Raw genomic sequence first — 57,671 nt, 5'->3', positions numbered from 1 at the left:
ATTTATTCGGTTATAGTAAGCCTTAAAACGGCGCTGACAGTGAGTTCGGCAGCCTCCATCAGGTCTTTGACGCTGATATACTCATCATGCCCATGCGCCAGTGTATGCTCCAGACTCTTCGACAGTCCAAAATCAACTCCGTCGGGAAACATCCTTGCTTGAGTTCCGCCACTGATGGAAACCGTATATCCGGGAGTTCCCGTTACTTCCTCCCAGACTTCCAAAAGGGTTCTTACTAATTTTGTGTCTTTTGGTACAATATGCGCCGGTCCGTAATCTGTGATAACGAGCATTAAATTCGAGCCGTACACTCTGTTAACATCCTCAACCGCCATCTTAAGATTTTCATCAATAAAGGAACGAGTTATTCCCGTGGGAATTCTAAGGCTAATGGTTGCCGTAGGAGAATTCTTCGTAACTTTCACCGTGGCTAAATTGACAGTGAGGTGTCCCATTGCTGAATCGTCAAAAGCAATACCGAGTGAAGTTCCATAAATATCTTCTCCAAGGAAATCGCCCATAAAATAAGCAAGAGAACCCCACCGGTCAGGTGTTAGATCCAATGAAGCAAGAAACGCGGTTAGGTCTCCCAAAGCGTTATGGCCTTTTTCCGGTAGTGCAGAATGTCCTGTTTTCCCAATAGCTTCTATCTTTATTTGCTCTCCATCGGCGCTGAGAATAAATTTTGCGGGAGCGTGTTCTTCTTCCCACTTTAACGCTAATTCACCCAGAACAGCGAAAGCGTCTGCTCCACCGGTGAGAATCGCCTCAGCCCTTTCAGGTATTATGTTGTTCGCAACTCCTCCTGATATTGAAATAATATTCCATTCTCCCATTATTTCGCTCATACCAAATTCTTCCGAACTGACCGTAACAAGTCGAAATCCTTTTTGAGAATTTGTTACAGGATACGATGCATCTATTCCTATTGTAATATCAGGGAGCGGCGCTCGTTCTTTATAATACGCAATCTCATCCCAGCTGGACTCTTCACCGTTCGCTATCAGCAGTTTCAGAGTATGATTAAACTCCCAACCGGTATCCTTGAGGGCTTTCAGGACATATAGCGAAACGATTACTCCGCCTTTATCATCTCCCGAGCCTCTGCCGTATATTTTACCGTCGATTAGCTCAGATTCCCAAGGATGAAAAGTCCAACTTTCCTCCACTACGTTTACCACATCACCGTGGGTAAGAAGCGCTAAAATAGGTCCGGGACCCGGCACACTTATTTCATCCATCCTCCCGTCATAACTTTTAAAATCAAATCCTAATTCCACAGTTTTTGATTCCAACCATTCTCTCTGACGTAAAAATTCCGGCGCATCCCAGTTATCTCTTCCATCTTCCGCATATGTGCGAAATGCTATCATTGTCTGAAGGTCTTTGACGATTGACTCGCCGTACCGCTTTACGACATAATTCCGTAAAATAAGCGATGCAGTGCCGAGTCTTTCTTCAGCTACATATCCTTCATCCCGAATTGCAGTTACATCTTTCAGAAAGTCCTTGTCACCGCCGGAATTAGCGGAAAATATCAACGAGTTAAGATACGCCTTGAATGCCGTTCTCCCGTCAGGGTTTTTCTCTACACTAACAGCGTCATCACTTTCCATAAAAATTTGCTGCACGGTTTTTACCTGTGAACAGCTTAATAATATGATCGAAACCGCCAAAATTGGAATATGTAATATCACAGATTTCATCTTAACTCCTTGATATATATCACATTAATTAGAAAGGACTAACAATCTATTTAACTCTTCGTTATTAAAATATTCACTTCTTTTAACGCCACATCTCTCAACGGTTTTATACTGTTATATTCTTCACTCGTAAAAGCCTGAACTGCCTTTTCACGGGAAGGATATTCTAATATTAAAACAACATGGGGTGAATCTCCATTTCCCAAATTTTGATCTATCATATACTTTGAAAGAACCACTCCGCCATGAGCTTCTCCATTGGCATTTGATCTTTTAGCATATTCTTCATATTCCGGAGTATCCATCCCTCCCTCATTGAAGGTAGCTTCTATAATCACAATACATTTCTTATCTTCATCCATTTTTGTTTATCCTATTTTAATCTGTTTTAATTAGCTCCTGCCAATATTTCAATTGCTTCTCTGTTTAATCTGAATACCGTCCACTCGTCCATCTGAACAGCGCCGAGATTCTTATAAAAATCGATTGCCGGTTCATTCCAATCAAGAACAGCCCACTCAAGCCGGCCACAATCCTCATCCCGGGCTATCTCTGCCAATCGAATTAACAGCGCTTTGCCGAATCCCTTTCCCCTTGCATCCGGCTGCACAAATAAATCTTCCAAATAAATTCCCTTTTTACCTAAAAAAGATGAAAAATTATAAAAATAAATTGCGAATCCGACAGGTTCGTCATTGTAGAAAGCCAACAATACTGAGGTGTTAGAGCCTTCTCCGAAGATACTGTGTTTCAAGATCTCTTCGGTTGTAATTACATCGTCTTTCATTCGCTCATATTCTGCTAAATCCTTAATAAAACGCAAAATCAGCGGCAGATCATCTACAACAGCCTCTCTAATTTCAAATCCATCAATCTGAGTCATTCTTTTTCCTAATTAGTAAGTAGTAATTCCGAATGATGACAATTTAACTATTCTTTGGAACTGTCCAACGGAAATTATTTAGAATTTATAGTTGCGGAGAGGGTGGGATTCGAACCCACGTTACCTATTAAGTAAACACGCTTTCCAAGCGTGCGCATTCAGCCTCTCTGCCACCTCTCCCAAATATCAGGGCGTAAATTACCCCTGTTCCGATGAAAAGGCAATCTGATTTATTCCGTGAGTATTAATTCGCTGTATTGTAAGGGAGAATACTTCTTAATTGCTCAATTTGGTTTATTATTTTGCTAATTGTATCTACGCGCTGGAGAAATAGGGGAATCAAATGAATATTAACTTATACAAAACATTTTTAGCGGCTGCCGTTCTTTCGTTTTTCGCTTTCAGCTCTAACGCTTTAGCCGGAGAAGCGCACGAACACGAGGAATCAGCCAAGAATCTCGAAAAAATGTTAGTAGCGCCCTGCTGTTATCGTCAACCTGTTGCTTACCACGATTCAGGCGCTTCAACAGAAGTAAAACTTCGTATAAGGGAACTTCTTTCGGAAGGAAAATCTGAAGAAGAAATACTTGATGAATATGTAGCGAAATACGGCGAGCGGATATTATCGGCTCCCCGTGCTGAAGGATTCGGTTTGGCGGCGTACATCCTCCCTATTGTAGCCATACTCCTTGCGACTACAGTCATTGTTTTAAGAGGAACGAAAAAGAAACCCGTACTCATAGAATTCAAATCATCCGCTAAGCCCGGTTCTGATTATGATGACCGGTTAGATCAGGAACTGAAAGATTATTAACTTTTATAGTTGGAGATGATTACCGGAAATGAGGTAATTGAGAATGTAATCTTCAACTGCTTCAGTTAGCGGAGTCGTTCCCTTTTCATACCCCGCGTTAAATAACTTCTCCATCTCCGCTTTAGTAAAGTACTGATACTGTTCGCGTATATTATCAGGCATATCTATATAATTTATTGTAGGAACCATATCCACGGCGCCGAAAACAGCGCCTATAAGGCTGTTCCACGTTTCCGCCTTCCCTGAGCCGAGATTATAAATTCCGTTCAGAGCCGGATTATCGAGAAAAAAGAGCGTCATATCAGCGGCGTCTTTCACGTAAAGAAAATCACGTTTTTGCTCTCCGTCTTCATAATCGCCATTGTAAGATTTAAAGAGGTTCACTTCGCCGTTTGCCCAGATCTGACGGAACGATTTTCGCACCATACTTTGCATATCGCCCTTATGATCTTCATTCGGACCAAAGACATTGAAATATTTTAATCCGACAATTTTGTCGAGAAACCCATTCTCCCAAGCCCACAGATCGAACATTTGCTTTGAGCGGGCGTATTCATTCAACGGTTCCAATGTTGGAATCAGATGTTCGTCATCCAAATACCCTCTATTTCCGTTGCCGTAAGTGGCTGCGCTTGAGGCGTAGATAAAACGAATATTGTTCTCAATGGCGTACGTCGCTAATTTCTGTGTATAACGGAAATTATTTTCGTACAGATAATCTTTGTCAGTCTCTGTTGTGTCCGAGCAAGCCCCAAGATGTATTATCGCTTCGATATGGTCACCGAATTTACCTCTTTCCAACTCTACTATAAAATTTGACTTATCCGTATAACCGGAATAATTTAGCCGCTTATAATTATCGTCCTTAGTTCCTTTAGGATTGTGGTCAACGATGAGTATTTTCTTTTCGCCCCGATTATTCAGAGACCATACTACGGCGCTTCCGATAAGTCCTGCGCCGCCTGTAACAATTATCATATTATTTAACCGTGTTTTTCATTTCGGAAAAGATACTAAAATAGTGACTGAATAGAAATGCCTACTTTTGGTGGAGCGCAGGAGGACATAAATATCTAATATCAGAATCTGTCATTTAATTTAATTTTAGCTGCACAGATCCTGAGTCGGTCGCGAGAATAATTCGAGGCGTTTCCCCTGCAATGTTAAAAGATTTTTTCATGTAAACAATGCCATCAGCTGTAAATTCCTCTTCCGAATCAAATGGATATGGAGATGAGATTATTCCTATGTCTTTTCTGGCTGTAAATTCAAAATAGCCCTCAATAATATTATCGTTATAATTAAGTATAAGGTCACCTGACCGACCAGACATATTTATATTGCCTCCGGGACTTTTCGCCAATGAAACTTCCACATTACCGGTCAGAGAACTAAAAGTACTCTGATTCTCGATTACGACCTCATTCAACTGAATATTTCCCGATGTGGAGCTGACATCAAACAGCCCGGCGAGAGAATCAACAGTGAAATCACCCGAGAGAGATGTGAACTCGTAATAGCCCCTGCCCCATGTAATATAAAGATCACTTGAAATACCATTAAATATTATTTCGAATGGAGTTGGAACATTGAAAAAGAATTCTGAACTTCCTTCGCAGTTATCTTCAATAAATTCTTCATTGACAAAGAGGGTGCTGTCGATCTCTATGAATGTGGGAGTATAGCAAGAGGCAGGATAATCATAATTTACTGTTACAATTATCAAGTCGCCGCTATATGCCTGAATATTTGTTTCTCCCGCTTTCTGGCTTATCTCAATGCGGTTATCATCTTGAAATGAGCCGATGAGCTGCAGTAAATTATCGGGCTCCGGCTCTTCACACGTTAGCGATGTCATAATAAACAGTGAGATAAATATTATAATAGACAGATGCTTCATATGAAAAACAGTGATGTTATTAGAGAAGATAACCAGAATTGGCTTAAATCACACTATGAAACTCTACTTTTGTGGAGCCGATGGGGGTCGAACCCACGACCTCTTGAATGGCATTCAATATACATATACAGCGTATGTATATTATTAAATTCTTTTCGATATACTAAATTTAGGTTAGAGTGTTAGTGCGTTTTATTTTCTGTTTTCCATGACAATTTATATATTTTTCCCCACTATCACAATAACATGGGTCATCGTCGTTAATATTTTCGCCAACATAGATTGCTTTATTTTTATTTCCCACTTCAAAGTCTATTTCCCCTTGCGATGGTGTTTGATATGTAAACACTGTCTCTCCGTTGTGGCTAGTAATTACGAAATCACCCATTGTTATCAAATTCATTCCTATCAGAACATCTGCTCCACTGATTGTTTTAACTTCAACTACTTCTAGCTCAGGAACATGTAAATTATTTCTAAGCACAGCATTTAGGAAATAGGTATCTGCATCTTCCTCAGTCCCACCAATACCTATTACGTCCACTTTTCCAGATGATTTTAATCCGAGGGACTGAACGACCATTTGGTGTAATGCATGTCGAAGTAGCCCCAGTATCCCAAATTGCATCAAATCGAATATATTTAGAAAAGTCTGGAACATCCACATATGGATATAATGCAATTTCAGTTAAAATTTCTCGCGCTAATCCATTATATAATTTTGTAAATGCCTGAATCGGGTTGCTTTCAAGGTCTTTTGATTTTGAATTAGACAATTACTCTCGAATGATAGGTTACTGTAAAGTCTTTCTTACCTTGCGAAACATACTGTATGAGAAATGTTCCAACCTCATGGTCTTTTGAGGTAATTGAATATGCCTCAGATTTGCTATCATATGCAGCAATTACTTCATCGCCAATAATAACGATATATTTGCCATCGTACTTTTTGACAAGTTCAGATTGGTTTTTCTTATAATAGTTAAATTCGTTATCCAACATAATTACCCCTCGCTAATAATTATCGCTAAAATATAAGAAATATTAAGCATAAACCAAATTTATTTTGCTTTTAAGCAATGTTTTTATATAGTTTTGTAAGTCTTATATACTTGTTATTATTGATGATATACGATTTTAATTTAATTTCTTTGTTTTCTTACTACATACAACCAATGTGTCAGGGTGATATTTTTCAGTCCAAGAACTTGGTGACCGTACCAAGTGATGCTATCATTGTGGAGCCGATGGGGGTCGAACCCACGACCTCTTGAATGCCATTCAAGCGCTCTCCCAGCTGAGCTACGGCCCCATATTTCTGGTACACTATAATAATCTGATTACCGCTTAGAAGTCAAGCGTTTATTAGTTCATCCGATGGATTTCCTGAATGAACTCCTGCGTGTCTTTATATTGCCTGTAAACACTGGCGAAGCGGATAAATGCTATCTCGTCTAAAGCCTTCAGCTTCTTCATAACTGTTTCGCCTATTATCTTTACAGGCACTTCTCTCCTTCCCAGGCTGCTGAGTTCTAATTCAACATCGTTCACTATATCGGAAATCTGTTCGAGAGATACGGGACGTTTGTTGCAGGCGATCTGAATCGCCTTTTCTACTTTCTGGCGGACATACGATTCCCGTCTGCCGTCATTTTTAACCACCATAACGGGCGTGTTCTCAATATATTCATACGTAGTAAATCGTTTTGCGCAAGATTCACATTCACGTCTCCGACGGATAGCGTTTTCACTGGCAACCATTCGTGAATCAACAACCCGGGTGTTCGGCGAATCACAATAAACACATTTCATATTTTTATTCTCCTCTCATCAGACAAGGTAATCGTAAATGGGAAATTGCTCACACATTTCCCCAATGGTTATTTTAATTTCTTTTCGGATATTCTCATCATCAGGATTTGAAATTACCTTATTGATAAAATCGGCGATGGTTTTCATCTCATCCTCTTTCATTCCGCGTGTCGTAAGAGCGGGTGTTCCAATCCGTATCCCGCTTGTCACAAACGGGCTTCTCTCATCGTAAGGCACCATATTTTTGTTTGTAGTTATTCCGGCGGCTTCAAGAGATTCTTCAGCCGCTTTCCCTGTCATATTTTTATTTGTGAGATTCAGCAGTATAAGGTGTACATCTGTTCCGCCGGAAACCACCTTAAAGTCATGCTCAAGTAAACGGTCGGACAATGCTTTTGCGTTCGCCACGACCTGCTCGATGTACGTCTTGTATTCAGGCTGCAAAGCTTCTCCGAACGCCGCTGCTTTTGCGGCGATAACGTGCATCAAAGGTCCGCCTTGAATTCCCGGCATTATGTTGCTGTCAATCAGCTCCGATATCATTTTTGTTCTTCCGGATTTCGGGGCAACCACTCCAAAACTGTTTTCAAAATCCTTTCCAACCAGTATCATTCCGCCACGCGGACCGCGCAATGTTTTATGCGTGGTTGTGGTTACTATATGGCAGTGAGGAAGCGGATCATTATGAATTCCAATCGCAACCAATCCGGCGAAATGAGCCATATCACACATCAAGAATGCGCCGATTTCATCCGCTATTTCACGAAACTTTTCGAAATCAATATTACGCGGATACGCGCTGCCGCCCGTGACGATGATCTTCGGTTTATGTTCTCTTGCCGTCTTGACTACCTCATCAAAATCTATAACTTCCCTGTCTCTGGTGACGCCATAAGATACCACGTTATATATCTTCCCTGAAAAATTCACAGGCGAGCCGTGTGTGAGATGACCTCCCATGGAAAGATTCATTCCCATAAGAGTATCGCCCGGTTGCAGAAAAGTAAAATAAACTCCCATATTCGCCTGAGAGCCCGAGTGAGGCTGAACGTTTACGTATTCAGCGTTGAAAAGTTTTTTTGCTCTATCACGCGCGAGATTTTCCGCCACATCAACATAATTGCAACCGCCGTAATATCGTTTTCCGGGATAACCTTCTGCGTATTTATTCGTTAAGACGGAACCGGCTGCCTCTAAAACTTTTCGACTCACGAAATTTTCTGAGGCTATCATTTCGAGCGTCTGTCGCTGGCGGGCAACTTCACCTCTTATTGATTCGTAAAGTTCCGGGTCTTCTGTTTTAAGTGTGGATAGCAAATCAGATCCCTGTCAATTCGTGGATTTTTTCTACCCTGCGGTCATGTCTTCCGTGCTCAATATCAGTTGTGAACCAAGAATCGAGAATTTCTTCGATGGTATCTGATCTGTCCATCCTCGCGCCGAGGCAGAGAAGATTAGCATGGTTATGCTGTTTGGCGAGTTTAGCGGTTTCTATGGAGCTGCAGAGAGCGGCGCGAACTCCGGGCAGCCTATTTGCCACCATGCTCATACCTATTCCCGTTCCGCAAATCAATATACCTTCGACGGTTTCTTTATCGGAAACAGACTTGGCTGTAATATATGCAAAATCCGGATAATCGATAGACTCGTTGGAATGAGTGCCAAAATCTACGACTTCATATCCCTTGCCATTAAGGTAGTCGCTTATTTCTTTCTTTAGCTCATAACCGGCATGGTCAGCGCCGATAGCTATTTTCTTTTTACCGACCTCTTTATCCAATCGTAGCAATCGCCTATAGGTTTAAACTTTGTAGGATGCATAAATATATCACCCTTATTGGGAGACATCAGAATCAGGAATTCTGCTCTCGAGCGTGCGGGACCATAACCAAGTTTCGCGGCTTCATTCACATCATCCAACGCTAATTCATAAACTAATTTATCGTGTATGGAAGCTACTTTAGCGCCTTTGTCAGCCTGGCAGGACAAAGATACTTCTTCGAGAATCAATGCTCTCACATAATATCCTCTACCGTCTTTCGGTTTAGCCCTAATGCTTTTGTTTGCCCATGAATATGCTGTTTTAAATTTTCCATCTAATTTGTATAGATCAGCAATATCATATAAAATCTGTTTATCATTCGCTCTAAGCTTGAGCATCCTTTTAACTGATTTAATCGCCGATTTCGTGTCATCAAGATTTTTGTAACTATTAGCGATGCGATCAAGCGCTAAAAAATGATTGGGGTCTAATACCAGCAATTTCTCGTATAAGCTCACTGCCGTTTCATAATCTGCTGCTTCATATACTGAATTGGCATATTCAAGCAGGTATTCAGGATTATCAGGATTATCCTCATACCGCCCCTTTAGAAGTTCCGTTGGGTCGCCTCCGAGAAGCTTCACCACCGTAACCATGTCATTCCTTGCGGATATATCCTGATCGTCCAAAGCAATTATTTTATTTAATACTTCAAGATCCTTTTCGTAATATGCGTTCCTGAAATACAGATCATGCAGTTTCCGCCAACGTTCAATATTTGACGAGTCCAGATTTGCAATAATTTCATTTTCACTTATTACCTTATCGGTCTTGCCAACCAACTGATAGAGGAATGCAATGTTTTCGTGTAACGCTATGTCATCGGGTTCTTCTTTTAAGCCTGTTTCAAAAGCCCACATAGCGCTATCGGGTTTTTCAAGTTCTCTATATGAATTACCAAGATATACCCAAATCTTGTCGCCATATTTTTCTGTACAGCCGCCGTTTACCATTTTGGTGTAATTTAATAAGGATCTTTCAAAATTTTTATTCTTGAAATATTCAAATGCTGTGGATAGCCAGATTTTGCACTGTCTGTCTTGTACTCTTGCAATAGAGTCCTGCCTCGCTTTTTCAGCTGCGCTCATAACCTCATCACTGACACCGCCGGGCGCGCAGCTGGTAAGCACAGAATAAACGAATGCTGTAAAGAGTAATCCTACCAATCCTTTCTTCTTAATGATTTTTAAACTTACAGTCATCTAACGCTCCTTTATGTTTCTTGATAGTTTATCTACCTTTTCGAACAAACCACGCTTCGCTGGCGGAATATCCTATACTGAAAATAATTCCTTTTTCTTTTGGTAAAGTAGTATTTCCGGTATCTCTAAATACGAACGCCACACCTAAATCAAAATTTTCTTTGCCGTTATGAATCGGAATTCCCAAGCCAAAGCTAAACGATGTTTCAAATATATCACCGTTATCAAATGTTTTCACATAAAGTTTACGAAAACTCGCTCCACCCCTAAGAGCTATCCTACTGTAAAATGGAACCCTTGTAGTTATGGAATTACGCTCAATGCCGCTCAATATATCGTAAGCCACACCATACTGTCCATCAAAATTTGTATCAAACGAACTCCAATCACTACGCTGGTACTCAAGAGCGTAGCGATATCTATCCCAAAAGCTATAGCTCAATCCTAATCGTAATTCCACAGGATAATTGATATCTATTTCCGGTCCGATAATATCGTCCGTGAATTGTGAATCAATATCTCTTTTTATGGCGAAACCAATCGGCAATGAAAGAGACAACGCATACATAAATTTATCTCGCTGTACAAACGAGCTGAGCGTGAAAATACTTCCGTTGAACGATGTAAGTTTGGTAAAATTTCCCTCCCTGAATCCTGTTCCTTCAAACACCGTATTCCATTCTTGAATTTTATTGCCAAAAATCCAATCGTTTTTAATTCCGATTGATAAATTATCTTTCACGAGATAAGCTACTCCAAGTCCGAATGTACTTATCCCTCCACTTCCATCAACACGCAGGTTCCATGGTACATCATTTGTAACGCCGGATTGAACAAGAGCATAATTTGAACTGCTTAGAGGATATACTCCGCCCGCTACTACAAATTCGGGACCGAGGGGAAAACCCATACTGAATCCGCCGAACTCAGTAAATGAACCATTCACCCCATTTTCTACCTGATTATAATTCGTATTGCTCAGGAAATTGATACGAACAGGTCTGACGAATATCCATTGAGCAGGATTCCATCGGCTGTAATTGTAAGCATCGTTTAATACGATGTTTACTCCGCCCATCCCGAGAGAACGCGCTGAAACAGCCGTCTGTCTTTCTCCGATTCCAAATTTACCGCTTAAACTTCCTCCAAAAAGAGTTTTTGTGGAAAATTCAACAAGGAGCAAAATTATGAGTAGCGATTTATTTTTCATTTTAAAAATCCGGTGGTTCTATATAGAATATGTCAATATCCGGTTTCAGAGCATCACTATCCATACTATTGCCGCTTATTAAAGAAATTCGAAAGATTTGGCTGTGTTCTCCGCTGCTCCATATTGCAATTCCGAGATTATCCTTAGCGCCTGCTACCCACTGTTGAATAAATGGCGATAAGTTCAGTGTAAGGGTAGTACCGCTCAGAGGCACGCTAATATCAAGGGAATCGCTCCTGCTTATCTTTACGGGTAAACCAGTAGAACCTATTGAATCAAGAAAACTGTATCGTAAGTCGAATAAGATTCCCGGCACAGCGCTATTTAAAGTAGGTAAAATAGATTTATCATAATCGATTGTAAATGTAATTTCGGATTTCGAGATAAGAGCATCAGACTGAATTTGATCAAGTAGATTTGGAGCAAACCTGATAAATGCTCTATGCGCCGCTCCTCCTCCCACGTATAACCGTTCTGTGTCGGTAACGGTTAAATCTTCTAATATCTTCATCGTGTAGCCGTCAGCAGTAGCGCTAAACCTATTAGTGATTGGTTCTCCGTCTTCGGTATAGTTGATTCGCAGTACCGGTAAGAGTGAAGATATTCTTCCGCTGGATCGAGAGTGAGAGGAAATGATAAAACCACCGGGACCATCATTAAATATCAGCACACCGTTAGTATCCGATTCTTCCTTCCAATTTTGATATACCGGAAGAGGAACATTGAAAGAGATAATTTGCGTGATGCTGTCGGCTGTTCGCCAAGGCGCTGATGTAGAATCATAAAGCTCTTCTGAGGCATTGATAAAATCATCATAAATAAGATCCGAGAGATTATCTTCAGTCCAGGAAAGAGTATTTTTACGCATCAAAATATTTATGGCATTTACGGATGAATCTCCGATAGTGTTTGCCACTGACATTTCTAAAAATATATCGCTTATTGTAGAACTGTCGGGAAGACTTATATTTCCATGAAACTTTATCAGCATAGCCGATTCATAAATATCAAATTTACCAACCAAATTTTGCGCTGTCTCGCCTCTATTCGGCATAACGCTCCATGTGCTGTCCGATATTGATGAAAATGGAATGTTTTGAAAGTTGGCCTGATCAACCGGCGCAAGCACACTGTCTATCACATTAACATACTCTGTGCTGTCACATCCCGCTGCTGAAAACAATAGAAATAATAATCCAATCGGTAAAGAGCATTTGGATTTACGAGGACTTTTAGATTGAGCAGAATATATCAATTGGTTACCTTGAATTGATGGGAAATGTTATTCGATAATATTCTGATAAACATCAAGGACTGATGAAGATAATTTAGTATAATCATCCTTATTATCAAACCGACTTGAAAAAGATTTATAGTTACTATTTCTCTTTTTAATCACCTCGGCAAAAGCGGAATTAGATTTTAATCCTTTGTCAATGTTCGAAACAGATGAAGAGATGGTAATTGTTGCATCCGAATATGCTATCCCGGCAAGTGTAGGGCTGAAATTCCCTTTTTTATTTACCATAAGATTTTTTAAGTCATCATCATCAAGATTTACCTTTGCGTTTTCTAAACACTTGACAGAAAATGTTGTTAAGTCTTTAGATGCGAAAGGACTAAAAACAACTTTAATATTCTTATATAACGGGTCATCTTTATAGATAGTCTTCAACAATATAGGAACCATTGCCGATGCCCATCCGCAGCAATGGATTATTTCAGGCTCCCAATGGAGATGCTTCAAGCTTTCCAAAGATGCCTTTGCAAAATAGGAAAATCGCATATCTGTATCTTCTAAAGCCTTTCGGCTTCCTTTTGATTTATATATTTTCCGGTCAAGCGATGAGAAAAAATCACTTCGCTCAAGAAAATATACCTGAACTTTTGAGTCGGGTACAAATCCGGATTTTATACTTGCCATCCTATCGGCAGAATTCCATTCAACAGAAATTTCTTTCAGCCTGATTACCTCACGCAAGGTAAATTTCCTATCACTTATAAAGGGATATTTAGGTGTTATCAGCCTGATATCGTGTTTTTTCTCTTGAAGATTTTTGGGGATATATCTCGAGAAAAGCGCTGTAATATCTGTCTCAGAAAAAGGAGCTATTTCGGGGGAAATTAAAAATACTTTCAAAATTTTTCACTCATAATATTATTGAATTTTATTCATTAAGCTGTTCACTGTGGGTATGTATTCGCTATCAGGATAGAGAATTGACAATCTTGAGAATTCTTCCATCGCACCTTTTTTATTTCCCAGACGCAGATAGCAAATACCTAATTTCAGCTGAGCTGCATCCATCTTGTTATTATTTGGAAATGTAAAAACTTTTTCAAATTCGAGGATCGATCTTTCATAATCCTTAATACCATAATAACATTCGCCCAACCAATATTGAGAATTATCGGCAAGTTCATTATCAGGATTTGAAAGGATTAACCTCTGAAAAATAAGAAGTGCCCGGTTATATTCATAACTTTCAAAAGATTCCAAAGCTGTTTTATATTCGGTCATATATTCTTCGGGACTTAAAGGAATAGTGCGAATCAGTCGGATTGATCCTGCTCCGGTCAGCATCATAGATTCCATTTTCAACAACCTCAGATCAATATCATCCATTTTTTGATTCGTAGCTTTGTATTTTGCTAATAATCTCTTGATGTTGACCATTTCTGAGGAAAGAGTAGAATCTATAACTGATATGTCCCGTTTGAGAGATGCTATCTCTAATTTGTCCTGATCGCTAACCTGTAAGAGTTTGTTGGTAAATTCTGCGCGCAACGCGCCACCGGAGACAGAAGTAGCCACCAAAGTAATGAGACTCACAGCCCAATAACTTTTTATTTTCATATATTGAATGCTATCATGAACCTTATAATTTAATTATTTAACACAACTTATGCAATGAATAAGAATCTAATAAAAGAATAAATTATAAAAAAATACTTATGCCGAAAAATCGGTTGTTTTAATTTTCGGTACTTACGCTTTGAACAAGACCCATAAGCATCATAATTGAAAGCAAAGATGAACCTCCATAACTTATGAACGGCAACGGCAGCCCTGTTACAGGAATTAATCCCGTTGTCATTCCGACATTTACAAAAACCTGAAAAATTATTAATGATGCCGTGCCAACAAGTATAAAACTTTCAAAAAGGTTTATCTGATTTGACGCAATATGAATAATTCGTAATATGAGTATCATAAACAATAGCAGTATAATTGAGACTCCCACAAAGCCAAGCTCCTCTCCTATCAGGGAAATAATAAAATCCGTATGTTGCTCGGGCAGGAATTTAAGTTGAGTCTGGGTGCCGTCTCCAAGCCCCTTTCCATATAATCCGCCGGAACCGATTGCTACTTTTGATTGTAATACTTGATATCCGGATCCTCTCGGGTCAAGTTGACGGTCAACATACGACAGAATTCTTTGTTGCTGATACGGCTTTAAATTCGTCCACATTATCGGTGTAGCGAGCCCTACTGATATATTTAAAAGAAACATTATTACTATGAATCGGAGTGACTTTCTCGCAATCCAAAGCAATAAAAGTAATAAACCTATCCAGAACACAAATGAAAGCAGATTAAACGCGCTCAAGAGGCTGATTAGTGGCGCAATTATAATGAAAAGTGTAAAAAGCGGAACCCCCGCCCAGTACAACATCGGAAACAATATTGCGGGAAAAACTAATGCAGTTCCTAAATCAGGTTGTCTTAATATGATAAGCGAGATTACAAACGTTACTAAAAATGGAGGAATCAATCCTCTGGCAGAGTTTAGATATTTGATATTATCCGTTAATAGCCGTGCCAAACCAACTATTAGAAAAACTTTCATAAATTCTGACGGTTGAAAGGAGAATCCTCCTAAAGATATCCATCTTCGGGATGCTCCGCTTCCTAATGCGGGCAGATATGTCAATACCAGTAAAAAAACTCCTCCAAGCAGAATTAAATATGAGATAGCATATAGCCATCTAAAACTCAGGAAGCTCATAGAAAAAAATATCAGAAATCCAAGAGCGCCCCAAATTATCTGTTTCTGAAAATTTTTCTGTAGCGCGGATGCTGATTGTTCCAACGTAGCGCTTTGTATAGCGAGAATTCCGATAAATATGAGCAATAGTACAATAGTTATTACAATCCAATCAAATGAATATATCTTTGCGATAATATATTGACCAATCGACATTCTTTAATCCGTTAAAATTCCATTGCGAAATCTGATAACAGAGAATCGTAATATTTTTTAATTAATGATTTAGCAATTGGGGCTGCCACAGTGCCGCCGCCGCCGCCATTTTCTACGATTACCACAAAAGCCAGCGGATTTATCTCGTCCTCAACATATCCGATAAACCAGGAGTGATCGTCTCCATGAGGATTTTCCGCCGTTCCTGTTTTACCGTATATTGATAATCCTTCAATTCTTGAAATTCTACCGGTACCTCTCTCCTGCTCAATAACACCTAACATTCCTTCCTTCAGAATTGACCATGTCTCATCAGAAATAGCTCTGGCAATATGTTTTGGTTCAAATTCTAAATCCTCGTAAAAATCAGAATCCTCATAATAGTATCCTCTTGCAAAATGGGGACTATAATATGTCCCTTCATTTCGGATTATCATCATCAGGTTAACCATTTGAAGTGGCGTAACAAGTAAATCGCCCTGCCCGATCACTAAATTAAGCAGATGACCTTCCTGCCATTTGCCATCACCGTATTTCTTGTCCATAAGTTCTTTATTTGGCAGTTTTCCTACGCTTTCCTCGGGAATATCAATCCCTGTTTTTTTGCCGAACATCAAATTTTCACCACTTTTACTCCAAGCATCCAATCCAAGTTCGAGCATCATCTTATAGAAAAATACATTACATGACTGTGCTATGGCGTCAACGATATTTACGTCTCCGTGACCTGATACCCTGTTACATCTGAATACTCGTCTCCCAAGCCGAAAATAACCGGGACAATTAAATTTTCTTTCAATGTCTATGATACCGTTTTCAAGACCCATCACAGCCGCAACCAGCTTATACGTCGAACCCGGCGGGTAAGTGCTCATAGTAGCTCTATTAAAAAGGGGATGAGCATCATCGCTCTGAAGAGTATTCCAATCCTCCGGAGAGATCGGTCCGGCAAATATATCAAGAGAATATACTGGGGCGCTTACAAAAGTAATAATTTCTCCATTGGATGGATCAAGGAGTATTATTGATCCTTTCTTTCCTTCCATAAATTTTTCCGCCTCTAACTGAACCGAAAGATCAATGGAAAGATATAAATCGTTTCCCGGTTTTGGAGGACGTGATTCCTCGGTTTCTATCTTACCGATATTTCTTCCCAGAGCATCCGCCTGGATATATTCAAATCCTTTCTCACCTCTTAGTTTTTGTTCGTATTTTCGTTCTAAACCGATCGCTCCTATAAGATCACCCCTTACATAGCCGTCAATACGTTTATTAGCCAAGTCAACATCGCTTATCTCCCGGATATATCCTAACATATGGCTCATACTGGCGCTGGTGGGATAATATCGTTCAGGTAAAAGACCATAAACCACACCGGGCATTTCATTAGAGTGTTCTTCAAGTCTTGAAAGAGTAATCAGGTCTATTGAACGTTTTACTTTTGCGGGGCGAAACCTACCTATCATATTTCTTTTTATACGAGTGAGCAGATATTCCTTATCATAACCTAAATATCCTGATAACATTTCGTAAACATTAGGCGCTCGTTCCGCCTCCCAGGGAATTACGGATACGACATAAGAAGGTCTGTTTTCTACAAGTAGAATTCCATTCCGATCATAGATCAAACCTCTCGGCGGTTCTATCATCACTTCCCGAACACGGTTCCGTTCCGACCTCTCAAGAAACGAGTAGTAATGCTTTACCTGAAGATCGTAAAATCTCCAGAACAAGACTCCGAATATCAGAATAACCGCTAAATATGCGAATAATTTTCTCTGATCAGATACTGAAATATCAGCCTTGTACATTTATTCATCTTCCTTTTCTGATTTCAATATCATTAACACAAAATTTGCGACGATAAAGGTATAGATTGCTGAGGGCAGACTCAGACGAAATACCGATGAAATTATCCCTTCTTCACTACCAACAGAGCGAAACATAGATGAAAACAGATGGCTCACCATTATACCGATAATTGCAGGTATCATAATTCCCGGATATTTTCTGGCTCGCCGTGAATTGGTGAAAAATCCCACAAAAAATCCTGATAGACTTTTACTGAATGATGAGAGACCTAAAAATCCGACAGACAATATAAAATCCTGAATTAAACCAATCGAAAACCCGGATATAGTGCCTGATATTTTGCCTTCATTCAGTGAAATATAAATCACCAGAATGACAAACAAATCAGGCGTGTAATTACCTATAGCGTAATATTTTGAAAAATTTGCTTCAATTAATAATGCCAGTAGAAATAAACCGCCATACTTAATCCATTTCATTTATTATCTGAAATCTCATCTTTTTGATGGTCAATTGCCTTTACTAACAAAAAGACTTCCTTTAATTTGGACATTGATGCGCTTGGTTCTACTTTTATTTCTTTAAAAAAGTGCTCGGGTTTTTCATTAACATATGTCACAATTCCCACCATAAGACCCGCTGGATATATATCACTGAATCCCGATGTGACCACAGTATCTCCCACAGTTACCAACAAACCTTTTGGAACTTCCTTCAGATTACTTAATCCTCTTTCTCCATGTAAAATACCATTAGCGCCCACAGGGTTGATAGTAACTGAAATTCTAAAATTCCGATCATTTAGCAATTGCGCTATGGATGTTTGTTTTCCAACATCTATTACCTTTCCTATAATTCCTTCAGAATTGACAACAGGAGTATTTATCCTGATCTCCTTTTCTGCACCGGCATCAAGTAAAATTGTATTACCGTAAGTTTCAGAACTAAATCCGATAACTTCCGATGTAACGGGTTTATATTTATCCACGCTACTCTTAAAATTCAGTAATTCTCTTAGCCGCTCATTTTCGAATTTCGCTTCGGTTAAGTTGCTGATTAGAATCGAGAGTTTAATATTTTTCTGTCTTATTCTTTTATTGTCTTTTCGTACTACATTTAGATCCGCTAAATAATAGAGCGGTTTTTGAATGATATGAAATGAGTCAAGGACGCTTCCCCTCATAGCTCTAACCTGAATGTTATCGTTGCTTGAGATAAGAATAAGCGAAATCAGTAAGGCGAAGAGTAAAACGAAATATTCGCGGGTATTATAAATGAATGATATTAAAGTTTGCATCTTTTGTCAGGGAATGATCATCGATGTTAACTTAATACACTTCTATATTTTTCTATATTTTCAAGAACTTTGCCGGTACCGTAAGCAACAGTCAGCAAAGGGTTTTCAGCAACATTAACAGGAAGTTCTGTTTCGTCCCTTAACCGTTGGTCAAGTCCATTCAGCAGCGCGCCTCCGCCTGTAAGGATGATTCCTCTGTCGAGAATATCACTGGATAGTTCGGGTGGTGTCTTTTCTAAAGACTCTGTAACGCTTTGCACGATTAAATCTACTGTATCTCGCAAGGCTTCCCGTATCTCGGAGGAAGTAACTTCAATCGTTTTTGGAATTCCGGCAATTAAGTTGCGTCCTTTCACTGCCATTGTTTTCTCTTCAACCGGAGCAGCTGAACCGATTTCACATTTAATATTCTCAGCTGTCCGCTCGCCGATAAGCAAATTATGCTCGCGCTTGAAATATTGACTTATCGCCTCGTCCATTTCATCCCCGCCGATTCTAACAGACTCATGAGTCACGATTCCATTTAAGGCGATAACTGCAATCTCAGTTGTTCCACCACCTATATCCACAATCATATTACCAACCGGTTTATCGATTTCAAGACCAATTCCAATAGCCGCCGCCACAGGCTCACCTATCAGAAAAACTTCCCTTGCGTTAGCCCGTTCAGCCGAGTCTTTGACTGCCCTTTTTTCCACTTCGGTAATTCCTGTGGGAACTCCGATAACCATTCTTGGTCTCGCAATACGACTGATCTTTACCTTTTTAATAAATCCCTGAAGCATTCCTTCCGTCACTTCAAAATTTGCTATAACTCCATCTTTCAAAGGTCTGATAACTTCAATATCCTGATGTGTTTTGCCGAGCATTTCCTTAGCATCGTAGCCGACTGCTATGACTTTGCCGGTCTGTCTGTTTCTTGCGACGATCGACGGTTCATCTATAATAATGCCCTGACCTTTGAGATATATAAGTGTATTGGCAGTACCGAGATCAATAGCCATATCTCCTGATAGATAGTTCCAAAATGATAATCCCATTATTTTTTCAATTCTCCTCTAATGTCTAAAGTGCCTAAAGCCGGTAAATATCATAGCCATATTATGTTCGTCTGCAGCTTCAATTACTTCTTCATCTCTTATGGAACCACCCGGCTGCACAACAGCAGTCGCTCCAACTTCAGCAATCACATCCAATCCGTCCCGAAAGGGAAAGAATGCATCAGATGCAGCTACGGATCCCTCCAATGTGAGTCCGGCATCTTTCGATTTCATTGCGGCAAGTTTCGTTGAATCAACGCGTGACATTTGCCCCGCACCAATCCCCAATGTTCCGTCTTCGTCGCAATATATAACTGCGTTTGACTTCACATGCTTTGCAATCCTCCAAGCAATAGAAAGAGCTTTCAGTTCGATTTTCGACGGTTTTCTTTTTGTCACTACTTTCGCAGTCGAAATATCCAAACCGTCTTTATCCCTATCCTGTGTCAAAAGCCCAATTCTCAGCGCTCTAATTTCCATATCCGGTCCGTCAAATTTTTCAACGATCAAAAGTCGCAAATTTTTCTTCTTAGTCAGTATATCAAATGCGTCCGGTGAATACCCGGAAGCTACAATGCACTCAACAAAATTTTTATTTAAGGCTTTGGCTGTTTGATCGTCCACAACGCCCTTAATTCCAATTACACTTCCGAAAGCGCTAATCGGATCTGTCTTTAATGCCCGCAAATAAGAATCTAATATTGTTGATTTTTCAGAGCAACCGCATGGATTCCCATGCTTTAAAATGGCTACACCATTATCTTTAAGGTCAGAAAGAATACCAATAGCCGAATCAACATCAAGAAGGTTGTTATACGAAAGAGGTTTCCCGTGGAGTAGATCCATCTCAATGCTTTCAAATTGAGGCGAAGAATACCATGACGCATTTTGATGCGGATTTTCGCCATATCTCAAGTCAGATATCTTATTCATAGATATATTTTTTACATTTATACCGGCATCTCCGTTCTGCTGAAAATAATTACTTATCGCAAACTCATACTTTGAAGTATACGCAAAAGCTTCCTTTGCCAATTTCGCCCTGCTCGCAGAGCTGACTTTGCCACCAGTGGAATTTAACTCTTCACTTAATGACTTGAATTGTTCCGCCTCACAAACAGCAACCACTGATGCATGATTTTTGGCAGAAGCTCTGAGCATTGACGGACCGCCAATATCTATCATCTCAACTGCGTCTGATATTGACTTATCCCCGGAACTAACAAATTCTTCAAATGGATAAAAATTTACCGCTATCAAATCAATCTCGTCTATTCCCGCGTCGGAAATGTGTTTGATATGATCTTCGTTTTCCCTATCGGCAAGAATCCCGGCAAATATTTTAGGGTGCAGGGTTTTGACTCTGCCGTCAAGCATTGCGCCGTATCCCGTTATATCTGCAACTTCTTCTAATTCAATCCCTTTTGATCTCAAGTATTCAGCAGTCCCGCCGCTCGCGATTATTTTCGCGCCGTTATTTATCAGTGCAAAAGCCAATTCCTCAGAGCCTGATTTATCCCAAAGACTAAACAGCGCTTTCTTTATGGTCACATCACCGTTCATATACCATCCATTATCCGGACTCTTCCTTTTGATACCTCTACTCTTCCTTCAGCAAAAAGTTGTAGAGTCGCCGGATATATTTTATGTTCTTCAATCAGTATCCTCTCTGCCAGCGACTTTGCGCTGTCATCATCAAACACGGGGACAGACTTTTGAGATATTATCGGCCCACGGTCGTATTTCTCGTCAACGATATGAACGGTTACACCACTTACTTTGCAGCCCGCGTCCAAAACAGCTTCGTGAACTTTATGCCCGTAATATCCTTTACCTCCAAAAGATGGTAATAGCGCCGGATGAATATTAGTGATTCTATTCCTGAATTTCTCAACCAAACGAGCGGGTATCAATTGCAGATATCCTGCAAGGACGACAAAATCAATATTTTTCTCATCGAGCGCATAAATGAGTGAGTCAACATATTCTTCTTCATTCGCAAAATCTTTATTATTTAGTACAACGTATGGTGCATTATAAGCAGCTGCTCTTTGAATTACTCCGGCTTTCGCTTTATTGGTAACCACTAATCCGATTTTCGCCGAAAGCCTTCCTTCTTTTTGGGCTTTCATTATCGCTTCAGCATTCGAACCGCTTCCCGATGCGAAAATCGCTATGTTCATTTGTGCTGACTAAACGCTAAAATTGGTTCATACTCCGATTCAACACAGCGGAAAAATATAGTTACCCCAGCTCTTAAATACAAACTCATACTGCTGCATACTCCTTTATTCAGGACAGTATTCCCTGATTGCATCAAGTATTTCCTGAAGCGCTTTTTCATCTTTCAATATATTAATATTATCCGATTCAATTATGTATACATTCGAATCTTTTTGAGCCTTTTTTATCCAATGTTCATACGCAATATTCAGCATATGAAGATATTCGGGTTTAATACTCTTTTCGAAATCTCTTCCACGACTTTTTATCCGCGAAAGCAGAGTATCGGTAGAAGCCTTCAGGTAAATAATCAGATCTGGCTTTTTAAGGTAGGATGTAATAATTGAAAACAGTTCACTGTAATTCTCGAAATCTCTATCGGACATATTCCCCATTTCATGAAGATTACGCGCAAATATTTCAACATCTTCATATATGGTTCTGTCCTGTACGCATGAACGCCCTAATTCCTCCATTTCTTTGTGCGTTTTGAATCTGTTAGATAGAAAAAAAACTTGGAGATTAAATGACCAGCGGTGCATATCGCCATAAAAATCCGAAAGGTAAGGGTTGTCAATTACAGTTTCGTAATACGGCTCCCAGTTGAACCGTTCAGCGATAATTGTTGTAAGAGTTGTTTTTCCGGCGCCGATGTTCCCGGCAATACCAACGAAGTCCGTTTTGCTATTTTTCTTCGGACCCGGCATTTAAGTTATGAGACGATCTCCATTCGGCTGTGGTCGGCCATCATAAATCTGTTGGTAAGCGGTCTTTCCGTTCGTCTCACGATTTCCACCTCTTCACCGATTATGCTTCCATCCATACGCTGTTCCATACCATGTATCAAACACTTTCGAAGAATAATACTGAACTCGACTGCGCTGTCATATATTGTAGTGTCGTCATGGATAGACGTATATGGCCCGATAAACGAATTCTCAATAGTACAGCCCTCGCCTATAATAACAGGTCCGCGAATGCGACTATTTATGATTTTAGTATTTTTCCCCACGGATACATTTCCCACGAGCTCAGAATCTGAACTTACATCACCATAGTTATGAACATTGGTAATCTTTTCTAATACAAGACGATTAGCCTCGAGAAGGTCTTCAGGTTTACCCGTATCTTTCCACCATCCCGTTATCTCAGAGTAACTGATAACCTTTCCGTTATCGAGCAGATACTGATGAGCGTCGGATATTTCATACTCTCCCCTATCCGAAGGTTTGATATTATTTACAGCCTCGAATATAGATGAATCGTACAGGTAAATACCCGTAACGGCGAAATCGCTTTTCGGATTTTCCGGCTTCTCAACAACACCGATAATTTTATTGTCTTTTAGCTCGGGTACGCCGAAACGCTGAGGGTCATTTACTTTTGAAAGAACAAGATGACAATTTGATTTCGATTTTTCAAAATCATCTATGAATTTCTCGATTCCCCCAACTAATATATTATCACCTAAATAAAATATAAACGGACTGTCACCTATGAAATCCTGCGATACTTTCACTACATGGGCCAATCCTTTAGGCTCATCCTGAGGAATATAAGTGAGATTCAATCCCCATTTATCTCCGCTGCCAAGAGCCTCGATCATTTCCAAGCCCTCCCCCTTGGTAATGATGCCCACTTCGGTGATTCCGGCTTCAGACAGATATTCGAGTGCATAATGAATTATCGGTTTGTTCGCAATCGGAATCAAATGCTTGTTTTTAGTATGGGTTAACGGCCTGAGTCTCGTACCACGTCCACCCGTTGTCAATAGCGCTTTCAATTTTGTGCTCATTCTAAAGTCCCAACTCATTTACAACCGGTGAATCGCCGGTGTAATCATAAAATCCTTTGCCCGATTTTCTTCCAAAATATCCGGCGTGAATCATCCTTCTCATTAGCGGCGGTGCTGAATATTTGTGCTGCTTAAATTCATCGAACATAATATCGGCAATATAAAGTGTTGTGTCAATTCCCACAAAATCCAACAGCGTAAACGGTCCCATAGGGTATCCAACTCCTAATTTCATTGCGTTGTCAATATCTTCTACGGTAGCCAGGCCATTCTCCAGCTGGCGGACAGCGTCCAAAAGATATGGAACAAGCAATCTATTTACAATGAAACCTGTGGAATCTCCACATTTAACAGGAGTCTTCCCGAGCGAAGCGGCAAAATCGAATGCGCTGTCGAAACTCTCATCGCTGGTGGTAACGCATCTCGCTACCTCAACCAGCTTCATCAGCGGAACAGGATTGAAGAAATGGATACCTACCATTTTATCGGGTCTGTTCGTATATGAAGCCATTTCTGTAATGGATAATGAAGATGTGTTACTCGCAAATATAGTTTCAGGCTTACACACTTCGCTAAGCTCTTTGTACACCGCACCCTTCAATTCCATATTCTCTATTATCGCCTCAATAACAATATCGCAATCAGCCAAATCACTAATATCAACTGTGCCGGAAATCCTTGAGAGGGTTTCCTTCATATCAGACTCGCTCGTTTTCCCTTTATCAACTCCTTTTTGAAGAAATTTTTCGATGTTTCCAAGACCTTTATCAAGCAATTCCTGACTTACTTCTCTAATGACCACATCATATCCTGATCGGGCAGATACCTGGGCAATTCCGGAACCCATAAGTCCGCACCCCAACACTCCAACTTTCTTTATCGCCATATATTCAATCCAATATTAATAATTTAAACGGTTTCAACAATAACGGCTGCGCCCTGTCCACCGCCTATACACGCAGTGGCAAGCCCTCTTTTCTTATTACTTCGTCGTAATTCGTATAATAAAGTCATTGTAAGACGAGCACCTGTCGCTGCAAGTGGATGACCAATCGCAATAGCTCCGCCGTTAACGTTGGTTTTATCCCTGTCAAGTCCCAGTTCTTTTTCCACAGCAAGATATTGCGGGGAAAATGCCTCATTCAGTTCGATTAAATCAATCTCCTCCAACGAAAGCTCAGCCTTCTCAAGCGCTTTTCTTGAAGACGGAACGGGTCCGATGCCCATAATTGTTGGGTCACAGCCTGATATTCCCCAACTTACCAATCTTCCGATCGGCTTCAGGCTGGATTTTTCAGCGTTTTCAGCTGTTGTAAGAACCATTGCCGCCGCCCCGTCACTGATTCCGGATGCGTTTCCTGCGGTAATAGTGCCGTCCTCTTTAAAGTACGGTTTTAATTTAGAAAGTGCGTCAATTGACGTATCAGCACGCGGATGCTCATCGGTTGAGAGTAATACATTGCCGTTTTTATCTACCACAGGAACAATCTCGTCGTCAAATTTGCCTTCTTTTTTTGCTACGGCGGTTCTCTGCTGGCTCAGTAACGCAAATTCGTCCACTTCCTGTCTGCTAATATTCCGTGTATCCGCAAGTTTTTCTGCTGTCTGAGCCATAGAGAGCTTTGCGACAGGATCATAAAGTGCCGCCCAGAGTAAATCCACTAATTTGTCATCCTTCAATCGCAATCCCCATCGTACTCCCCACGAACAATGTGGAGTCATACTCATTGATTCAGCTCCGCCGGCAAGAACAAATTCCGCCTCACCAAGCATCAACGTTCGCGCCGCCTGGATCAGAGACTCAAATCCGGAACCACAGAGCCTGTTGACAGTCAATGCCGGAGTCGAATGAGGTACTCCCGCACCCAATCCGACGTGGCGGGCAAGGTAAATAGCATCGGCAGATGTCTGAAGCGCGTTTCCGAAGACGATATTATCAATCTTATCAGGCGAGACACCCGATTTCTCAATAGCTCCTTTCGATGCGATTACACCCAGTTCAGTGGCGGATAACTTTGCCAGACTTCCGCCAAAAGCTCCGAATGGAGTTCTTACCCCTTCAAGTATTACAATATCTGTTTCTTTTAAGCTCATAATCTATAGGACATATCATCTTTTATTTTTTATATAGTTTACCATACCGCCCGAAGAGATAATATCCTGCATCATTTCAGGAAATGGAGCTGCTTGAAACGCTTTATCAGAACCGTCAATAGCAATTTTACCTGTACTTACGTCTAAAGTGACTGTATCATCGGTCTTAATAAAATTAACAGCTTCAGGGCTTTCAAAGATGGGTAATCCGATATTAATAGAATTCCGATAAAATATCCGCGCGAAACTCTTCGCGATTACGGCGGAAATACCGGCGCCTTTAATTGCAAGAGGAGCGTTCTCCCTGCTACTCCCGCAACCGAAATTCTCGCCGGCAACCAGTATATCGCCTTTTTGGACTTTTCCGACAAACTCAGGATCAAGGTCCTCGAGACAATGTTCAGCAAGTTTAGCGGGATCAACCGTTATACAGTGCCGTGCGGGGATTATTCTGTCCGTGTCAATGTTGTCGTTTTCGTATTTGTGTACTTTGCCTTTTATCATAATGGCCTATTCATCAAGGAGTTAGCCTCCTCTGCTTAAACTATATTATTGTTTAGATCCTCGTTTTGCCAGGTTATCAGCGCTACTGTTTTCCTCACGCGGTATCCAACTGACTTTAAATGTTTCGAATTCATCCAAAACATCGAGTACTTGATTGAATAAAGGTTGAAGATTTTTTGCCTTAACTTTATATTTCCCATTTATCTGATTTACCAGCAACTCGCTATCGGAATAAACTTTAACGGTGTTAAAGTTATTGTTTAACGCTAATTCCAAACCCGCTATCATTGCAAGATATTCTGCTTCATTATTGGTCTTTTTCCCCACTGACCGCGATATATTTTCCAACTCTTTACCATTTGATTTCAGCACCACGCCTACTCCTCCGTTATCGTCAGAATCGCTGGCGCCGTCAATAAATACCTCAGCTTCAGTAGTTTCCATCAGCTGCTTCGATATTGAGTCATAAAATTGATTTAACCTTTCTGCACTGAGTGAAGGTATTTTGTCATTTAAATCCGAAGCGCTTACAGTAGTTTTGAGTGCATCTAATATTTCGTTTTCTGTGGGCTTCATATACGAATCACAATTATAAATCTAAATTACAGTCACTGCTTTGGAATGTCAAGCCGAATTAGGCTCCGCCGGATGCGCTATGGCAAGATTTTCTATTCGCCGCCGGTATTCTCAATATATTGATCTGAATCGCTCTGATTGACTATTTCCCTTTTAAAAGTTATTTTTATTTTACAAAGCGCAAACAGTTGATTTTAGATATATTAAAAAAAGGAAACGGAATTGACCCCTGATGTTGATAAGATATTCGATGTTGATAAATCAATACCAAATATGGTATTGATTCGCTCTGAAATCACCTCCGCTGTAGCACAACTTTCTCCTCCCCTGGTAACACCGCTCATTTCTAAATTAGATGAAATACTGAATAAACGGAGCGATGGCTCCCTGAGCAGTATTGAAAAAATCCAGAGTGAGTTTCTTTTGGAAATAATTCCTCTTTTACCTGAAGAACATTCAGAAAAGGATTTTGCTGATATTTATCCTGAAATGCCCTTTAAAAATATAATCCATAACTTTAAAGATAACCTATTAAGCTCTATTACATCAGCTTTTACACGTTTATCGTTGCGATTTTCTCTTTCAGAAGCAGAAAAACTGGAAATTTACCGTGGAATGCTGCAAACACGCTATCTTGACGCTCGCCTAAAGAAATTCTTCATTTCAGGCGAAATCACGGCGCCTGATGGTTCGCAATTTCAGGGAAAGGGATTTCGTTCAATGGGACAGGAAGCAATTTATGCTGCGGCGATCCGACTTAAACGTCGTCAGAATAAAAATGAAGATTCATCTTCTGTTAGTGAACCATATGAAGGAGACTACGTTACTCCAATGATTCGTGATCTTGGAATAGCATTGTGTATGGGGCAGAAACCTTTTGACGTTATGGCGACTCAAATGGGGAAGGAAGCTATACCAACATACGGAAAAGATTTTCATATCGGAGATTTCAACAAAGGAATCCTTCCTCCCTCCGCACCGATAGGGATAAGCGTGTCCACTGCCGTTGGACTCGCTATGGCACTTTCGGGGTCGGACAGAGTTGTCATAACCTGCAACGGCGAAGGGGCTTTATCTTCAGGAGAGTGGCATGAATCGGCTAACTTTGCCGCAGTTAAAAAACTTCCCGTAGTCTTTATCGTCCAAAATAATTACACGGCATTATCTACGCCTGCGAACGAACAGTTTTCTTCACAACAGCTATCAGAAAAAGCAAAGGGCTATGGAATGCAGGCGATTACGGTGGACGGAACCGACCCGGAAGCAGTATTCGCAGCCGTAACTGAGGCGGCAGATGCATGCCGGCGGGGAGAAGGACCGCGCTTGGTAGAACTTATCTGCTTTCGAGTCGCGGGTCATGCCCATCACGATGATATGTTATACTTCGGAGTTGAGCCTGACCAATATTTGGAATATCCTGATATTGGCGAAAACGGCTATATAGATAAAGAAAAATATGACTTTTGGAAAACAAAAGACCCAATAAAATTCTATAAAACCAAATTATACAAAGAAGGTATTCTTGATGATGTTACCAATAGCCAAATTATTGAGGAAGTTTCGGCGGAAATTGAGGCGGCAGCCGAAAATGTTATCGAAGCGCCATGGCCACCTCCCGAGGATGCCGGCGCATCTCCTTTCTTTTCCGAAGCTGCTGAGACTCACTCAGAGCCTTTAAAGAATAGAAATAATATAATCCGGAATCTCGACTTTGATTGGCATTCAGGCAGTGATGTGGATTTTGTTCCCTCTTCTTCCGGTAAAACATTTTGGGAGGCTATCGTAGAAGCGTTAAAGGAAGAAATGACAAGGGATAGTGATACATTTATCATCGGCGAAGATGTTGGCGGCAAATATGGTAATGCATTCCTGATTCTCAAATCCCTATTAGGCGAGTTTGGCGATCGAATGATAAACACTCCGCTATCCGAATCCGCTATTATCGGAGCATCGGTAGGTGCGGCGCTGTCCGGTAAGCGCCCGATTGCCGAAATTCAATTTAACGATTTTATCGCCAGTGGATTTAATCAGCTCGTGAACAACGCCGCAAAAATATTTTATAGATGGGGACACAAAGTTCCTCTTACAATAAGAATGCCCTGGGGCGGATTGCGACAAGCAGGTCCATATCATTCACAAAATACCGAAGCGTGGTTTTATCGGACGCCGGGAATAAAAATCGTTTGTCCCTCTACTCCTCTTGAAGCTAAGGGTCTGCTAAAATCGGCTATCAGAGATGATAATCCCGTTCTATTTTATGAGCATATCGCTCTTTATCGTGCCACCGATATTAAGCAGGAATTGCCATCGGAAGAGGATGATATTATCATACCTATCGGCTCTGCACACCTGAAGCGTAAAGGAAAGGACGTGACTGTTATCAGTTACGGAGCATATGTTCACAAATGTCTTTCTGTTGCAGAAACTTTACAAGAAGATCACGGAATATCTACGATGGTTCTTGATCTCCGTTCGCTCGTTCCACTTGATAAAAATGCCATTCTTGCTTCAGTAGTAAGCACCGGAAAGGTCGTTATTGTAACGGAAGACAGTAAGAGAGGAAGCATCGGTCAGTCGGTTGCTTCTCTAATCGCAGAGGAAATCTTCGAATACCTTGACGCTCCGATACGTGTTTTGGGCGCTCTTGACACTCCTGTACCTTATAGTCCACCATTAGAAAAAGAGTTTCTGGTTAGTGAAAAACAAATAGTTGATGCGGTAAAATTGCTTAATGACTATTAAGCAAATCAGGGATTCTTGTTTGCGTTCTCTTCGATATATCTAACTATGTAATCACCAACTTCTTCAGTGCCAAGCGAACCTCCTAAATCTACTGAAGTCCAATCGTGTTCTATGGCATCTGCTATAGCTTCTGTTATTATTTTAGATTGCTCACCGAATCCGAGAAAATCGAGCATCATTTCAGCGGATAATATAGCTCCCATTGGATTGGCTATATTTCTGCCTGCATATTTTGGAGCTGAGCCGTGAACAGGTTCGAATAGTCCCTTTTTAGTTTCAGGATTGATATTCCCGGATGCGCCAAGACCCAACCCGCCCTGAAGCTGCGCACCGAGATCGGTGATAATATCACCGAACATATTATTTGTAACCACTACCTCAAACTGCTCAGGACGTTTAATCATCTGCATAACTAATGCGTCAATATACCAATGATTGGTCTCTATTGATTTGTGTCGTTTGCCGACTTCTTCAAATACCCGCTGCCAAAGTCCGCCCTCATATTCTAAGGCGTTACTTTTATCGGACATAGTTACTGTTTTAAGATTATTTTCCTCTGCGTAATTAAAAGCGTATTCTATGATTCGTTCTACGCCTTTACGCGTATTTATCGATTCCTGCACGGCAATTTCATCCGGTGTGCCCTTTTTGAGATTCCCTCCTACACCGACGTAAAAGCCTTCGGTATTTTCTCTGAACACAACAAAATTTAAGTCTTTCGGTTGTTTATTTTTCAATGGACATAATTTTTCATGAATTAATTTGATAGGCCTGTGGTTCACATAAAGATCCAACCTGAACCTCAAGCCAAGAAGAATATCTTTTGCGTGTTTCATATCCGGAACTCTGGGATCGCCTAACGCCCCAAGATAAATTGCATCATAATTATCCCGTAATTCTTTAAATCCGGATTCGGGAAGCGTTGTGCCGTCCTTCAAATATCGTTCGGCACTGTAATCAAATTCGTTTAACTGAAGATCAAAATCGAAAATGACGTTCATAGTGTGCAGAACTTTCATAGCTTCTTTTGTAACATCAACTCCAATACCGTCACCGGGGATAACAGCTATTTTTGGCAAAAGTTTCTCACTTTACTTATGCTCCAAATTTAATATTGACAGCAACTTATGGAATAGGTCAGTAAGAATCAAGAAATTGTCGAAGCTGCTCTCCGTCTTCATTGTTTAAGTCTGAATATGGTTTTCGCACTGATCCCCCATTGAATCCTAATAGACTCATAGCATATTTTAATCCAGCAATTCCGAATGGTGTTGTTACATTATCAGCAAAGTTTTTTAGTCTTGATTGCAAGATATCCGCTTCTTCAAAATTTCCACTTGAGAAGGCAGAATATATATCAGTGCAAAGGTCGGGTAGGGCATTTGATATTGCTAATATTCCACCTTCAGAACCATTTTTTAAGCTATCTAATAACAATCCCGCATTCCCCGTAAATGACTGAAAGGCGAAATTGGACTGTTTCTGGATATCTATAAACCTCTCCAATTCGGTGGAAGAATCTTTCCAACCTTTTATATAATCTTTTTCTATAATTTTGATTAGAGATTTTGATTCAATAGACAGACCAGAAAACATAGGAACATTATAATAAAACAGCGGAACCTTTGTTGTCTTGCTCAGGTCATTATAAAAGTTCAGAAATATGTCTTCATTAATAGAGGGTTTGTAGTACGTAGGCGGCAATATGAGATAGACATCAGGATCAAATTTATCGGCTTCTGCAACAAAAGATATAGCTGATTTAGTTGACTCTTCCATCACACCCACAAGAATCATTTTACCTGCATCCCTGCCCTGGCCTATAACACGTTCAATTACCTGGAGTCGTTCTTCCCGATTAAGAAGAATTGATTCGCTGCTCGAGCCAAGAATAAGATAGCCCTGAATCGAAGAATTGTTTAATTTATCTACGTTATAAAGAAGTGATTGGAAATCTATTTCGTCGTCACTGAATGGAGTTACAAGTGGAGTATATATCCCTCTTCCTAACATCCCCAATTGTGGTACTCCATTCTAATCAGAAATCGCTTCTTCTGGTGTCAAAGAGAGGCGTGACAAGCTTATAATCGCCGAATCCGTTATAGTCCTGGAAAACAAAATTTCTATTTATATCGTAATAATACCATACCTCATACGGTTTCTGGCTAATATCGAACGGATGTCGCTCAATGTCATTTGGAGAACCAAACAATATGTAAATCATTCCCATATCCGCTTTCCAACCATCCTGAAATGTAGCAAAATTTTCGTTCGTAAATTGAATTCTCTTATAATACTCGACCATAAGTTCGTTTCCATCGGACTCGGGAGAAGGGTCTCGTTTTTTCCAAAATTTAGTGAATAATTGTCTTTTTAATTCATTTTCGGAAGATAACATTTTCTTCATTTCCCCTTGTGTCGCTATATATCTAAGATATTCCACTGCTTTATCAAGGTCTGTGATCGTTTCGGACATACCAAACCATCTTACACGAAACGTCTTACTTTTTGTTACCTTATTCTTCCCTTTTCCCACTTCTACAACGAATTTGTATCTATTGAATTTTAGATTATCATGTTTAATGGGAACGTAAGTTTTCACTACTCCATCAACAGGCTCTGCTGAGAATATCTCCGAGTATATTTCATTACCTTCAATATCGGTAACGATATTCCTAATATTTATTTTCTTTTTCACTCCATAAATTTCGTAATAGGCTTTAAAAGCTGATGATTCGCTTATAAATGCGTTAGAAATATTAGGCGTAAGTTCTACATCTCCCGACTCGGATATAGCTAAATAATCAAGTAGCAAAATATCGCTTATCGAAAGCCGTTTTCCATAATTAGGAACCGCTAAGGTCATTCGTCTGAAACCTGTCTTTCGCGTATCAATATCCATAACTCCGATATTGATTCGGTAGTTATTTTGCCTTATGAGGAAACTTGTTTTTAATATAGAAAAATCTTCCCTTGAATTGGTGTCGAAAAAATCACTCACCTTGATGGTATCTCGTATAACTCTTCCTTCCTGTCGGTCTCCCGATTCATTAAATAAGGTTATTGATAGTTCGTATGTTGCCTGAAAAATATCCTTATTTTTAATAAATTGAAGTTCATCGTAGGCTATTTTGAGATAGACATCGAGATTAGTTAAGTCTTTTTCCGCTGAGGCAGTTGTAATAGTTTCAATTTGGAAATTGGGTACATTCGGGGTTTCTGACTGAATCATTTCTACCTGAGCGAATAAATTTGTAACACTAATGCTAATTAGAGCAATCATTAAGTTAATCCGTATAATTTTCTTCATTTTAACAATCCTTATTAAAATAAGTTAACTAATTATCTGCTCGACCCGGTTTATTCCATTGAAATTGTGTTAGTCCATAATTGGTACCTATCCAAATATAATCTTCATTAATATAAAATGCGTTAACAGAATTGTGAGAAAGTCCATCTGCGGTAGTATAGCTTCTCCATGAAGAATTTTCTCTATTATATCGCAATAATCCCAATGAAGTAGCAACCCAAATATATTTACCCATAGCATCTATCTTTCGAACATCACCTCTAAGTAGCGATGTATGAGATGGTAATCGTTTGTTTTCGCCGGTGATTTTATTTATTTGAGAGATCCCATCAATATCGGACATCAATATCAGATCCCCGCCGTCTGCTATATGAGTAACAATCCCTCCCCCCGAAGATTTTGGCGATATTACTTCGCCAAAGCTATTAAAATGTGTTATTGTCTTATCAGCAGTATTTATCCTATATGCTCCGGAAGTAGTCCCCACCCAGAGCTCCTGTCCAATTTTTGTCAGATCGCGAACAATTAAACTGCTGTTTTCAAAAAAAGCGGGGGTCGAAACTTTTTCTGTAACCGGATCGATAGTTTGAATTCCTCTTTCAGACCCGATCCATAATAGAGAATCGTAATACTCTATCGTGTTTACTCTGTTTGCCTTCAATCCATCAAACGCAGTGATTGAATGCCATTCGCCACTTTCGTTCTCGTAATAAATAATGCCTTCATCAGTCCCTATCCACATATTTTCGCCAACAGATTCCATAGTGTTTACGTTTAAGGAAAAAACAGCGCTCCCTGTATACTCTTCAAAATATCTCCATTCATTTTCTTCTACGCTCCATACTGATAATCCGTATTGCTCCCGACAATTAGCATAGCCTAATCTATTTATACCGGTTTGAACGAGAAAAATTTTTATTCCTCCAATCCATAGATTACCATTATTGTCCATTTCCACCGCAGTTACATAATTATTTAATATTCCGATATTTGAACTGCTTAATGTCTGAACATTGGAATTTCCTATAAACGCTCCCGAGCCGCACGTTCCGCCGTAATAGTTTCCTAAATCATCAATAATAGCGGCGGTAACTTCGTATTCTCGTAAATGCCCATCAATAATCCTACCCAATCGATTATCCCCGTAAAATTCAAATCCATCGTTCATAAAAAAAAGAACATCGCTTGATGAAGCCTGCGCACTCTTTCCATACCATTTTATACGTGAAGGAGGAGTAAATGTTTTGTTTTTTAAAAAGCCCGATAATCGATCCACCTCTATGAAACCTGAACCCGTTTCTAACCAGATACTATTTTTACTTTCTCCGATGGAAGTGATTATTTCTCTGTTGAACATATTAAGTTGATCGAATCGGATATTTGTCACATTAAGGTAAGGCAGTTCTATTCTGCTTAACCCCTTAATAGTAGCGGCCCAGAGGATCCCGTTAATCTTGTCTTCCCCGATAGCTGTGATCAGGTTATCATCTAATCCGTCAGTTTTGTTTATCGGAGTTCCCCACTCGTTTCTAAATTTATTATATCTGATTATTCCATTAGTGGTTCCGAAATAGACATAATTATTCCCATCGCTAACGCTCGTAATGATCCTCGAATTTAAATAAGTGACCCAATCGTCCGCATCGTAGATAGAATTATAATTTTGAGCGGCTACAGGCCGAATTAACAGGAGAATAGAAAATATGACGAATAAAGATTTCGACAGTTCAGAAATCAGAAATCCTAATTTGGCGTTATTCGCCTGAGCTCTCCAGGTACTCTCTGAGTTTTCTAATTTCAACGGGAACAACACCCACCTCTTCGCAAACGATACCGGATGATAAAGCTGCTATATGCGCAGCATCCGCATAACTGGCTCCGGCTGTAAGAGCCAACGTAAACGATGCTATAACGGTATCCCCGGCACCGGATACATCTGAAACACGACGAACACGGGATTGAATTTGCTGAACAGAGCCATTCTTCTGGAAAAGAGTCATACCCTCTTTGCCCTGCGTGATAAGAACACACCCGCATTCCATTCTATCAAGAAGTTCTCTTCCGGCTTTACGAACATCGCCCTGAGTCTTGATGGTCATCCCGAGCGCTTTTTCTGTTTCCATAATGTTCGGTTTAAAAAGAGAACTTTTTTTGTAATTAAAAAAATTCTTAATTTTTGGATCAACCGCTAATATTTTATCGTTCGCTATACATTTTGCAATTATTTTGTCAATAAGTTCACTGTCAATCACGCCCTTATCGTAATCCTGTATAATAACCGCGTCCAGATCCCTGATTATACTATTGAGATAATCGATAATTTTACGTTGTGTTTCCTCTCCAATTTTCCCACTGCCCTCCCAATCCATACGAACCACATGCTGACCGTTTGAAATAACTCTCTCTTTAACAGTAGTCACTCTCGTAGAATCCGTGAATATTCCTTCTGTAGGGAGATTTTCTGTCTGAACTTTTTTCCTTATCATTTCACCCGCTTCATCATTACCTACTACTCCAATCAGAACGGGTTTCGCCCCGAGAAAATACAGGTTATTGAATACATTAGCCGCGCCGCCGAGACTTTCCGAAGTTGAATCAATTTCAACCACAGGAACAGGGGCTTCAGGCGACATACGAACATGACTCCCCCACCTATACCTGTCGAGCATCAGATCTCCGATAACGGCGATCCGCTTGCCTTTTGATTTATTAATAATCTCTAATAATGTATCTTTATCATACTCCATCTAAAACAGCATCCTTATTTTTCATTATAATGGATTGATTATCATTCTTAAGTAACGAATTTCCAGTCATTTCGTCCGGTATGTCTAATCCGAGCAACTCTAATATTGTAGGAGCAAGATCGGCTAATCTGCCGTCATCTCTTATTCCGGTTAGACTGTTTACTCCTGCAAGGATAAGAGGAACAGGATTGGTCGTGTGCGCTGTATGAGGATATCCGGTATCATCATCAAACATCAATTCTGCGTTTCCGTGATCCGCCGTGATGACGCATGCGCCGCCCTTTTCAAGCATCAATGGAACAATATTTTTCAGACCTATATCCACGGTTTCTACCGCCTTAACAGCAGCTTCAAATGAGCCTGTATGCCCTACCATATCGCAATTTGCATAGTTAAGAACTATAAAATCATGTACCCCGTCTTCGATGGCATCGCAGACATTCGCTGTTATCTCCTCAGCGCTCATCTCAGGCTTCAGGTCGTATGTAGCGACTTTTGGCGATTTGACCAATATCCGTTCTTCATTTTTGAAAGCAGTCTCATTCCCTCCGTTAAAAAAATAGGTGACATGAGCGTATTTTTCCGTCTCCGCAACTCGAAGTTGTGATAATCCTGCGTTTGAGATTACTTCACCTAAAATTTCTCGCAAGTTTTCAGGTTCAAACGCAAATGGCTGATTGAACTTTGCATCGTACATGGTCATTGATGCATACTTAAATTTACGTCTTGGTCGTTCAAATTCTCTAAAATCCGTTGATAAAAGCGCGTCTGTCATCTGTCTCATCCGGTCAGCTCTAAAATTAAAAGCGATAATACCATCCCCATCCCGAAGAGTCGCCACCGGTTTACCAGCCTCAAATATTGTCGAAGGCAATATAAATTCGTCTGTGAGGTTATCCTCATATGCTGATGCAAATACTTCAAGAGGTGAAGAAAATTTTGTTCCTTCGCCATTTAATAAAGTTTTGTAAGCCTCTTCGGTGCGGTCCCATCTATTGTCTCTATCCATCGCATAATATCTACCGGAAATTGACGCAATTCTTCCGATGCCAAGTTCTTCGGTTTTTTCGATTATCTTTCGGACGTAACCTTCTCCTGATTTTGGCGACGTATCTCTTCCATCTGAGAAAAGATGCAGAAACACATTTCCGAGGGATTTTTGTTTTGCCATTTCTAACAAAGCGTCTATATGATTCAATCTACTGTGGACACCGCCGTCAGACAGTAACCCCATTAAGTGAAGAGCCGTGCCCCTTTTTTTAACCACACTCATCACTTCTGTAAAAACATTGTTATCGAAGAATGATTTATCTTCGATGGCATTATCAATTTTTACAAGCATCTGATTAACTATCCGTCCCGCACCGATGTTAAGATGCCCAACCTCTGAATTCCCCATCATTCCATCAGGCAAACCCACATCAAAACCGGAACAATTCAGCGTAGTATTGGGATATTCCCGGAATAGGTTATCCAAAGTAGGCGTTTCGGCAGCTTTTACGGCGTTATAATTCTCTTCGCTCCGAAGACCGTAACCGTCTAATATTATTAAAATAACTTTTTGCATAGGTTCAAAATAAGAATATTTACTCTATTTATACCCAAGTTAACCTGTTTAATTTACTTAGGCGATTAAGCAGAGTCAAGCGTTATGCTTGTTTTAGCTAATTCTGACGGCAGTATTCAGCGGGATAATAAAAACTTCCGTCACTTCTTACCCGGAATTATAAGGTGAAGCCTGCCCGACATCTGCCAGCGGGCAAAACCGAAAGTTTAATGCTTTAAACTATATATTCGCTTTTTCAGAAGAGACTTCTTTTTCTCCGTTATCCGCTGAGATTTCTTCCCTATTTTTTCGGCTGTTTTTCCAGAGTAACAAGATGCCCATGAGGATAAGGAAAAGTGCAGGAATAGTTCTGTCGCCATAGAGAATACCGGAAGCAATGTAATCGTTTATTTCCAAAAAGAGGTATCCTCCCGCTACAATGAAAATTAGTCCGGGAATTGCCGATGTATAATCAATCGGCTTCAATGGAATAGTTGCAAAAAACGCTACGCCGATACTTCCAAGATAAAGAGGCCAAACTTCCGTCAGATAGGGATGAATTATTCTGAATTCCTGAAATATATTGATACTCCCGAGTAAAGTCAGGAATGTTCCCCAAAAAACCAAACCGCGCCTGTTTTGTCTGTATCCATTTAGAAGCATAAGCGCTCCAAATATAGCCATAGCCCACATTCCCAGCTCACCTCTTATCATACTTCCGAATCCCATTTCTTTTACCAGCCAAAACACACCGATGAAAATAAGAATCGTGCCAAACACTTTTGAACCTTGTCTCCTTTTAGTCATTGGTTTCCCCTCCGGATTCTATAAGTGAACGGCTCTCAGGCAAAGCAATTATCAAAATAATATACGCCAGCAGACCAAATCCGCCTGTAGCAAGTGTACCGATTATCCAGAGTAATCGGACTATCGTAGAGTCAATTTTAAAATACTCTCCAATCCCCCCGCATACACCGCTGATTTTTCTGTCGTAAACAGAGCGAGTTAGTTTGTTTGATTCGCCGGAATCGGAGGACTCATCTTTAGTAGAATTACCTGTTTTATCTTTTTCGCCTGAGGGCTTCAACAGCAGCCACGCGCCGAGAGCGATAATAATTATCGGGATGAACATCCCTCTAAAACCGTGCCACATCCAGTAATGATTTATCCCTCTAAATCCGAAATCTGATATTAAAAACAGTATTCCGAGTATGATAAGCAATGCTCCCCAAAAGCCGGCAGTACTTTTTTTCTCTACCTTCGCTTCTTTTGTCAGGACATCCCCGTTGTCGGGAAATATCAGAAGACCCGCAATATATATGATTATACCGCTTCCGCCGAAAAGCGCCATTACAACAAACACGATTCTGACGATTGTGGAATCTATATCAAGATATTCAGAAATTCCCCCGCAAACGCCGCCTATCATTCGGTCTCGCCGCGATTTATATAATTTCTTCACATCGCTTTGAGGCGGTTTCTCTGATTTTTTCTTTTCTTCCTTTTTCTTCGTCTCTTTCCCAGCCATTTTATTTACTCCGCTATTACATTTCTAATTTATTCAGTCCTAATCAGTTACGGAGATAAAATCTCATTTGTTTCACATTAGTTCATCTAAATTAGCGGAACGAAATTCACTACTCCGTGTTTTTCAGTCTTGAATCCCATTTTATTTTTGCTGAGACAAATAAGCTCCTGATCGATTTCACCCACAGGAATTATCATCTTACCTCCGATTTTCAGTTGGCTTACAAGCATTTCCGGAATAGACTTTGAAGCTGCCGATACTATGATTGCATCATAAGGCGAGTTGGATTTCCAACCCAGTTTTCCATCTCCATTCTTTAAATAGAGGTTTTTATAATTCATCTTCTTCAATAGGTCTTGGGCAGACTCGTAGAGAGCTTCACGTAACTCCACGGTGTATATTTCCGAAACTATATTAGCTAATAATGCTGCTGCATAACCCGAACCTGTTCCAATCTCAAGCACTTTCGACGTATCATTTAGATATGCCAACTCAATCATAAGCGCTGTCACATAAGGTTGACTGATAGTTTGATTATCTTCTAACGGCAATGGTTCGTCGAAGTAAGCCTGCTCTTTATAAGTATCTTTTATGAAAAGATGTCTCGGCACATTGAGCATCGAAGAAATTATCGACGGATTTTTGATTCCTCTGGCAACAATTTGCAATTCCACCATTTTTCGCCTTCGAGAGCGATAGCATTCTTCCTCGGCAGCGGTCTCTGTCAAATCTGATGGAAAAAATTTCAATTATCACTCCATTAATGCCAAAAGATGCTCTTTTATGCTACGCCGAAGAGAACCGAGATTGTAGCCCCCCTCCAAAACGGACACTATCCTTCCCCCCGAAAATTCATGCGCCCATTCCTTCACGATGAGCGTCATCTCTCTGTAAGCGTCGTGCGTGAGATTAATGCCTGAAAGCGGGTCGTCTCTATGGGCATCGAATCCCGCTGATATAAAAATTATATCCGGTTCAAATTTTCTTATTTCAGGCTCAATTTTTGTTTTAAATGTTTTCAGGTAATCAGAATTTCCCGAACCTTTACTCATAGGGTAATTCAGGGTTGTGCCGTAGCCTTCTCCTTCCCCTTTTTCGTTGATTGCTCCGGTTCCGGGGTAATGCGGAAATTCATGAAGGCTTACATAAAGAACATTAGGGTCCTTTTCAAACAAATGCTGAGTGCCGTTACCGTGGTGCACGTCCCAATCCAATATAACCGCTCGAACCAATTCATATTTACGCGCGTGGATAACTCCCAGCGCTACGTTATTAAAAAAACAAAACCCCATAGACCTGTTTCTTTCGGCGTGATGACCGGGAGGACGAACGGCACAAAAAGCATTTGATATTTGTTCCTCCATAATCTTATCCACGGCAGTGACAACGCCACCTGCCGCAAGCAGAGCAACCTCATAACTCTTTTCATTTATGCCGCAGTCAAGTTCATCAACATAAGTCTTTCCGGATTCGCATGCTTCCTTTACACGGTCAATATATTCCCTATCATGAATTTTTGTGAGCAGCTCCATCTGAATGCTCTCAGGTTCATAATGTGTCAATTTATCCCAGACTCCTTCATGTTTCAGGTGGGAAAGAAGAGCGGTCAGCCTGTCGGGTCGTTCGGGATGAGCGTCACCCGCGCGATGCTCTAAATACTTTGGAGAATAAATGAAACCTGTATCGGAAAATGATACATCAAATGTTTTTCTCTCCGGAGTTTCCATCTCATCCATTAAACGCATTTTCAATTGACCTTGTCAGATCTTTAAAACTTAATTTATCCGTTGAAACTAATTTCACTATTTCTTCGGCATTCATTTTCTGTCCATATTTCCATAAATTCCTAAGCCTCTCCCCGCTGGACGGATTCCGAAACCAATCATCGCCTCCTTCTTCGGTCATATACGCATTCAGAGATGATTGCAGCATCCATGCCCGCAAATACCTGGCGCAATAAAATTCAGAATCCACATCGTTGAGATAATTGACCGGTTCATATTGTATTTTCGTCGCTTCGGTCAATATTGATGAATAGGCATCCGGCATATCCTCCAAAACAGAGTTCCCGTGCAGCTCTTTTTCGTAAATAAATTTCGCGCAATATCGCCTGAGCATATATAGTTCCAACAGATTCGCCATAATAAGATAGTCCTTCGGATTATCCATTCGCGCCACTTTTTTGAGCCACTGCTTATTCAGGGTGAGATGGTCGAATAACATAGCGAAACTTTCCGTTACGGAATTATCCCCAAGGTATCTGTTTTCCATTGGAAGGGTTGCGTCCACATGAGCGTAGTGCATTGAGTGCCCGAGTTCGTGCAAGAACGATTGATAATCGGATAATCCGCCTTGAGGCATAATAACGAGAACGATATTGTCCGGCACGGAAATTGGGGCGCAGAATGCTCTTGGAGTTTTCAGCGGACGGTCATCAGTATCGATTTTGATATTACCCTCTCCGTTCATCGAGAGTCCCATGGAAGAAATAAATTTATCTACTCTTCCAAGCAGTTCGCCAGCGGGAAAATAATCGTCGTATCCGCTCATCCGAAAGAGATATGGGGAATCATACGTCTTCGTGTCATTTAAGTCTAACCCCATATGCTTTTTGAAAGCCCATTGAGCCACATCGGTGTACATTGATTCCGTGTCAGCGAGAAATGTTTCGCAGTCAACTACAAACCCATCAAGATCAAGACCCGAAATGTGTGAAATAAGATCAGTATATGTATCAAATCCAAATTCCGATGCCGCGCTGTGAACCAGCTCCAACGCTTCTATCCGCATCGGATTATCTCTGTCAACAATCTTGTGAACACCCCTCTGAATAGATTTACGCTTCTTCCTGTCAGATTCATTCTTAATCAGAAGCGGAGCCTGACGATATGGAGTGTCTTTGCCCTCAAAATCGAATGTGGAAGTCGCCTCAAGCTGTAAAAGAGTGTCGGTTAATTTACGGGTAGAAAACCCTTGATAAAGCGAATAGATAAATTCTAATAATTGAAATTGTTCGCGACTGCTGCCGTCTTCCGAACTTGATTCAACTAATTCTGTTATAAGTTCTTTCGAGGACAGGTCTTCGTATTTCTCGTAAATTGCAGAAAGATTACTTTCTTCTTTCAGACCTGCGGCGGATAGGTAGTATTCTTCAGATATTTCATTGAAGAACGATTCAGCTCTATGGGAGATTTTATCTATCTCCATCAGCTATCTAATCTTTGAGGTAGCTTGCGACTGCCCTGTCTACAGAGTCAAATGTTTGGAATATAGTCATGAGCTGCGTGATCATAAGAAGGCTTTGAACCTTCTCGGTGGTATTTGCTAAACGGAGGTCTCCACCCGTATTACGGGCAGAGGTTAGAGAACCCATAAGCGCTCCAAGTCCGGAGCTGTTCATCCATTTAACTTTGGCGAGATCAACAACAATTTTATCAATTTTGTCGGCAAGTAGATTTTTAACGTATTTTTGTAATTCAGCGGTTTCAGGACCACCCATCATTTTCCCGGACAATGACAGAACAGCCACATCTCCCTCTATCTTTTCCTTAATTCGCATCTACTTCCTCCAAATAACAATTAATTGTTTAACAATATAAGGTTTTAAATTACCTATCTGCAAAAGTAATTGCAAGCGAAAATCAATTAGGCATCAACAAGTTAAGGAACTGGTCTCTTTCATTGGATATTCTCTAACAGCCACGAATGACAAAGTAGCGCGGGTCAGGGCTTGCCTGTCCCGCCAATGGCGGTGGCCCTGACCGCACGACATCTTTTTAATAATTCTTTTACTTTAACAACAACATCTTCTTCGTCTCTACAAAATCACCTGCCTGCAACCGATACAAATAAACACCGGAAGCGGCATCAGATGCGTCCCAAACAATTTCATGAAATCCCGGCTGCATACCCGCCTCGCTAAGTCTTCGAATCTCTTCGCCAAGAATATTATATATCAAAAGCGTTACATCGCTCCGCTCAGGCAATGAAAAGCGGATGTTCGTCACCGGATTAAAAGGGTTCGGATAATTTTGTTTAAGCGTAAATTTAGTCGGAATGTTATATTCCTGTTTATCAATGCCTACCAAGGTACCCCAGTTATCCCCTCCATCGGTTGTACGCAGTATAAGATTATTTTTACCCAGCACCCAACCCGTCAACGTGTCTACAAATGACATTGCAAACAGGTCGCTGAATGTCCCAGATTCCTGTATTTTCCATTTATGTCCCACAGAATCAGTCATAGCTATCAGCCCTGAATCACCCACTACCCAGCCATGTTCTTCGCCAATTCTTTCTGACGCCTTCAAGCCATTGTGAAAAGAAATTAGATTCGATGGAAAGCCATCTAAATCTTCGCCCCTATTGGCAACGAAGGAATGGCCACTACAAGTTACATTTTCGTCCATATAAATATCTATGCAGGATCCGCCGACGATCAATGCTGATGAGTCATTCCATGAAGTTATCATAGTATGCGAATAACTACTATTTCCAGTGATAATCCAACCGACGAGTGTAGTATCAAAAGAATTTCCACCATCAAGTGTTCTGAAAAGATAGGCGTTCGATTCAAGCACCCAAAAAATATCAGTTTCCAAAATCTCTAAATCTTGCAAATGTGAAGATTGCGAAAGACCATTCAATTCTTCCCATGAAATTCCAGCATCTGTAGTTTTTCTGACAGCATTGCTACTCAAAGAATATCCTATACTGTCATCAATAAAGTGAATATCAAGAATCGTTTCATCAAATGAAGCTGATCTATCCTGCCAAGTCTCACCGGAATTTATCGTGGAAAGAATAATTCCTTTTTCGCCGCCCACCCAACCAGTCGCAGAATCAATAAAAAACAGTGTAGTTAAACTTTCAATAACATTTGTTGGAGATTTATTCCAGGAATTACCTCCGTTAGTGGTACGCGCAATAAATCCGCTGTCGCCGATCACCCATCCGTTTTGAGCGTCAGTAAAGAATATGTCGCTTAGTTCCTGAGTAATTTCGGGATCGCTTTGAGAGAAAGCCTGCTCCGGGAGAACCAGAAGTGAAATTACTCCGGTTATCAGAATAAGTGATATAAGTTTTTTATTTATCATAATCTCACAAAAAATATTTCCCGAGAAACCGTAAGATGATATAATAATTTAGATTATACGTACCATTATAGGGTTATATTCTCCAATGTCAAGAAATAGAAGATTGCCGCGTTTTCCATCCCCCGCCTCTGGCGGGGTTCGGACTCCTCGCAAGCCCGTCATATGTCTGACGGGCCACTTGATTACATTCCCACAATAAAGCACCATAGAGTATCTTCATTTCTTGCATTTCGCCGGCTCTTAGATTATTATTTATCCTATGGGAGAAAAGGTAGTAGCCACTAACAGGAAAGCTCGCCACGATTATGAAATCCTTGAGACTATAGAAGCGGGTATTGTTCTCACAGGAACTGAGGTAAAATCATTTCGTGACGGTAAAGTGAACCTGAAAGACTCGTATGCGGTAATCGAAAAAGAAGAAGTATTTCTTATCGGCGTATATGTCAGTCCTTATTCGCATGGTACCACAAAACCTCATGAACCTGAACGAAGGCGTAAACTTCTTCTTCATAAGATGGAAATTATGAAGATGAAACGGAGTATGGATCAAAAATCGCTTACTATTATCCCTCTGAAAATTTACTTTAAGGGTGGCAAAGCGAAAGTACTGATGGGAATGGCCCGCGGAAAAGCTAAATATGACAAACGGCGCGACATCGCAATAAGAGACTCGAAAAGAGAAATTGCGCGCGCTAACAAAAATCGATTTTGACATATTAAATTAAGGTAAAAATGGAAAAGGGATTCAAAGAACAAAAAGATATTATCAGGAGAGGAACGGAAGAAATTCTGCCACCTGCCGAATTCGATTCTCTCCTGAAAAAGTCTATCGAAACGGACAAACCTCTCAGAGTTAAACAGGGATTTGACCCCACCGCTCCCGATATACATCTCGGACATACAGTATGTCTCAGGAAACTGAAACAATTTCAGGATTTAGGTCATCAAATCGTTCTGATAATCGGCGATTATACCGGAATGGTGGGAGATCCGTCAGATAAAAGCGAGACGAGACCGCGGCTTTCTCACGAAGACGTTATGGCGAACGCCGCAACCTACGAAACGCAATTCTTTAAAATTTTGGACCGTGATAAAACTGAAATTCACTACAACGGCGAATGGTTCAAAGATATGAAATTCACGGAAGTAACCGATCTTGCAGCAAAATATACCGTTGCGCGAATGTTAGAGAGAGACGATTTCAAAAAACGATTCAAAAGCGAACAGCCTATCAGCATTCACGAATTCTTTTATCCTCTAATGCAGGGATATGATTCCGTTGCCATAAAATCTGATATTGAAATAGGCGCCACAGAACAAAAGTTTAATCTGCTGATTGCGCGTAAAATTCAGGAAGAATACGGAGTTAAGCCTCAATGCGTTCTTACAATGCCGGTACTGCCGGGAACTGACGGAACGAAGAGAATGAGCAAATCCACCGGGAATTATATAGGTATAGATGAACCGCCCAACGATATTTACGGCAAGACGATGTCAATCCCTGATGAGCTCATATACACATATTTCGAGCTCGTTACCGACAGCTCGCTTGAGAAGCTCTCCGGGATCAAAGAACAATTGGAAAGTGATAGCGTGAATCCAATGGAATTAAAGAAAAAGCTGGCCCGGGAAATAGTTGCTCTTTATTATGGCGAAGAAACTTCGCTTGATGCGGAGAAGGAATTCGGCAATATATTCAGCAAAGGAAAAATCCCGGACGATATGCCGGAAACGAACGCTTCGGAAGGCGACCTGATTGTGGATATTATGGTGAAGAACAATATCACCGCTTCCAAAGGAGAAGCTCGCAGGCTTATTATTCAGGGAGCTGTTCGGATAAACGGAGATAAAATCTCCGATAAAGACCAAACCCTTTCTAACGAAAAAGAACAGATTTTGAAAGCCGGCAAGAGAAGGTTCCTACGAATCATAATGAGCTAACCTGTATTAAATATCCCGGGAGCAATTGCAGCTGATGAAGAAAATCGTAACTATCTTTATGTTCACCGTTATACTCTTATTGAATTGGACTCAAGTCAAATCACAGACTCCTTCCCAACCGAAATCCATAATTCTATTCATCGGCGATGGGATGGGCGTTTCACAGATAACTGCGGCGGTGATGATGGGAGTTGGAGATAATTTCCTTCGATTCACAAATGGAGGCTTGTCAGTTACCCGTTCTTCACGTTCATGGTTAACTGACTCAGCTGCCAGCGCTACTGCTTTAGCATCCGGTAAAAGAACTTACATCAAAGCCATCGGAGTTGATGACGACAGAGTTCCGTTGAAGAATATCGTTGAAATCGCTCGGGGATACGGGATGTCAACAGGATTGGTCGCTACATCCAGCATAACACATGCCACACCGGCATCATTCGCCGCACATGTAGAATGGCGTGGGGATGAGATGGAGATTGCAAGACAGCTTTCAGAATCAAATGTGAATGTCATCATCGGAGGCGGACGAAAGTATTTTCTTCCTAAAAAGGAAAACGGCGCAAGAAAAGACAACAGAAATCTTCTTAACGAAATGGCGGGTAGGGGTTTTAAAGTAGCATACAATATGGACGATCTTTTCAATCTTAATTTTGAAAAAGTGGAAAACTTAATCGCCCTCCTTGATCACAACGCAATAAATAAAAAAGAGCATCCTGAACAAAATCTCTCCGATATGACAGATGTGGCGATCAAAATTCTCAGTAAGAACAAGAATGGATTTTTTCTGATGGTGGAAGGTTCGCAGATAGATTGGGAGTCTCACGATAATGAGTATGAGAAGATGCTTTTCCAGATGAAAGATTTCAACGATGCTCTCGGTATCGGATTGGATTATTTAGAATCAAATAATGATATACTAATTCTTGTTACGGCGGATCATGAAACGGGCGGCTTATCCCTTCATCAAGGAACTGATAAAACGTCTAATTTCAATCCCAAATGGGCAAGCCGCGGCCACACGGGTGAATTCGTCCCTATCCTTTCCGCGGGAGCCGGTAGCGAGCTTTTCGGCGGAATATTGAATATAGCGGAGATTGGCGAAATATTGATTGAACTGCTCGCCCATCGTTAAGGATTTGTCCTATAGTAAGCCGCATTACGGATTTCAGGGCACTTTTTCGCCATATTCCACACGTGAAATGAGATAAATTAAGATTTATTTAGAAACAGACGATAAAATAAGTAAAGAAAAGTGAATAATGAGAAGAATAGTTGCATATGTAGTTGTGCGGTTATAATATTCTCTACATATAGAGATGATAAACACCGATTTCGGTTTATAGGAGAACGTTAAATGGCTAAAGAATTTACAGACGAGAATTTTGAGCAGGAAGTTTTAGGCTCTGAAGTGCCTGTACTTGTTGACTTTTGGGGGGAAGGCTGCGGTCCGTGTGTGGCTATGACTCCTGTTTTAGAGGAACTCGCAGCCGAATATAAAGAAAAAGTGAAAATTGGAAAAGTTGATGTCTATGCTAATCCGAGCATTTCCTCGCGATATGGGATACGGAGTATTCCCAGTTTTCTGTTTTTCAAAGATGGTGAAGTTCAGGAAACGATAATAGGCGCCCGTCCAATAAGTTTTATGAAAGATAAATTGGATTCAGTTATTTAGCTGATTTTTACAAAGTAGTTTCTTACATTATAAGGCTCATCTTTTGGTGAGCCTTTATTGTATATTAGTATTATTATGCCAGATATTTCTGAAATAAAAAATGCACTTCGGAAGAGGTTCGCTGAAGAGAGAGCAAATCTTTCGTTCGATGATATGAATCAAAAATCTGAGGAGATTTTAAATTATCTTTCTTCGCTTCCCGAGTATAATGATTCAGCCACTATTTATACTTTTATCGGCAGTCTCCCCGGAGAGATACAAACGATTATGTTGGCAGCGCGGGCGCTTTCCGAAGATAAAGCAATTATCGTTCCCGTGTATCACGGAAATGAAGCACCTCCGTCTCACTCTATCCTGCGAAGTATTAATGCGTTGGAATTTTCTCCCTTCGGTATCATGCAGCCTTCTCCTCAGAATGACATCCCTGTTCCCATCAGTGATTCAGATTTAATTATAGCTCCCTGCCTCGCCGCTGACAGAGATGGGAACAGACTTGGAATGGGTAGCGGATTTTACGATAAGATTTTGACCGAAGTGGATGTTCCGGTTATCGTTATCGCATACGATTTTCAAATCGTCAAAAATTTGCCAACTGAATCGCACGATATGAAATTCGATATATTAATCACCGAATTAGGAGTGAAGAGAGTCTCTGAGTGAGCTATCAACTCCGCAGCAAAGCAGCAAAAATAGATTTACTCCTTGAAGACGCTTATGGCGTACCGAAAACAAAGAAAAACGTAAACGTTCTCGACGAACTTATACTCACCCTCCTTTCTCACAATACAAACGATATTAATCGGGATAAGGGATTTGCCGAGCTAAGGAAACAATATCCCACGTGGGAAAAAGTACTCGCAGCTCCGCGAAAAAAGATAGAAAATGCTATTAGAATAGCCGGGCTTGCGCCAGCAAAATCCGCTTATATTAAAGACACGCTCAATTTTATCAAAAAAAACTGGGGTAAACTGAATATAGACTGGATTTGCGATAAAGACCCTGATTGGGTTGAAGAAACTTTCACACAGGTAAAAGGTATCGGAGTAAAAACGATAAATGTCGTCCTTTCGTTTGCCTGCGGTTCAGACAGGTTTCCCGTTGATACGCACATCAACAGGATTTGCTCTCGTCTGGGATTTGTGCCGGAAGGTTCGTCGCCCGAGAAAACTTACATTGCTATGTCCTCAATCTTTCCAAAAGGAAAAGCCTATTCGTTTCATATTAATATTATCACACATGGTCGTCAAACGTGCAAAGCCCGGAATCCTCTTTGCGATAAATGCAATTTGAGGCGGTTTTGCCGTTATTACAGAAACAGCGTTAAATCTGCTAAGTCTGCCGTTCAATAAACTTGTTAATTTCAGATATTTTATTAAATTTCAGGGTGAACAGGAAAGATCAGAAAGAATTAGACAATGCTCACTGAAAATCTTGATATTAAATCCATTAAGGAAGAACTGTTTAAACGGAAATCTCCTGATTTAACGGTTTTCGATATTGATGCGAACGCCGAACTGATAAGAGATATTCTTCTTCTTAAAAAAAAGCATAATGTTCTTATGCTTGGCCATAACTATATGGAACCGCTGGTTTTCGGATTATCCGAGGAATCGGAAAGAGGAGATTCACTCGGACTCAGCATTATCGCATCCAAATCGGATTTTCCATATATTATTTTCAACGGCGTTCCATTTATGGCTGAAACCGCTAAAATGCTTAATATGGATAAACGCGTCTTCGTTGCCGATAAAAGCGCCGGATGTTCTCTTGCCGATGATTTCAGCGCTGATGACGTTCTCGCTTTAAAAAAACAATATCCGGGCATTCCGGTTATGACTTATGTAAATACTTATGCGGATGTGAAGGCAGTTAGCGATGTTTGCTGCACATCCGCCAACGCCGCCGATATAGCGCTCCATATGCCTGGCGACAGCATTATTTTCGTTCCTGATCTGTATTTTGCGCAAAATCTCGAGAATGAATTAGCCGGCAAAAAGAAAATTATCTATCCTAACGGGAATGGAGTAAAAGGCTCAATCTGCGAAGTCCATGAAATGTTCACGTTAGATGACATTCTTACCGTGAGGAAATCTTTCGAAATAGATAAAAGCGATGCCGACAAAATGATTTATGTCCATTGGGAATGCAAACCCGAAGTTCTTGAAGAAGCGGATTTCTTCGGAAGCACGACTCAGATAAGAATGGATATTGCCCGGCGGGTGGCGGAAGGAACCTTAAAAAGAGCGTTTATAGCATCGGAATGCGAGCTTACCTCCAATCTTATGCAGGAATTTCCTTCCGTGAATTTCTGGACAGCGTGTTATGTAAGGTGCCAACATATGGCGAAAGTTACGCTTAAAGGGATTTATGATATTCTATATGCTATTGATGCCGGCAAAGACTTGTCGGAATACGAAATCATACTTGACGAAGAAACTGCCGCAAAAGCAAATCTCGCTGTTACCCGCATGATGGAATTGTCTGTTTAACTCTTAAACGAAAAAACAGACTCCACCACTATTCTATCTTTTAATATCTTAAAATTCTGTCTCACAGTCGTGATTTTAATGATTTTCTTTTTCCCTTCCGGTAAATCTACCGTTACACTCTTTTGAAGCGGCTTCGGTCCCTCAAACTGAAACTTCGGCTTATAAAATTTCGCAAGGTCAATTGTAGCCACTTTAACCCCGAATATCTTCACATCGAACTTCGCCTCCCTCACCTTCACAGAAATTAGATTTCTAACGGGATCAAAATTCACGTCCACAGAACCGGTAACTTTTTCTGTAAACTTAATCCCTTTAGCCTTTATATCGGCGACAGCGTAAAACGTGGCAATACCGGGCTCAAGGTCTATTCGGGCGTTACGTATCTTCCAGGTATAGCTGGTTTTTATAAATGCTTTTTTGAATTTTCCGCTTCCCGATATACTTCCGATTGCATCCAGGAACTTATTGAATGTGGCTTCGTGAAGTATTATTTGAGCGTCTTGAGCCGCTAATGAATTAAATGATATAAATAGACCAACAATTAACAGTGAAATTCTTCTCATAATATTTCCTTTTTTTATAAATAATTTATTATTGGAACGGAGTAAATTTATCAGGCTACACGGTTCAGCCGTTCAGGCGCTTTGGACATCCACAAACTCCAGCGTCAATAGATTGCTGCAATCCGCGCACACTAAGTTTTCATAAGTTTTTTCGGTGTCCAACACATATACTTCAATACTTCCACACGCATCGCATTCCGTAGTCGGCAACGTTATTTCCTTTTCAGGTAGCAAATACTCTGAATTAAGTGGGGATTTATCACCTGCTGTAGTGGCAAGCTCAAATGTCGTCAGACATTTTCCGCACACATGATTGAAGCAGCATTCAGGTTCACAGGAATATACGATTCCATCTGACCCGCAATTGGGACATTTTACCGTGATAAGGCTTAATTTTATTTTTTCCATAATATCCACGCCTCTGCTGAATGAATTTCCTTTTCTGATAAATCAATTCCTTTGACCTCCACCGGAATTATAATATTATCCGGTTTTTCAGACGACAGATAATTTCTTATGTTAACATCGTGATTCTCATTTGTTAGAATATCCTCTCCGACCCAAAGCCTTACTTTAAGATCAGAAATTGCGTTGCCATTGTCAGGCAGCTTTCCCCTGCTGATATTTACCTGATAAACGGTAGAAGGTTTATCCCCGCTATTATACTCGGCGGTAACCGATTCAACCGGAACAGCGACCCAGGACAGTTCTCTGTTTAATTGCGAAAAGAATAATGATTTCATACTCATTTGATTTATAAAATCGTTATTTTTTTTCGGCTATCCAAAGTTCAGTTGAAATTCCCGAACCGCAAAACGGACAAAAATTTATTCCCATATAAGTTTTGCTTTGGTACTCATCGTCCTTATTGGTTAGAAAATACTCCGTGATGACGGTATTTCGCACAACGCCATCCTCTATCGCTTCACGAGGAAGATTTACGAGCATTCCCATTTCGTTTGCAATTTCATGATCTTTACAACAAAACAATTATATAACTCCTCCCTGACAGATAAGGATCAGCGTTTTGATTATCATATAATATACAATAAAAATTTTATTGATATTTATATAATACTTTTCTTATTTTCACTGTCAATTCACACCTTGTGTAATTAAAACGTCTTCAATTACTTCAGCCGGAATGAAGATACCAAAATAAGATAGGAGAAAACATGATGAGAATTATAATGGGAGCGTTAATTGTTTTTCTTTTAATCGCAGGATTTTCGCCCGTTGCAGATGCACAGCTGCCAAACCCGGGAATGACTATTGACACCGAACGCACCGCTCTTGTAATCACAGACCCGCAAAACGATTTCCTTAGCCCTGACGGCGTTACGTGGGGAGTTGTGGGCGAAAGCGTCACAGCAAATAATACGGTAAAGAATCTTGAAACTTTGTTCAGAGTGGCTAATAAAAATGGCGTACCATTATTTATTTCACCACACTATTACTATCCCACCGATCATGGATGGAAATTTGTAGGCGCCCTCGAGATGTTAATGCATAATATCAATATGTTCGACAGAAAAGGCGCTCTCAATTTAGATGGTTTTGAGAATTCCGGCGCCGATTGGCTTGAGCAATACAAAAAATATATTAATAACGGCGCTACGGTCATAACAAGTCCGCATAAAGTTTACGGCCCGGAAACAAATGATCTTGTACTTCAGCTGAGAAAACGTGGGATAGATAAGGTGATTTTAGCGGGTATGTCCGCTAATCTTTGTGTTGAAGCCCATATGCGTGAACTTCTGGAACAGGGTTTTGAAGTTGCCGTGGTAAAAGACGCAACTGCCGCTGCTATTGTGCCTGACGGTAACGGATACGAAAGCGCTCTGGTAAACTTCCGTTTTATCGCCAATGCTGTCTGGACAACTGAAGAAGCTGTGAAGAACATCAATGACAGTTACAGTAAGAATTAATATACTCTGATTTCTATTTAGGGAGATAATTATCAGTGTTGATTATCTCCCTATTTTTTATGCTAATTATTCGGCTGACGAAATTAATCAAGGAGTTAACTTATGCCTCAATCCCGACGGAAGATATTTTTTGTCGTTCCTATAATCTTTCTTGGATTATGGGTGGTCTTCAACCAATCATCCTCTTCGGTAAACGCAGATAAAGATGATCTCCCATCCGCCGTTCTCGGAACTGCTCCCGCTCCAAAAGGGGAATCAGTTAACTACTTTGAAGAAGACGACAAAACGACCGGCTATATAGTTGCTCCTGATACGAAAGGTAAAAAACCGGGCTTATTAATTGTCCATGAATGGAATGGATTGAGCGATCGGATCAGACAGATGGCGGATAACCTTACGGATGAGGGTTATGTTGTTCTTGCAGCGGATATGTACAGCGGAAGACAGGGATATTCAAGAGAAGAAAATATGGCTCTTATGAGCGAGACGCGGGCAAAACCCGACGTAATGGTTCGGAATCTTGATGCAGCGGCAAAACTGCTTCGAAGCCGGGACGATGTTTATGTAGATAAGATCGGCACGATGGGATGGTGTTACGGCGGCGGAGTCGTCTTGAGTTACGCTATCGGCGGCGAAAATCATGAAGCCACAGCTATTTTTTACGGCAGTTTAATTGATGACCCTGAGAAATTGAAGCAAATCGGACATGATGTTTTAGGAATCTTCGCCGAAAATGACGGCGGTATTCCCCCTTCAGATGTCAGAAAATTCGAGAAAGCTCTTAAGAAGGCTGGCATTCCGAATGAAATTCATATATACGATGATGTGGGGCATGGATTTTTTCTTTGGTTAGACAGAAACCCGGACGGTAGAGATGCGGCGATAGATGCCTGGAAGCAGCTTAAGAATTTCCTTTCGAGAACACTTGGTTAGTTGAATTCACTGTTCAGTTAAAGAAAAACCTCTAAGCAAATGCTTAGAGGTTTTTATATGCTCTTGAAAGATTAAGCGGGACTCAATGCCCTCTATTATTTTTCATGAACTATGAGTTAATAGTCTGTCTCTTAACTCGCTACAGTAACGTCAACAGCCTGTGGTCCTTTCTCGCCTTCACTCATCGTGAATTCGACTTTCTGACCTTCTTCAAGGTTGCGGAAGCCTTCTGATTGAATGGAGGAGTAATGCACAAATGCATCCTCGCCACCTTCTCTCGAAATGAATCCGAATCCTTTTTGGCTGTTAAACCATTTTACTGTGCCTGTTTCGCGATCTGCCATAATTTAATATCTCCTATTTTTGGCATATTGTTTTACAGTGTATGAAAAAATAATAGAAATTGTACCTAATGTCATCCGAGATGATTCTTGAAAGGTATGTCTAATTTACTACTTTATGCTTCCTTCATACTTCCTTTTTTATTGCACAAGCAATATATATACACGCATTTCCTGAATGCAAGAGATATTTTGCTTTTTTCATATTTGTCAACTTTTAATTGTTTAGGCAATTACCGGAGGAAGTCACGAACATACTAAATTTTCAGGATGAATATCATATATCAAAATGGTCCTTAAGAATTTCTTAAAGACCATTTATGATAATATATTTTGAATGTCATTCCTGCCGGAAAACAATCGCATTGGCAAGGAGCAACCTCAGAATTCAGATAATATTAACCGAGATACGCTCTCAGTTTCTTGCTGCGCGATTTATGACGGAGCCGACGTATAGCTTTTTCTTTTATCTGACGAACTCTTTCGCGCGTAACGTTAAACTGTTCTCCGATCTCATTCAGAGTCAGAGGATATTCTCTTTCAATACCGAAGTAGAGCCTGATGATCTCCCGTTCCCTGTCTGTGAGCGTATCAAGCGCTGACGCTATCTCATCCTTAAGAGATTCAAACATCAAATCGTTGTCGGGAGGGCTTTGACCTTCGTCTTCGACAACATCTATGAGTGAGTTTTTCTCACCGTTCCTAAATGGTTCGTCCAGAGAATTATGCCGTTTCGACATCATTATCGTGTCGGAAACTTCTTCAGGTTTCATTTCGAGCTTTTCGGCGATCTCAACTTCATTCGGTTGCCGTTCAATGATCTGTTCGAGCCTGTTGGCGATTTTCGTGACTTTACTGATGGTTCCCACTCTGTTCAGCGGCAGACGAACAATTCGTGAGTGTTCGGCTAATGCCTGCAATATTGATTGTCTTATCCACCAAACCGCATAAGAGATAAATTTAAATCCTCGTGTCTCGTCAAACCGTTCGGCAGCCTTGATAAGTCCAAGGTTACCTTCATTTATCAGGTCTGTCAACGGAAGTCCCTGACCCTGATAATTTTTTGCTACACTTACAACAAAACGTAAATTGGATTCTGTGAGCTTCTTTAGAGCATTTAAAGATTCGTCTTTATCTTCTGACCGCACTAACTTTGCGAGCCTGACTTCCTCTTTCGGTTTTAACGGTTCGTATTTTCCGATCTCTTCCAAATATTTTGAGAGAGATCTGTTTGCGTCCATCCCAATTTTCTTAAGTCTTTCTGCCATTTTCCATGTCCCCTGGAGTTTAAAATTTAAATTCTAGCTATCCTGAAACTTTTCCGTTAACTGTTAGTTAAAGATATGAATCGGGTGTTCAAATAAGTTATTCTTGACCGCGGAACCGTGAAATCACCCTCTTTTTTCATATTTTTCTTTCGCAACCTCTAATTATAAGCATAATAATCGCTTATATCAAGCATTTTCTGCTTTTTAGACGTGAGTTATGTGAGATTAGTTGTTATTACACATAACTATTTTAGTTGAGAAGTATAGCTGAAAGGATATCCATAGTATCTTAAAGAGCGATGTTTGCGACCTTTATTTGGCTTGAAAGGTAATATATGTTTTTTAAAACTTAGTCGGATTCTAAAAACCTGATTGTTTCTCATCCGGTCTAGATATTGTAATTGGGATGTGTTACTTTTATACTTATTTAAGAGAGCAAATCCTGAGGTCCAACAAAAGCTTCCAAATCGACGGTTTAATTTATTTGTACCAACAGACATATATACAAGCTTACTTTCAAAGCTAGTTTTTATATGTGCTGATGATTTATTTGTGGTTGGAATTTTACCTTTGATAATCTCTAAGATTTTGTCAGCAATATCCTTCTGCTTGTCTCGTTCTTTAAGCACTGATGATTTTCTAACCCTAATAAGATTATCATGGCGAATTTGGTAGCCAAGAAATGACAACCACGGAACCACATTTAATCTACCATTTCGTTTTCCCCAGATATATGGGTGCTTTGATTTTAATTTATAATAAGACTTATCATAAACTTTAATAATTTCTGGTTCATGTATAATAAGATTTTTCTCTTGAATAACAGATTGGTCTCTTTGAAAAGCTAATTTACACTGTTTTTCGTCTCGATGAAGAATAACCATATCATCACAATATCTTGCGTAAAACAGATCATTGTCTTTTCCCTTTTGGATTACTTTTTTATCAGCTGCATCAAGAACTAGATTAGCAATCAAAGGAGATAGTGCGCCTCCTTGCGGAATTCCAATTTCTTCTTTATTTACGTTATAATAAATATCTCCTAGTTCATGCCTCGGCCAACTTAATCGACCTGAAATTCCTTTTTCTTTTTTCCATCTATCAAACTCGGGAATAGCAACATTCGCAAACGTGTATGATTTCAGAAACGAATAAAACAATTTTATTGCTCTTGAATCTATATATATTGCTTGATGATTTAATCTATTCATCGCTTCGTTCAATGAGTTAATAGCTACATCATGGTGAATGGTATCAAAAAATTTCTTTATGTCACATTCAGCGACCCAAATATCATTCCCCCCAAATTTAGAAGAATAATTGATAAGATTTTCAACTGCGGTATGATGAGTAGGCATGAGATTACTTCCTGACTTAGCACGGAAGGCATAAGAATTATCAAGAAAAAGTGGATCGAATATTGTTCTCAAATATTTTGCCACTGATCCAATTATTACTCTATCTTTCAAGGAATATTTCGCCAAAGGTCTATATCGATCACTATCTTTTCCCTTTGCTATGGGCAAGATCTTCGGAGTTTCAACTATATGGTCAATATCTTGCAACACTGATTTTCTTACATTTGAAATAAAGAATTCGAGATTTCCAAACCACGCTTCTCTCTTAGATTTCCTTACACAAAATTGTCTATTAATAGCTTTCCTTATAGACAATTTATAAACATCTGACGATATCATTGATTTTCGTGTTAATAAATTTGGCCTAACCCACCGTGATCGAGGCGGCATAACATTAATTACTTCCGAATCTGTGATACTTGGGTATTTTGCTCGATAATTTAAATTTTTATAGTAATATGTATTATGACGTTTTTGGGCTTCTGATACTCGAATAGCTATAAGGGATTCAATAATGCTTCGCTGAGATAAATATGGTTCAAATAATTCACTCATAATATATTTATAATTAGATGGGGTAAGTTGCAATGGCTAATATTACTCCGGAACTTGGTAAGTTCACACTTATAGTAGAACTTACCCGCCCTTAGCATCGGAGCTTGGGCAAGCATTTTCACCCGATGTTATATGCAACCAACTGCGTTGCTCACTGCTATTACACCAATTATTAAAGATTTTGATTTTACGTACTTTTGATTTAAGCAATATAGTAAATTACGCTTAATTTGCAATACGTTTTTTAATAATCAATGAATTTATTAATCTGTCTAAATAACTATTTACTGAATTCATATATTCCGAATTACTTGATTTGAATATCTATGAATATATATTCCACCCTCCTCTTTAGCACACCAAAAAAAACTTTTAGTCACCTTCTTCGTAAATAAATTATTTACCAACATTCGAGGTGTATATTGAAGAAGATCCAAGCAGTATGTTTTGCAATTATTTTTTTATTGGGCTCAACGGCTATAACAGTCGCACAATCCGATTAGGATATTATCGCAAAGCTATATAAATTGGACGGTATAAAACTGAAATGGCCGAACACTGTTCAGCGGGAACTCCATTCCTATTTTAGAAGTACCATCTTCCGTGTTTGGACGAAGTTGCCTGATTGGAGACGGTAGAAATAAATTCCCGATGAAACATTTGATGCGTCCCAATTGATATTGTGATTACCTGCCGTCTCGACACCATTTACAAGTCGCGCTACCTCCTGTCCGAGAAGATTATAGATTATCAGCGAAA

60 protein-coding genes, 2 tRNA genes and 1 pseudogene are annotated in these 57,671 nt (G+C 40.2%); 11 read left to right on the top strand and 52 right to left on the bottom strand.

All coding sequences use genetic code 11. The features are described 5' to 3' along the window. Positions 1-2: 2 nt before the first annotated feature. The 4 genes from IIB39_05920 to IIB39_05905 form a co-directional block, all read right to left on the bottom strand. Positions 3-1,706, bottom strand: coding sequence for a Sapep family Mn(2+)-dependent dipeptidase (locus IIB39_05920; GenBank protein MCH8928237.1), 1,704 nt, complete (start codon positions 1,704-1,706; stop codon positions 3-5). A 50-nt stretch (positions 1,707-1,756) separates the two neighbouring features. Next, positions 1,757-2,068, bottom strand: coding sequence for a DUF1330 domain-containing protein (locus tag IIB39_05915; GenBank protein MCH8928236.1), 312 nt, complete (start codon positions 2,066-2,068; stop codon positions 1,757-1,759). 26 nt (positions 2,069-2,094) lie between these two features. Continuing rightward, on the bottom strand, positions 2,095-2,589 hold the full coding sequence (locus IIB39_05910) for a GNAT family N-acetyltransferase (protein MCH8928235.1): 495 nt from the start codon (positions 2,587-2,589) through the stop codon (positions 2,095-2,097). A 94-nt stretch (positions 2,590-2,683) separates the two neighbouring features. After that, positions 2,684-2,769 (bottom strand) — tRNA-Ser (locus IIB39_05905). Positions 2,770-2,932: 163 nt separating this feature from the next. Between IIB39_05905 and IIB39_05900 the strand changes: the two genes are divergently transcribed. Continuing rightward, positions 2,933-3,403: a cytochrome c-type biogenesis protein CcmH gene (locus IIB39_05900; GenBank protein ID MCH8928234.1), complete on the top strand. Its 471-nt coding sequence runs from the start codon at positions 2,933-2,935 to the stop codon at positions 3,401-3,403. Between the two features lie 3 nt (positions 3,404-3,406). Here the strand turns inward: IIB39_05900 and rfaD are convergent, their stop codons facing one another. From rfaD to IIB39_05770, 26 genes are all read right to left on the bottom strand, one after another. Next, positions 3,407-4,381: an ADP-glyceromanno-heptose 6-epimerase gene (gene rfaD / locus IIB39_05895; GenBank protein MCH8928233.1), complete on the bottom strand. Its 975-nt coding sequence runs from the start codon at positions 4,379-4,381 to the stop codon at positions 3,407-3,409. Between the two features lie 115 nt (positions 4,382-4,496). Further along, entirely contained in the window at positions 4,497-5,261 is a 765-nt protein-coding gene (locus IIB39_05890; protein ID MCH8928232.1) for a hypothetical protein, read from the bottom strand. A gap of 211 nt (positions 5,262-5,472) precedes the next feature. Then, positions 5,473-5,847 carry a hypothetical protein gene (locus IIB39_05885; GenBank protein MCH8928231.1) on the bottom strand — a complete coding sequence of 125 codons (375 nt, stop codon included), beginning with the start codon at positions 5,845-5,847 and terminating at the stop codon, positions 5,473-5,475. A 224-nt stretch (positions 5,848-6,071) separates the two neighbouring features. Continuing rightward, on the bottom strand, positions 6,072-6,305 hold the full coding sequence (locus IIB39_05880) for a hypothetical protein (protein ID MCH8928230.1): 234 nt from the start codon (positions 6,303-6,305) through the stop codon (positions 6,072-6,074). A 237-nt stretch (positions 6,306-6,542) separates the two neighbouring features. Continuing rightward, positions 6,543-6,615, bottom strand: a tRNA-Ala gene (locus tag IIB39_05875). A gap of 53 nt (positions 6,616-6,668) precedes the next feature. Further along, on the bottom strand, positions 6,669-7,115 hold the full coding sequence (nrdR, locus tag IIB39_05870; GenBank protein MCH8928229.1) for a transcriptional repressor NrdR: 447 nt from the start codon (positions 7,113-7,115) through the stop codon (positions 6,669-6,671). An 18-nt stretch (positions 7,116-7,133) separates the two neighbouring features. Then, positions 7,134-8,432: a serine hydroxymethyltransferase gene (locus IIB39_05865; protein MCH8928228.1), complete on the bottom strand. Its 1,299-nt coding sequence runs from the start codon at positions 8,430-8,432 to the stop codon at positions 7,134-7,136. A gap of 1 nt (position 8,433) precedes the next feature. Then, positions 8,434-8,895 carry a ribose 5-phosphate isomerase B gene (gene rpiB, locus IIB39_05860; protein ID MCH8928227.1) on the bottom strand — a complete coding sequence of 154 codons (462 nt, stop codon included), beginning with the start codon at positions 8,893-8,895 and terminating at the stop codon, positions 8,434-8,436. Next, positions 8,865-10,139 carry a hypothetical protein gene (locus IIB39_05855; protein MCH8928226.1) on the bottom strand — a complete coding sequence of 425 codons (1,275 nt, stop codon included), beginning with the start codon at positions 10,137-10,139 and terminating at the stop codon, positions 8,865-8,867. The genes rpiB and IIB39_05855 overlap by 31 nt, the downstream gene beginning before the upstream one ends. 28 nt (positions 10,140-10,167) lie before the next feature. Beyond that, positions 10,168-11,349 carry a hypothetical protein gene (locus tag IIB39_05850; GenBank protein MCH8928225.1) on the bottom strand — a complete coding sequence of 394 codons (1,182 nt, stop codon included), beginning with the start codon at positions 11,347-11,349 and terminating at the stop codon, positions 10,168-10,170. A 1-nt stretch (position 11,350) separates the two neighbouring features. Further along, positions 11,351-12,532, bottom strand: a complete 1,182-nt coding sequence (locus IIB39_05845; protein MCH8928224.1) for a hypothetical protein — start codon at positions 12,530-12,532, stop codon at positions 11,351-11,353. A gap of 99 nt (positions 12,533-12,631) precedes the next feature. Beyond that, entirely contained in the window at positions 12,632-13,489 is an 858-nt protein-coding gene (locus IIB39_05840; protein ID MCH8928223.1) for a glycogen/starch synthase, read from the bottom strand. An 18-nt stretch (positions 13,490-13,507) separates the two neighbouring features. After that, the gene (locus IIB39_05835; GenBank protein MCH8928222.1) at positions 13,508-14,206 is read right to left on the bottom strand and encodes a tetratricopeptide repeat protein; all 699 of its coding nucleotides are present in this window, start codon (positions 14,204-14,206) and stop codon (positions 13,508-13,510) included. 118 nt (positions 14,207-14,324) lie between these two features. Next, positions 14,325-15,554, bottom strand: coding sequence for a rod shape-determining protein RodA (gene rodA / locus IIB39_05830; GenBank protein MCH8928221.1), 1,230 nt, complete (start codon positions 15,552-15,554; stop codon positions 14,325-14,327). Positions 15,555-15,565: 11 nt separating this feature from the next. Further along, positions 15,566-17,365, bottom strand: a complete 1,800-nt coding sequence (gene mrdA, locus IIB39_05825; GenBank protein ID MCH8928220.1) for a penicillin-binding protein 2 — start codon at positions 17,363-17,365, stop codon at positions 15,566-15,568. Continuing rightward, a complete protein-coding gene (gene mreD, locus IIB39_05820; GenBank protein ID MCH8928219.1) occupies positions 17,366-17,845 on the bottom strand; it encodes a rod shape-determining protein MreD in 480 nt (159 codons plus the stop codon). Beyond that, positions 17,842-18,663: a rod shape-determining protein MreC gene (gene mreC, locus IIB39_05815; protein MCH8928218.1), complete on the bottom strand. Its 822-nt coding sequence runs from the start codon at positions 18,661-18,663 to the stop codon at positions 17,842-17,844. The genes mreD and mreC overlap by 4 nt, the downstream gene beginning before the upstream one ends. A gap of 26 nt (positions 18,664-18,689) precedes the next feature. Then, the gene (locus IIB39_05810) at positions 18,690-19,703 is read right to left on the bottom strand and encodes a rod shape-determining protein (protein MCH8928217.1); all 1,014 of its coding nucleotides are present in this window, start codon (positions 19,701-19,703) and stop codon (positions 18,690-18,692) included. 18 nt (positions 19,704-19,721) lie between these two features. Continuing rightward, entirely contained in the window at positions 19,722-21,266 is a 1,545-nt protein-coding gene (gene purH, locus IIB39_05805) for a bifunctional phosphoribosylaminoimidazolecarboxamide formyltransferase/IMP cyclohydrolase (GenBank protein MCH8928216.1), read from the bottom strand. After that, positions 21,263-21,886: a phosphoribosylglycinamide formyltransferase gene (locus tag IIB39_05800; protein ID MCH8928215.1), complete on the bottom strand. Its 624-nt coding sequence runs from the start codon at positions 21,884-21,886 to the stop codon at positions 21,263-21,265. The genes purH and IIB39_05800 overlap by 4 nt, the downstream gene beginning before the upstream one ends. Positions 21,887-21,991: 105 nt before the next feature. Continuing rightward, positions 21,992-22,633 (bottom strand): deoxynucleoside kinase, encoded by a 642-nt coding sequence (locus tag IIB39_05795; protein MCH8928214.1) that lies wholly within the window; start codon positions 22,631-22,633, stop codon positions 21,992-21,994. Between the two features lie 5 nt (positions 22,634-22,638). Then, entirely contained in the window at positions 22,639-23,709 is a 1,071-nt protein-coding gene (locus IIB39_05790; GenBank protein ID MCH8928213.1) for a glucose-1-phosphate thymidylyltransferase, read from the bottom strand. A gap of 13 nt (positions 23,710-23,722) precedes the next feature. After that, positions 23,723-24,601 carry a 3-hydroxybutyryl-CoA dehydrogenase gene (locus tag IIB39_05785; GenBank protein MCH8928212.1) on the bottom strand — a complete coding sequence of 293 codons (879 nt, stop codon included), beginning with the start codon at positions 24,599-24,601 and terminating at the stop codon, positions 23,723-23,725. Between the two features lie 29 nt (positions 24,602-24,630). Continuing rightward, positions 24,631-25,815, bottom strand: coding sequence for an acetyl-CoA C-acetyltransferase (locus IIB39_05780; GenBank protein ID MCH8928211.1), 1,185 nt, complete (start codon positions 25,813-25,815; stop codon positions 24,631-24,633). Between the two features lie 15 nt (positions 25,816-25,830). After that, entirely contained in the window at positions 25,831-26,322 is a 492-nt protein-coding gene (locus tag IIB39_05775; GenBank protein MCH8928210.1) for a 3-isopropylmalate dehydratase small subunit, read from the bottom strand. A 42-nt stretch (positions 26,323-26,364) separates the two neighbouring features. Then, positions 26,365-26,895 carry a ribonuclease HI family protein gene (locus IIB39_05770; protein ID MCH8928209.1) on the bottom strand — a complete coding sequence of 177 codons (531 nt, stop codon included), beginning with the start codon at positions 26,893-26,895 and terminating at the stop codon, positions 26,365-26,367. A gap of 222 nt (positions 26,896-27,117) precedes the next feature. On the opposite strand from IIB39_05770, the gene IIB39_05765 reads away from it, so the two are divergent. Continuing rightward, positions 27,118-29,637: a dehydrogenase E1 component subunit alpha/beta gene (locus IIB39_05765; protein MCH8928208.1), complete on the top strand. Its 2,520-nt coding sequence runs from the start codon at positions 27,118-27,120 to the stop codon at positions 29,635-29,637. A gap of 5 nt (positions 29,638-29,642) precedes the next feature. Here the strand turns inward: IIB39_05765 and IIB39_05760 are convergent, their stop codons facing one another. From IIB39_05760 to IIB39_05695, 14 genes and pseudogenes are all read right to left on the bottom strand, one after another. Beyond that, positions 29,643-30,716, bottom strand: a complete 1,074-nt coding sequence (locus IIB39_05760) for a 3-isopropylmalate dehydrogenase (protein ID MCH8928207.1) — start codon at positions 30,714-30,716, stop codon at positions 29,643-29,645. 58 nt (positions 30,717-30,774) lie between these two features. Continuing rightward, entirely contained in the window at positions 30,775-31,656 is an 882-nt protein-coding gene (locus tag IIB39_05755) for a dihydrodipicolinate synthase family protein (GenBank protein ID MCH8928206.1), read from the bottom strand. A 19-nt stretch (positions 31,657-31,675) separates the two neighbouring features. Then, the gene (locus tag IIB39_05750) at positions 31,676-32,947 is read right to left on the bottom strand and encodes a GWxTD domain-containing protein (protein MCH8928205.1); all 1,272 of its coding nucleotides are present in this window, start codon (positions 32,945-32,947) and stop codon (positions 31,676-31,678) included. Between the two features lie 28 nt (positions 32,948-32,975). Then, on the bottom strand, positions 32,976-34,748 hold the full coding sequence (locus IIB39_05745) for a hypothetical protein (protein ID MCH8928204.1): 1,773 nt from the start codon (positions 34,746-34,748) through the stop codon (positions 32,976-32,978). Continuing rightward, on the bottom strand, positions 34,702-35,694 hold the full coding sequence (locus IIB39_05740; protein MCH8928203.1) for a bifunctional hydroxymethylpyrimidine kinase/phosphomethylpyrimidine kinase: 993 nt from the start codon (positions 35,692-35,694) through the stop codon (positions 34,702-34,704). Before IIB39_05740 ends, IIB39_05745 begins: the two co-directional genes overlap by 47 nt. Beyond that, complete coding sequence (locus IIB39_05735; GenBank protein MCH8928202.1) at positions 35,684-37,261, bottom strand: 2,3-bisphosphoglycerate-independent phosphoglycerate mutase; 1,578 nt, start codon at positions 37,259-37,261, stop codon at positions 35,684-35,686. The genes IIB39_05740 and IIB39_05735 overlap by 11 nt, the downstream gene beginning before the upstream one ends. A 219-nt stretch (positions 37,262-37,480) precedes the next feature. After that, a complete protein-coding gene (locus IIB39_05730; GenBank protein ID MCH8928201.1) occupies positions 37,481-38,047 on the bottom strand; it encodes a hypothetical protein in 567 nt (188 codons plus the stop codon). Further along, positions 38,040-38,372 carry a PspC domain-containing protein gene (locus IIB39_05725; GenBank protein MCH8928200.1) on the bottom strand — a complete coding sequence of 111 codons (333 nt, stop codon included), beginning with the start codon at positions 38,370-38,372 and terminating at the stop codon, positions 38,040-38,042. The genes IIB39_05730 and IIB39_05725 overlap by 8 nt, the downstream gene beginning before the upstream one ends. Before the next feature lie 156 nt (positions 38,373-38,528). Continuing rightward, positions 38,529-38,768: pseudogene (locus IIB39_05720) on the bottom strand (PspC domain-containing protein). Between the two features lie 86 nt (positions 38,769-38,854). After that, a complete protein-coding gene (locus IIB39_05715) occupies positions 38,855-39,445 on the bottom strand; it encodes a protein-L-isoaspartate(D-aspartate) O-methyltransferase (protein ID MCH8928199.1) in 591 nt (196 codons plus the stop codon). Between the two features lie 75 nt (positions 39,446-39,520). Next, complete coding sequence (locus IIB39_05710; protein MCH8928198.1) at positions 39,521-40,495, bottom strand: histone deacetylase; 975 nt, start codon at positions 40,493-40,495, stop codon at positions 39,521-39,523. A 1-nt stretch (position 40,496) separates the two neighbouring features. Next, positions 40,497-41,975, bottom strand: a complete 1,479-nt coding sequence (locus IIB39_05705; GenBank protein MCH8928197.1) for a hypothetical protein — start codon at positions 41,973-41,975, stop codon at positions 40,497-40,499. A gap of 7 nt (positions 41,976-41,982) precedes the next feature. Beyond that, positions 41,983-42,327, bottom strand: a complete 345-nt coding sequence (locus IIB39_05700; GenBank protein ID MCH8928196.1) for an STAS domain-containing protein — start codon at positions 42,325-42,327, stop codon at positions 41,983-41,985. A 229-nt stretch (positions 42,328-42,556) separates the two neighbouring features. Continuing rightward, positions 42,557-43,864 (bottom strand): T9SS type A sorting domain-containing protein, encoded by a 1,308-nt coding sequence (locus IIB39_05695; protein ID MCH8928195.1) that lies wholly within the window; start codon positions 43,862-43,864, stop codon positions 42,557-42,559. Between the two features lie 259 nt (positions 43,865-44,123). On the opposite strand from IIB39_05695, the gene smpB reads away from it, so the two are divergent. The 7 genes from smpB to IIB39_05660 all read left to right on the top strand — a co-directional run bounded on the left by smpB (position 44,124) and on the right by IIB39_05660 (position 49,966). Further along, complete coding sequence (gene smpB / locus IIB39_05690; GenBank protein MCH8928194.1) at positions 44,124-44,576, top strand: SsrA-binding protein SmpB; 453 nt, start codon at positions 44,124-44,126, stop codon at positions 44,574-44,576. Positions 44,577-44,596: 20 nt separating this feature from the next. After that, complete coding sequence (locus IIB39_05685) at positions 44,597-45,805, top strand: tyrosine--tRNA ligase (protein MCH8928193.1); 1,209 nt, start codon at positions 44,597-44,599, stop codon at positions 45,803-45,805. Between the two features lie 34 nt (positions 45,806-45,839). Beyond that, positions 45,840-46,937: an alkaline phosphatase gene (locus tag IIB39_05680; GenBank protein MCH8928192.1), complete on the top strand. Its 1,098-nt coding sequence runs from the start codon at positions 45,840-45,842 to the stop codon at positions 46,935-46,937. Between the two features lie 222 nt (positions 46,938-47,159). After that, a complete protein-coding gene (gene trxA / locus IIB39_05675; GenBank protein MCH8928191.1) occupies positions 47,160-47,477 on the top strand; it encodes a thioredoxin in 318 nt (105 codons plus the stop codon). Between the two features lie 75 nt (positions 47,478-47,552). Next, entirely contained in the window at positions 47,553-48,137 is a 585-nt protein-coding gene (locus tag IIB39_05670) for a 5-formyltetrahydrofolate cyclo-ligase (GenBank protein MCH8928190.1), read from the top strand. Beyond that, positions 48,134-48,826 carry an endonuclease III gene (locus tag IIB39_05665; GenBank protein ID MCH8928189.1) on the top strand — a complete coding sequence of 231 codons (693 nt, stop codon included), beginning with the start codon at positions 48,134-48,136 and terminating at the stop codon, positions 48,824-48,826. The genes IIB39_05670 and IIB39_05665 overlap by 4 nt, the downstream gene beginning before the upstream one ends. A gap of 66 nt (positions 48,827-48,892) precedes the next feature. Next, complete coding sequence (locus IIB39_05660; protein ID MCH8928188.1) at positions 48,893-49,966, top strand: quinolinate synthase NadA; 1,074 nt, start codon at positions 48,893-48,895, stop codon at positions 49,964-49,966. Here the strand turns inward: IIB39_05660 and IIB39_05655 are convergent. The 4 genes from IIB39_05655 to IIB39_05640 form a co-directional block, all read right to left on the bottom strand. After that, positions 49,963-50,529, bottom strand: a complete 567-nt coding sequence (locus tag IIB39_05655; protein ID MCH8928187.1) for a hypothetical protein — start codon at positions 50,527-50,529, stop codon at positions 49,963-49,965. The two genes, IIB39_05660 and IIB39_05655, sit on opposite strands and share 4 nt — an antisense overlap. Positions 50,530-50,601: 72 nt before the next feature. Further along, complete coding sequence (locus IIB39_05650) at positions 50,602-50,937, bottom strand: hypothetical protein (GenBank protein MCH8928186.1); 336 nt, start codon at positions 50,935-50,937, stop codon at positions 50,602-50,604. Then, positions 50,925-51,272 carry a hypothetical protein gene (locus IIB39_05645; protein ID MCH8928185.1) on the bottom strand — a complete coding sequence of 116 codons (348 nt, stop codon included), beginning with the start codon at positions 51,270-51,272 and terminating at the stop codon, positions 50,925-50,927. Before IIB39_05645 ends, IIB39_05650 begins: the two co-directional genes overlap by 13 nt. A 22-nt stretch (positions 51,273-51,294) precedes the next feature. Further along, positions 51,295-51,519 carry a hypothetical protein gene (locus IIB39_05640; GenBank protein MCH8928184.1) on the bottom strand — a complete coding sequence of 75 codons (225 nt, stop codon included), beginning with the start codon at positions 51,517-51,519 and terminating at the stop codon, positions 51,295-51,297. Between the two features lie 185 nt (positions 51,520-51,704). Between IIB39_05640 and IIB39_05635 the strand changes: the two genes are divergently transcribed. Beyond that, positions 51,705-52,457 (top strand): cysteine hydrolase, encoded by a 753-nt coding sequence (locus IIB39_05635; protein ID MCH8928183.1) that lies wholly within the window; start codon positions 51,705-51,707, stop codon positions 52,455-52,457. Positions 52,458-52,559: 102 nt separating this feature from the next. Further along, on the top strand, positions 52,560-53,390 hold the full coding sequence (locus tag IIB39_05630) for a dienelactone hydrolase family protein (GenBank protein ID MCH8928182.1): 831 nt from the start codon (positions 52,560-52,562) through the stop codon (positions 53,388-53,390). Positions 53,391-53,521: 131 nt separating this feature from the next. Here the strand turns inward: IIB39_05630 and IIB39_05625 are convergent, their stop codons facing one another. The 4 genes from IIB39_05625 to IIB39_05610 form a co-directional block, all read right to left on the bottom strand. Then, a complete protein-coding gene (locus IIB39_05625) occupies positions 53,522-53,734 on the bottom strand; it encodes a cold-shock protein (protein ID MCH8928181.1) in 213 nt (70 codons plus the stop codon). Positions 53,735-54,129: 395 nt separating this feature from the next. Further along, positions 54,130-54,999: a sigma-70 family RNA polymerase sigma factor gene (locus IIB39_05620; protein MCH8928180.1), complete on the bottom strand. Its 870-nt coding sequence runs from the start codon at positions 54,997-54,999 to the stop codon at positions 54,130-54,132. A gap of 245 nt (positions 55,000-55,244) precedes the next feature. Then, complete coding sequence (locus tag IIB39_05615) at positions 55,245-56,945, bottom strand: group II intron reverse transcriptase domain-containing protein (GenBank protein ID MCH8928179.1); 1,701 nt, start codon at positions 56,943-56,945, stop codon at positions 55,245-55,247. Positions 56,946-57,492: 547 nt separating this feature from the next. Continuing rightward, positions 57,493-57,671 (bottom strand): T9SS type A sorting domain-containing protein (locus tag IIB39_05610; protein MCH8928178.1); only part of this gene is annotated, 179 nt, incomplete at its 5' end.

It is taken from the genome of Candidatus Neomarinimicrobiota bacterium (assembly GCA_022573815.1).
Lineage (GTDB): Bacteria > Fidelibacterota > SORT01 > SORT01 > SORT01 > JACZTG01.
This window is presented reverse-complemented; position numbering and strand designations above follow the sequence as displayed.

What these genes read in the sequence shown, in the direction of transcription:
- IIB39_05920 (MCH8928237.1), bottom strand. Translation starts at nt 1,706, where the DNA reads ATGAAATCTGTGATATTACATATTCCAATTTTGGCGGTTTCGATCATA.
- IIB39_05915 (MCH8928236.1), bottom strand. Translation starts at nt 2,068, where the DNA reads ATGGATGAAGATAAGAAATGTATTGTGATTATAGAAGCTACCTTCAAT.
- IIB39_05910 (MCH8928235.1), bottom strand. Translation starts at nt 2,589, where the DNA reads ATGACTCAGATTGATGGATTTGAAATTAGAGAGGCTGTTGTAGATGAT.
- IIB39_05900 (MCH8928234.1), top strand. Translation starts at nt 2,933, where the DNA reads ATGAATATTAACTTATACAAAACATTTTTAGCGGCTGCCGTTCTTTCG.
- rfaD (MCH8928233.1), bottom strand. Translation starts at nt 4,381, where the DNA reads ATGATAATTGTTACAGGCGGCGCAGGACTTATCGGAAGCGCCGTAGTA.
- IIB39_05890 (MCH8928232.1), bottom strand. Translation starts at nt 5,261, where the DNA reads ATGACATCGCTAACGTGTGAAGAGCCGGAGCCCGATAATTTACTGCAG.
- IIB39_05880 (MCH8928230.1), bottom strand. Translation starts at nt 6,305, where the DNA reads ATGTTGGATAACGAATTTAACTATTATAAGAAAAACCAATCTGAACTT.
- nrdR (MCH8928229.1), bottom strand. Translation starts at nt 7,115, where the DNA reads ATGAAATGTGTTTATTGTGATTCGCCGAACACCCGGGTTGTTGATTCA.
- IIB39_05855 (MCH8928226.1), bottom strand. Translation starts at nt 10,139, where the DNA reads ATGACTGTAAGTTTAAAAATCATTAAGAAGAAAGGATTGGTAGGATTA.
- IIB39_05850 (MCH8928225.1), bottom strand. Translation starts at nt 11,349, where the DNA reads ATGAAAAATAAATCGCTACTCATAATTTTGCTCCTTGTTGAATTTTCC.
- IIB39_05835 (MCH8928222.1), bottom strand. Translation starts at nt 14,206, where the DNA reads ATGAAAATAAAAAGTTATTGGGCTGTGAGTCTCATTACTTTGGTGGCT.
- rodA (MCH8928221.1), bottom strand. Translation starts at nt 15,554, where the DNA reads ATGTCGATTGGTCAATATATTATCGCAAAGATATATTCATTTGATTGG.
- mrdA (MCH8928220.1), bottom strand. Translation starts at nt 17,365, where the DNA reads ATGTACAAGGCTGATATTTCAGTATCTGATCAGAGAAAATTATTCGCA.
- mreD (MCH8928219.1), bottom strand. Translation starts at nt 17,845, where the DNA reads ATGAAATGGATTAAGTATGGCGGTTTATTTCTACTGGCATTATTAATT.
- mreC (MCH8928218.1), bottom strand. Translation starts at nt 18,663, where the DNA reads ATGCAAACTTTAATATCATTCATTTATAATACCCGCGAATATTTCGTT.
- IIB39_05810 (MCH8928217.1), bottom strand. Translation starts at nt 19,703, where the DNA reads ATGGGATTATCATTTTGGAACTATCTATCAGGAGATATGGCTATTGAT.
- purH (MCH8928216.1), bottom strand. Translation starts at nt 21,266, where the DNA reads ATGAACGGTGATGTGACCATAAAGAAAGCGCTGTTTAGTCTTTGGGAT.
- IIB39_05800 (MCH8928215.1), bottom strand. Translation starts at nt 21,886, where the DNA reads ATGAACATAGCGATTTTCGCATCGGGAAGCGGTTCGAATGCTGAAGCG.
- IIB39_05795 (MCH8928214.1), bottom strand. Translation starts at nt 22,633, where the DNA reads ATGCCGGGTCCGAAGAAAAATAGCAAAACGGACTTCGTTGGTATTGCC.
- IIB39_05780 (MCH8928211.1), bottom strand. Translation starts at nt 25,815, where the DNA reads ATGAGCTTAAAAGAAACAGATATTGTAATACTTGAAGGGGTAAGAACT.
- IIB39_05770 (MCH8928209.1), bottom strand. Translation starts at nt 26,895, where the DNA reads ATGAAGCCCACAGAAAACGAAATATTAGATGCACTCAAAACTACTGTA.
- IIB39_05750 (MCH8928205.1), bottom strand. Translation starts at nt 32,947, where the DNA reads ATGAAGAAAATTATACGGATTAACTTAATGATTGCTCTAATTAGCATT.
- IIB39_05740 (MCH8928203.1), bottom strand. Translation starts at nt 35,694, where the DNA reads ATGGAGTATGATAAAGATACATTATTAGAGATTATTAATAAATCAAAA.
- IIB39_05735 (MCH8928202.1), bottom strand. Translation starts at nt 37,261, where the DNA reads ATGCAAAAAGTTATTTTAATAATATTAGACGGTTACGGTCTTCGGAGC.
- IIB39_05730 (MCH8928201.1), bottom strand. Translation starts at nt 38,047, where the DNA reads ATGACTAAAAGGAGACAAGGTTCAAAAGTGTTTGGCACGATTCTTATT.
- IIB39_05725 (MCH8928200.1), bottom strand. Translation starts at nt 38,372, where the DNA reads ATGTTCATCCCGATAATTATTATCGCTCTCGGCGCGTGGCTGCTGTTG.
- IIB39_05715 (MCH8928199.1), bottom strand. Translation starts at nt 39,445, where the DNA reads ATGGTGGAATTGCAAATTGTTGCCAGAGGAATCAAAAATCCGTCGATA.
- IIB39_05710 (MCH8928198.1), bottom strand. Translation starts at nt 40,495, where the DNA reads ATGGAAACTCCGGAGAGAAAAACATTTGATGTATCATTTTCCGATACA.
- IIB39_05705 (MCH8928197.1), bottom strand. Translation starts at nt 41,975, where the DNA reads ATGGAGATAGATAAAATCTCCCATAGAGCTGAATCGTTCTTCAATGAA.
- IIB39_05700 (MCH8928196.1), bottom strand. Translation starts at nt 42,327, where the DNA reads ATGCGAATTAAGGAAAAGATAGAGGGAGATGTGGCTGTTCTGTCATTG.
- IIB39_05695 (MCH8928195.1), bottom strand. Translation starts at nt 43,864, where the DNA reads ATGATAAATAAAAAACTTATATCACTTATTCTGATAACCGGAGTAATT.
- smpB (MCH8928194.1), top strand. Translation starts at nt 44,124, where the DNA reads ATGGGAGAAAAGGTAGTAGCCACTAACAGGAAAGCTCGCCACGATTAT.
- IIB39_05685 (MCH8928193.1), top strand. Translation starts at nt 44,597, where the DNA reads ATGGAAAAGGGATTCAAAGAACAAAAAGATATTATCAGGAGAGGAACG.
- IIB39_05680 (MCH8928192.1), top strand. Translation starts at nt 45,840, where the DNA reads ATGAAGAAAATCGTAACTATCTTTATGTTCACCGTTATACTCTTATTG.
- trxA (MCH8928191.1), top strand. Translation starts at nt 47,160, where the DNA reads ATGGCTAAAGAATTTACAGACGAGAATTTTGAGCAGGAAGTTTTAGGC.
- IIB39_05670 (MCH8928190.1), top strand. Translation starts at nt 47,553, where the DNA reads ATGCCAGATATTTCTGAAATAAAAAATGCACTTCGGAAGAGGTTCGCT.
- IIB39_05660 (MCH8928188.1), top strand. Translation starts at nt 48,893, where the DNA reads ATGCTCACTGAAAATCTTGATATTAAATCCATTAAGGAAGAACTGTTT.
- IIB39_05655 (MCH8928187.1), bottom strand. Translation starts at nt 50,529, where the DNA reads ATGAGAAGAATTTCACTGTTAATTGTTGGTCTATTTATATCATTTAAT.
- IIB39_05650 (MCH8928186.1), bottom strand. Translation starts at nt 50,937, where the DNA reads ATGGAAAAAATAAAATTAAGCCTTATCACGGTAAAATGTCCCAATTGC.
- IIB39_05645 (MCH8928185.1), bottom strand. Translation starts at nt 51,272, where the DNA reads ATGAAATCATTATTCTTTTCGCAATTAAACAGAGAACTGTCCTGGGTC.
- IIB39_05635 (MCH8928183.1), top strand. Translation starts at nt 51,705, where the DNA reads ATGATGAGAATTATAATGGGAGCGTTAATTGTTTTTCTTTTAATCGCA.
- IIB39_05630 (MCH8928182.1), top strand. Translation starts at nt 52,560, where the DNA reads ATGCCTCAATCCCGACGGAAGATATTTTTTGTCGTTCCTATAATCTTT.
- IIB39_05625 (MCH8928181.1), bottom strand. Translation starts at nt 53,734, where the DNA reads ATGGCAGATCGCGAAACAGGCACAGTAAAATGGTTTAACAGCCAAAAA.
- IIB39_05620 (MCH8928180.1), bottom strand. Translation starts at nt 54,999, where the DNA reads ATGGCAGAAAGACTTAAGAAAATTGGGATGGACGCAAACAGATCTCTC.